Source organism: Sphingomonas faeni (assembly GCF_040407505.1).
Lineage (GTDB): Bacteria > Pseudomonadota > Alphaproteobacteria > Sphingomonadales > Sphingomonadaceae > Sphingomonas > Sphingomonas faeni_E.
Window position 1 is genome coordinate 452,235 of sequence record NZ_JAPZPQ010000001.1, and the last position, 55,157, is coordinate 507,391.

The following is a 55,157-nucleotide window of genomic DNA, read 5'->3' on the forward strand; positions in this document are numbered from 1 at the left end:
CGAGCGGCTGGTAACGCCGTTTTTGTCGCTCCATTACGCCACCGACGATACCACGCTGGTCGCGGGCGTCCGCTACGACCATACGCGCTTTTCCGCGTTCCAGCCGACGATCACCGGCGGCACCGCGTCGGCGGTGATGACGCGGAACACAGGCGGGTACCAGTATCTGCTGCCATCGTTCACCGGCATCCAGGACTTCGCCGGCGGAAAGAAGCTCCGTTTCTCGTACAGCCGCACGCTCGGCCGGCCGACGCCCGGCAACATCGCGCAGCCGGAATCGCTTAATTGCGGCGACGAGGACAGCGGCGGGGCGGATTGCTCGATCAGCCGCGGCAATCCCGATCTGCGCCCGCGCCGCTCGGACAATCTTGATGTCCAGTTCGAGCAGTATTTCCACAAGGACGGCATCATCTCGCTCGGCGCGTTCGCCAAGTGGATCAAGGACGACATCTTCACGCTGACGACGACGCAGCTGATCGACGACGTCAACTACCGGGTGCGCCAGCCGCTCAACGCCGACAATTCGCGGCTCTACGGCATCGAGTTCCAGGCGGCTGATCACGACGTCAACCTGTTCGGTCAGCGGATCGATCCGTTCTTCAACGCGACCTGGCTGAAGGGACGGATGTCGATCACCAGCGATGCCGGATCGCGTACGCTCGACCGGCTGATCTACCAGCCGAAATGGATCATCAACGGCGGTGCCACGCTTCGCCTGCCGGCGATCGACGGGGCGTTCCGCGCCACCGTCACGCACCGCGGCAGCTACATGGAGGGCATCGGCGAGACTGCGCAGGACGACAACGGCCGCGCCGAACTGACCACCGTCAACCTCGGCCTGTGGCACCGCGTGACGAAACACGTGACGTTCAAATACGAGATCACCAACCTGCTCAACGACCAGCCGAAGTTCCTGGTCGGCAACGGCCTTCGCTACGTCAGCGAAGTCGACGACTATGGGCAGGGCGCCTTTTTCCACATCATGCTGCGCTGATACGCCGAACGGAGTTACGACCATGTACGAAGTCGATCGCCGCTATCTTCTGTCCGCCCTCGGCAGCCTGACCGCCGCCGGTCTGCTGCCGTGGCGCGCTGGTGCAGCCGAAGTGCGGCCGCGCAACCTGATCGAGGATCCGCGTTTTCCGACCCCGCCGTTCACGCTGGGTGTCGCGGCCGGCGATCCGGATGCCTCGGGATTCGTCATCTGGACCCGGCTCGCCCCGCTGCCGCTTCAGCCGGATGGCGGGATGATGATGGCCCCCGTGCTGGTCGCATGGGAAGTCGCCTCCGATCCCGACTTCCGTCAGGTGCTTCAGCGCGGCGAGGCGATCGCACACCCTGAGCTGGCGCATTCGGTCCATGTCGAAGTCGCCGGGCTCGCCCCCGCGCGGCCCTATTGGTACCGCTTCACCTGCGGCGGCGAGCAGAGCGACACCGGCCGCGGCGCGACGCTCCCCCCGCCCGGCGCACCGCTCGACCGCGTCCGCTTCGCGGTCGCCGGATGCCAGCATTACGAAGAGGGCTATTACACCGCGTGGCGTCACATCGCCGCAGAGCCGATCGATTTCGTGTTCCACTACGGCGATTATATCTACGAGGGCCCCGATCGCGGCGAACAACCGCGTGGCGGCAAGAAGCCGATGGTGCGCCGCCATCTCGGCCACGAAATCTATTCGATCGGCGATTACCGCCAGCGCTACGCCCAATATAAGAGCGATCCCGATCTCCAAGCCGCGCACGCCGCCGCCCCGTGGTTCGTCAGCTTCGACGATCACGAGATCGACAACAACTGGGCCGGCGACATCGACCAGGACAACACCGCGCCGGAGGTGTTCCGCACACGCCGCGCGATGGCGATGCAGGCCTATTACGAGCACATGCCGCTGCGCCGCTCCTCCATGCCCGACGGTTCGCACATGCAGATGTACCGCGGCGCACGCTTCGGCGACCTGATGGACGCGTTCTTCCTCGATACGCGGCAATATCGCTCCGACCAGGTCTATGGCGATCGCGATGCTCCACAGGGACCCGACGCCTTCGCCACCAACCGGTCGATCACCGGCGCGCCACAGGAGGCCTGGCTGTTCAAGGGCCTCGATCGCTCGAAGGCACGCTGGAACCTGATCGCGCAGCAGGTCTGCCTGATGAACCTCGGCTATCACAAGGCTGGGCAACCCGAGCAGCTTGTCTCGATGGACCAGTGGTCGGGTTACATGAACAGCCGCCGCCGCCTGCTCGCGCATATCGACACGCATTGCCCGGGCAACGTCATGACCGTCAGCGGCGACGCGCACCGTCATTATGCCGGCGACCTGATCCAGGATCACGGCAACGGCAGGATCATTAGCAGCGAATACCTCGCGACATCGATCAGCTCGGGGGCGGACGGAATAGGCGAGAACGACGACTACACACGGTCGTCCCGCGCCGAAAATGCGAACCTGAAGGCGCTGACTGACCGGCGTGGCTATGTCTTATGCGACGTCGGTCGTGATCTATGGCGCGGCGACCTGAAAGTCCTGGACACGATCGCTACGCGGAACGGGACGCTCTCGACGCACGCCAGCTTCGTGACCGAGCGCGGCGAGCCGGGGTTGCAAAGCGCCTGACCGGGCTCAAAACGAGGAAACGAAGTCCACTCGTATATCGAGTGGACCCAGTTCTGGACGTCCGAGCCGCTCCACCTGCGTTCCATATCTTGACGCTCGATTATCCGGTTTGGGCGGAATCGTCATCGAGAGTAACGACCCCCACCAGTGAATGCATTACGAAGTCCCAGCCGTCGCCGCCGACAGTCATAGGCGCAGCGATTGATGATCTGCAGTGCTATGGAGCCATGCCGCTCCCGACGAAGTCGGTAATTTGACCGTCCTACCATCCTGAAGAATGCAGGTGGCCCAGCTATGCCGTCCTTTGCGGATCTTGCTGGCAAGGCGATCGAGCGCCGACTCGATCGCAGAGTGCGTACGTGCGTCTGTTACCCATCGAATTTTCAGGGATGACCGGGTTGGGAGAAAGCGGACCGGCGGCTGTCGGAGTCGCACCCCGCAAGACCTGCTGTTCATCATCCAAAATGACCGAGTTATCGTGTGCCTACGTCAGATCGGGGCAACCGAGACAACAGCCAAAATAGCCCTACATTCTGAATGACGGCTTCCAGGGACCGCGATGACGGCGCTGAACGGCGCAACTCACAATCCAGAGGACCTTCGCGCGAGTCCAGACGGACGTTCAGGACTGTTCACCGGTCGACGATCAGCCGCTCGACCGCGTGCAGGGAGATCCTCGCGCCCTCGAGCTGCGGCGGATCGTTTGCAAGCCAGCGTTTGGCGGCGGCCACGTACAGGCTGATCAGCCACTCCCGAGTCGCTTCATCGGAAAGACGGCCGTCGGCCAAACTCTGGTCGAAGAAGGCCTCCTTGCAAGTGCAAGATTTCACTTCGTCACCTCGTGATCTGAGAAGGGCTCGCTCGTCGATTTCGTGCTCGCGAAGCCGGCCAAAGGCGAACTGAACGTCCACGACACGCCGTCGGAGCCGTAGAGGATCTCGACGCGTCGATCCGCGCGGCGCAATGCCCTTTCGATCAGCTCCGTCCCGAAGCCAAAGCGGGAAGGGGGTGAAACGGGCGGGCCGCCTTCCTCCTGCCAGACGATGTCCACGCGCTTACCGTCGAGTTGCCAACCGACGCGGACGGATCCGCATTCGACGGAAAGCGCGCCGTACTTCGTCGCGTTCGTGATCAGTTCCTGCAACACCATCGCCAGCCCGATCACGCCGCTTTCGACCGGGTACAGGGTGGGCCCCTCGATCGATAGACGATCATCCGGAACCCGGTGCCCGGCGAATGCCACGCAGACCAGTTCCTTGAGCGTGATCCGACCGTCCTGAGGACGTGCCAGAAGACGATAGGCGGTGGAGAGCGCCACGAGCCGCTCCGATATCCGATCAGCCGCCTGCGACGTCGATGCGGTGGTCGCCAGTGTCCGAAGGACATAGGTCTGGATGACCGCTATGAGGTTCTGGCTGCGATGTTGCAGTTCGGCGCCAAGCAGCCGGCGTTGTTCGCTGGATCCCGCAAGCTCAGCCTGAAGGTCTTCGAGCCGATCGGCCGCGGCGTCCGCGTCCGGGGTACCAGCACAATCTTCGCGAAAACCGAAAGCGGATTTGTCCGAGGATCGATCCCATTCGACCCGATGGCCGAAGGACCCCGTCGTCCTGTGGTAGATGTGCAGTTCCACCAGATATGCCCTTCGTAACGTCGCCGCGAAGGGGTGCCCTAGTAGGAGCGGACACTAAATCCATTTACTGCAAGCCTGTCCGATCTCTGCCGTTTAGTGAGGCGACGGGGTGCATCGTCAGTTTATGCGAGATGTTTCCGCGTCGAATGCCTGGCATCAACGACGGGTATCGGCAAAGTTCTGACGCAGTCTGGGGAGCGTCAAGCGGGCTGCCCGAAGGGTGTCGGAAGGCGTCTCACCGAAACGTTGCTGGTAATATGCTGCGAAGCGCCCCCCATGCTGCATGCCGTACCGGTTGGCGATGTCCAGGATGTTCGGGTTTTCGTCAGCGCCGGCGATGAGATCGCGTCGAGCCTGATCCAGGCGCCGGTTCCTCAGGGATCGCATCGGCGGCATGCTGCGGAAATGCCCGAACGCCTGATACAGCGTCCGGACGGGAACCCCGGCGGCTTCGGCGATGTCGTCGATCGTTATGTCATCCGTCAGATGGTCGTCCATGAACAGTTCCGCGCGTCGGACCGGGGCTGGGACGATAGGGACCGCGGGGGTACCATGCTTGCTGGTGGACGGCAGGGACTTGATCATCCCTACGATGACGTCCTCCACGCCGGAGCGGACGGCGGGCGAATCGAATGACGTTCCACCGCGGTTCAATTCACGACAGACGAACGAGAGGTAGTCGATGAGGCTTCCAGTAGGATCGCTGATGGCCTCCGGGTCGGTGCCGCGCATCAAGGTCAGAACGGCGTCGTCGCCGACCTCTATCAGGCGGCGGGGAATGCCGACCGCGAGGTGCGAGTCTTCGCCGTCATGGTCGAACCGGTACTGGGTGTCCGGACCCATGAGCATGGAGGTGCCGACTTCCAGCGAGCCGGTTCCGTCCGGCGTATGCACGTGCATCTGCCCACGCAACGGGACGAGGAAGATGTACTGGGCCCGATCCGTATCGCGGATCAGGATATCGAGTTCGCTACCGTAGGAGATCTGGTTGAACGTCGTACGGTCTACGCGGGCCGACGCATGCGTGAAATCGATCGCTGCGCCCGGGTTCCGCAAGACGATCTCGTGGGGGCAGAACACCTCCGCGACGCTTAGTATCGCCCGCGACGGGTCCGTACCCTGGCTCAAGCCGAAACGCGACGGGTCCAGCGTGTCGGACCGAGGCGCGATGAACTGGTCATCGTCGATCATCGCCTGGAGCGTAGGCCCCAAACCGATCACCGAATTCTCCTTGCGATCGTACCCGGGGTTCTTGTCATACTATTGAGGGTCTTGGCGGCACCGCGAGCTCGCCGGCTAGTATACGAAGGTATAACATGGACGTAGGATATCAAAACCGCCCTGATCGAGAGTCGATCCATAGTCTGCTCCAATCCATCTGCCGCTCTTCTTTTCGATCTTCGAGCCTGGTCGAGATGTTAAGCAGCTCGCCACCCCGTCATCATTGTCGTGATAGCTACGATCTGCACCTGGAAATGCGCGCTGCGGCTCTGACCCGACTCGCGGAGCTTCTCGAGCCAGGTACTGCGCTATTGGCGCGAGCACCCCGGCATGGATCACTCACGTGGTTTCCCCGCTTACCGGGCCTTCCCCGACGCGTACGTCACCGCATTCCATCTGCGCGACATGCTCAACGAGGCAAGTTTCGCGCAGCTCGTCGAATGGTCGCGCGATCCCAGCTTGATCCCGCATGTCCGCTACGGCCCTGATCGGGGCAAGGAATGGTCCGAGCTCGATCACAAGACGCTGATGGCGTTCATGACCGACCCGATCCCGACATCCGCTTCACCGCCAACCAAGAAATGGACCGGCGCAGCGGCGTCGGCCGGGTCGGCAAGGCGGCTGCGCAGGATCTATTGCTTTAGCGCAATAACCCATCAGTATCGTTGTCGTGACGACTGGTCGCGCCGTAACCGGCTGAGTCATGATCCACCGCGAACGCCTTCGATTGCCATTGTCCGAGGGACGCGTCGGACGCTGGCTGGTCGGTTTCATGGTGCTCGGCTTTGTCGCGCTTGCGGCCGCTGCGGTTGCGATCGGTTGGATAACCATGCGCAACGAACAGTTCACCGCCGCTATCCTGCAAACCCAGGACGTGCGGCAGGCGATTGCTGACGTTCAAATCCAGCTCGAACAATCTGAGACGACCCGCCGCGGCTATGTGCTGACCGGCAAGATGCCGTCGCGTCAGTCCTTCGTCACGACATCGGAGGCGGTCGAGCCACGCCTTCTTGTTCTGCGGCGCATGACGGCTGACAATCCCCGGCAGATCGCGCGGCTCGACAGGATCGAGACGCAGATGGAGAAGTTGCGCACTCTGCGCGCCGCCTCGGTCGCATTGGTCGACGCTGGGCATATCGCCGACGCGCAGCGCAGGTTCGCAGACGATGCGAGCGTGCCGCTCATGCGCGGTATCCGCTACCGGATGCTTGCGATGGCAGGAGAGGAGACACGGCTGCTCGGCCAGCGCACTGCGCTGCAAAGTCGTGCGACGGCGCTGTTCGTGTCGGTCGCCGGGGCTGCGGCGATCCTGCTCGTCGTCGTTGCGATTCTGTCGCTGGTCGTCGTCCGCCGCTATACGACCGATCTCGCCGGCTCGCGAAATCAGCTCCGTCTGTTCAACGAGCGTCTTGAGGAGCAGGTCCTCGAGCGGACCGCCGACCTCAGCCGCGCGAACGAGGAGATACAGCGTTTCGCCTATATCATCAGCCACGATCTGCGTTCGCCGCTCGTCAACGTGATGGGTTTCACAGCCGAACTCGCCGCCGCGTCGGCCCCGCTTGCCGAACTGGTCGATCGCGCCGAGGCGGAAGCGCCGCATATCCTCACAGAGGACGCGCGGCTGGCGGCACGTGAGGATCTGCCCGAGGCGATCGGCTTCATCCGCACCTCGACGCAGAAGATGGACCGGCTGATCAACGCCATCCTGAAACTATCGCGTGAAGGCCGCCGTTCGATTACGCCCGAGCATATCGACCCGGTGCAACTGGTCGAATCGATCGTCGGCTCGATGCAGCACATCATCGACGATCGTGGTGCGACCGTGCGCGTCGAACGACCGATGCCGGCGATCGTCACCGATCGACTAGCACTCGAACAGATCCTGTCGAACCTGATCGAGAACGCGACCAAGTATCTGAAACCCGGTCGTCCCGGCGAGATCGTCGTGAGCAGCCAGGCCGAACGCGGTCGCATGATCCTGTCGGTGGTCGACAATGGCCGCGGCATCGATCCACGGGACCACCAACGTGTGTTCGACCTGTTCCGTCGCTCCGGAACGCAGGACCAGCCCGGCGAAGGCATCGGACTCGCACACGTCCGCGCGCTTGCCTATCGTCTCGGCGGCACCATCGACGTGCAGTCGACGCTCGGCGACGGCGCGACCTTTCGGCTCAACCTGCCCGCCATACTGACCATCCAGGACGCATCATGAACGATCACAAATCCGTTGGCATCGTCATGATTGAGGACGACGAGGGCCATGCCCGCCTCATTGAGAAGAACATCCGGCGCGCCGGCATCCTGAACGACATCCGACACTTCACCGACGGCACCACCGCGCTCGATTTCCTGTTCAACGCCGCCGATGGCCCCGCGAAAAGCGGCCCGGCGATGATCCTGCTGGATCTAAACCTGCCCGACATGAGCGGCACCGACATCCTCGCGAAGATCAAGGCCGACAAAAGCCCGCTCAAGCGTACGCCGGTCGTCGTGCTGACGACCACCGACGACAAGGTCGAGATCCAGCGCTGCTACGACCTCGGCTGCAACGTCTACATCACAAAGCCGGTGAACTACGAGAGCTTCGCCCAGGCAATCCGCCAGCTCGGACTGTTCCTGTCGGTGATCCAGGTTCCCGATGCAGAGGGCTGAATGACAGGTCCGCGCGTTCTTTACATCGACGACGACGCCGGCATCCGACGGTTGACGGCACGTGCACTCGAGCGCCGTGGCTACCGGATGACGCTCGCCGAGACGGGGGCGGAAGGCGTGGTCAAGGCGGCGGCCGAACGCTTCGACCTGATCGCGGTCGATCATTACATGCCCGGAATGGACGGCCTGGAAACGCTCGAAGCACTTCGCCGACTGCACGAGCCGCCCCCGATAGTTTACGTTACCGGCTCCGAGGAGGGCCGCATCGCAGTTGCGGCTTTGAAAGCCGGCGCTGCAGATTATGTCGTGAAGACCGTTGGCGAGGACTTCTTCGATCTGCTCGCCAACTCGTTCGAGCAGGTGTGCGCCCGCGCAGTGCTCGAACACGCCAAGGCGTCCGCCGAAGCCGATCTGCGCGCCAGCAACGCCCGGTTGGAGGCCCTGCTTGGCGAGGTGAACCACCGTGTCGCGAACTCGCTGCAACTCGTCTCGGCAATGGTGCGTCTGCAGGCGAGCGCACTGGTCGATCCGGCGGCGCGAGAGGCACTGGAGGATACGCAACGCCGGATCCAGGCGATTGCGCAGGTTCACCGGCGGCTCTACACCAGCAACGACGTCGAGAATGTCGACATGCAGGAGTATCTCGGCGCGCTAATCGACGAACTCGGCGAGACCTGGTCGACGGACGCGCTGCCACGCGCACTGCTCCTCGCCGCCGAGCCGATCCGCCTCCCCACCGATCGCGCGGTGTCGCTCGGTGTGATCGTTACCGAACTCGTCACCAACGCGTGCAAATACGCCTACCCGACCAGCGGCGGCGAGGTTCGCGTCGCGCTGCGCCGGATCGACGACGGCATCTTCCTGCTGGCGGTCGAGGATGACGGCTGCGGCATCCCGAAGGACGCCGTGCCGCGAGGAACGGGTCTCGGTACGAAGCTGATCCGGGCGATGGCGCAGAGCCTGCAATCGAGCGTCGAATATGATCCAAACCATACTGGCGTCCGCGTCACCCTGCGTGCAGCAGTGCGGTAGCATAATTCTCCCCGACCGGGGTGAGGTGGCTGACACTTGCCAGACGCAGGAGGAGTTTAAGGTGTCACACCTGTTCCATATCCTCCCCCTCCGTCACCTACGGCCACGCCTCCTAACGGGGAAGGATTTCAGGACCGGGCGATCCGTTCGCAGGCTCCATCCCGCCTTTATCCGCTGGGGCTCAAACGCAATCAGCCGGTCTGGTCATTGAGACTGCAAGGCCGTCGCCTATCGCCGGTCGACCGGCAGTCGTACCCGAACATTTAAAGATGTTCGCCGACTGCACCATGGATGCCGATCACCTTGATGGAGCAGTACGTGACCCAACCTCTTCGGGTCGTCGTTCGCGATCTGGTTGCCCCGGAGCGGGTCGTCTAGGCCAAGTGATGCGGCATGGCGTCGTTGGAAACCAGCGGCGATTGGAACTTGCTCGACAGCCGAGTCGCACGACCGCTGCTGGGAAGGTGGTCGGAGCTTAGATGCAGCACTCGTACCCGTGTTTGAGGGTGTCATGCTGCCCCTGCCTCGCGAACGTCACCGCTTGACTTTGATTATACGACAGTATGGACGACAGGACACGTACGCCTCCTTAACCGAAGCAGGCATGGTCACCTCACGTAGCCTGCCCCTGATCCGGCGTGCCGGGCTTCCGCTGAATCAGCGATGTTGCGCATGTCGGTGCCATCCTCATCATGCCGTGGCGAACGAGCTTCTTCTGTGTTCTCGATGGCCAGGAACGCTGGATCCCGCACCGGACATGAACCCGTTCCGGGCAGACGCCGTGGGCGCGGCGCATTCGCGGCGCTTTGGGGCTCCGTCGAATTCTATGTATCCCTGATCCTGTATTGGTAGGCTCGAATGGTCCGATCTGAACTGGTTCTCAAACTTTCCAAAGCGTATCCGGACCTTCAACCGGAAACGGTGGAACTGCTCGTAAGCACGTTTTTCGACGGGATATCTGAGCGGTTGGCCGATGACGGACGAGTGGAACTGCGCGGCTTCGGTGTCTTCTCCACGCGGCCGCGCGCCGCCCGTACGGCTCGTAACCCTCGGACCGGCGGTGCCGTACATCTCGAAGCGAAGCGAGTGCCGTATTTCAAACCCGCGAAGGACTTGGCCGCACGCCTCAAGGGTTGAACTTGCAGATGCTCGGTGTGCTGCTCATGACGTGACTGCAGTCCAGAATGGCGGGGCGTCGCTCCGCCCAGATCGTCATCGTACGGGTAGCCCACTCAGTCTCGCAATTAATGCGAGCTGGCAACGACGTCCTGGTCGGTCGGCCAGCGTCATCCACGGGTCGAGGCGTTCGTAAGTCCAGTTCTACGTCACGCTCGCTAGCGAACATCAGGTACCCTCGGTGGGGCAAGGCGGCTTGAGCTCACCCGACGAGCCGATCGTTTGTCCAGCATTGCCCGATCGTCTCGCTACCAAATCCTTCGTTCCGGAAGTTCGGACAACGCCGTGTCGGACCGCGGGTTCTCATAGTGCGGGTATAACGAAGTGGGCCGTTCAGTCGCGGGTATCGGCCGACGCGTGCGTCACAACGAGATCCTTCAAGTGATCCGTTAGTCTGACGATCGCTCCTGTTCGTACGGAGTACGTCACGTTTCGGCCAGACTTCCGCGCGGTGACCACCCCGCCTTTGCTAAGCACGGAGAGATGAGCGCTCATGAGATGTCGCGGCACGCCGATCGCGTCGGCGATCTCGCTCGATGCCATCCCATGATCGCCGACTCGGGCGAGGAGAGTGATAACTCCCAGACGGGTGGGTTGAGCAAGAGCGCTCAGCATCGACAATGCTTCGGTTTCGATTATCAAGCCACTTTACGTCCGCCTATCGCAAACGACAATAACAGTTCAATGCATAATGATTCAATATCTACTGAACCATACTCGAGGCTCCTTATCTATCGCTTTGCCAGATCCAACCACGGATCCGGATCGATAGCGCCAACATCGGGAGAACGAGCATGCCGATCGACCTCACGGAAGCAGAGAACCCTTTTTTCGCAGATGTGCCGTCGTTGTCGCGATGTGACGTTGCGTTCGCGCCGGGACGAATGGAAGGCGCCTCGGTCCTGACCGCGCGTAGTCAGCGGGGCTTCGATACCGTCGCAGCTTCGCCTGTTGAGGCAAACGTCGGGGACGCAACCCACGGTTCACGGGGGCAGTAGCCGTGCCGCTGCCCCAGCTTCTCCGGACGTCGGTCCTCGTGGTCCGAGACGATAGCAGCGAGTTGCAGGCGTTCGACGCGATCATCGCAAGCGACCGTTCCGATGCCGAGGCTCGACTCGGCGCGAGATATGGATCGGCCCTCGCCGCAGATCTCGAGGTCGTGAAGGGCTTCGATCCCAGTCTCCCGCTTGTCGAAGCGTTGCTATCGCCGGCGATGATCGACCTGCTGAAGAGGTGGCGGCTGACCCGGCTTCGCCGTTGGCGGACGGCCTTTCCCTGTCGGTGCAACAGCGATTCGCTCTATGAACAAGGTTACCGTCAGATGTCAGCCGATGTAGAGGCGTCGGCTGACCTGGTTTGCGGTCACGAAAATTAGCGTGTTTTGTCCGGCTTGCGGCCGACGTTCCGGTGCGCAGAACCAGGAAGCCATCACCGGCAACACAGAGAACCAAAGCGGCTGGTCGCGTTGATGCTCGACGGGTACGTCACATATCCTCCACTGCGCTTGGCGAAGCGGCGGTTTCCATCGCTTGTCGAAACCTCCGCAAAGAGCTGAATTGAAGCAATCAGTCGATCGCGTGAGCACGAGATCCGTGTCCGATTTTCGGGCACCGCATTGCTCCGGGACGAAGATCGCCGACTGCACGGCACACCGGTGTACGATTCGGACAGCCGGAGCGGCTTGCACAGAGAAGTTGCAGGTAGCAGCCCAGGCCGGCTCGAACCGGTACAACGGTACCGTATCCTTTGAACGTCAAAGCACGACCGACGCGCATGTCGCGAGCTAAAGGTCCCGGCTCAGCACGAGCTTGAGCCTGACACTGTTCCGAGATATCAGCCTTCCAGGCGGCCGGCAGCGACGGCCTGTGCTCGCGTCTCACGTGATGTTTTTTGTTAAATGCCGTCGAAATCGCTTCGAAAAGCGGTAAGCGAAGACATCCTATCACTCAAAACTTTTGAGTGAGCTTGACATTTTACTAGCGGTAGATTTCACCGCTGCCCCGATCCTAAACCGGTAAATGATGAAAAACGAGCCTAAGGGCGCTTCAAGGTTGGCGTGGGGGCAGGGTAAAAGTGTCCCAACAAACTCGCGGAAATTGGCGCGCCCGGAGGGGTTCGAACCCCCGACCGAGGAGGTAGAAGCTCCTTGCTCTATCCAGCTGAGCTACGGGCGCGCGCTGCGGCGACGACTAGCGCGGATTGTGCGGGCTTGGAACCTCGATCATAACGCCGGGCATGGAAATTGGAACGGATCAGGCGCCCGGGCTCGAACCGGTCGACGCAAGTGCAGTCGGTGGTGTGCAGTTTCGGTATTTCGACTTCGTGATGGCGGCGTTCGTTACCATCCTGCTGCTGTCGAACGTGATTGGCGCAGGCAAGCGCGCGGTGATCGACCTACCGTTTATCGGCGCATGGCCGTTCGGCGCGGGCATCCTGTTCTTTCCGGTCAGCTATGTGATCGGCGACGTCCTGACCGAGGTGTACGGCTATGCGTACGCGCGGCGCTGCATCTGGGCGGGGTTCGGCGCGATGCTGTTCATGGTGTTCATGTCGGCGGTCGTCGTCGCGCTGCCGCCCGATGCCGGGTGGACCGGTCAAGCTGCGTACGAGTCTGTGTTCGGCCAAGTGCCGCGGATCGTGTTCGCGTCGATCTGCGCGTTCTGGGTCGGCGAGTTCGCCAACAGCTTCGTGCTCGCTCGGATGAAGATCTGGACGCAGGGGCGGATGCTGTGGACGCGGACGATCGGGAGTACGATCGTGGGGCAGGCGTTCGATAGCCTGATCTTCTACCCGCTCGCCTTCTACGGCGCGCCGGACTGGCCGGTGGAGGCGATGCTGATGGTGATGGTCAGCCAGTTTTTGCTGAAGGTATCGTGGGAGGTGTTGCTGACGCCGCTTACGTATGTGGCGGTGGGGTGGCTGAAGCGGCGCGAGGGGGTCGATGTGTACGACCGGGGGACGGACTTCTCGCCGTTCCGGACTCGGGTTTGACGCCTCGACTTGACTGTTCTCCCGCGCACGCGGGAGTCCAGGGTCACGGTCGATGTGGGTGGTATCCTAGGCCCCCGCTTTCGCGGGGGAACAAGGTTTAGGCACTGACGGCTTCGAGCAGGCCCTCGAACAGGCGACGGCCATCAGTGCCGCCGTGAGCCGCTTCTATACGACGTTCCGGATGCGGCATCATACCGAGCACGTTGCCCTTGTCGTTCAGCAAACCGGCGATGTTGCGCGCAGAGCCGTTGACGCTCTCCGCATAACGGAACGCCACGCGGCCTTCGCCTTCGAGGCGGTCGAGCGTCTCGGTGTCGGCGAAGTAGTTGCCGTCATGATGCGCGACCGGGAAGGACACGCGTTCGCCCACAGAATAGCCCGACGTGAAGGTCGAGCTTGCCGTCTCGACGGTCAGCGCAACATCGCGGCAGACGAAGTTCAGCCCCTCGTTGCGCATCAGCGCACCGGGGAGGAGCCCCGCTTCGGTCAACACCTGGAAGCCGTTGCACACGCCGAGCACGGGCAAACCCTTGCCCGCCTGCTCGACAACCGCCCGCATGATCGGCGACCGTGCCGCGATCGCGCCTGAGCGCAAGTAATCGCCATACGAGAAGCCACCGGGGACCGCGACCAGGCCGACATCCGCCGGCAAGTCCGCATCACCGTGCCAGACCATGAGCGGCTTGACGCCGGTCACCGCCTCCAGCGCGACGGCGATGTCGCGGTCGCAGTTGGAGCCGGGGAAGACGATGACGGCGGTCTTCATGCGCGCTCGACCCGGTAGTTCTCGATCACCGTGTTGGCTAGCAGCTTACGGCACATGCCGTCGATCGCCGCGTCGTCGGTATCGTCGGCGACCTCCAGTTCGATCAGCTTGCCCTGGCGGACGTCCTGCACGCCGTCGAAGCCGAGGCTACCGAGCGCATGATGGATTGCCCGACCCTGCGGATCGAGCACGCCGGGCTTCAATGTCACGAAAACCTTGAGTTTCATTTACTTGCCCCGGTTCTTGCGATGCTTTTCGAGGTCGAGGACGGCGTTGTCCGCCCCCTCGGGCAGCAGACCGAGACGGCGTGCAACCTCTTGATACGCTTCGACTTCGCCGCCGAGATCGCGACGGAAGCGATCCTTGTCCATCTTCTCGTTGGTTTCCATGTCCCACAGGCGGCAGCCATCGGGGCTGATCTCGTCCGCGAGGATGATGCGACCGAAGTCGTTGTCGAAGATGCGGCCGAATTCGAGCTTGAAGTCGACCAGGCGGATGCCGACGCCGGCGAACAGCCCGCACAGAAAATCGTTCACGCGGATCGCGAGGTCGGCGATGTCGTGCATCTCCTCCTGGCTCGCCCAGCCGAACGCGGCGATGTGCTCGTCGGAGATCATCGGATCGCCGAGCGCATCGTCCTTGTAGTAATATTCGATGATCGTGCGGGGCAGCTTGGTGCCCTCCTCGATCCCGAGGCGCGTCGAGATCGAGCCCGCAGCGACGTTGCGCACGACGACTTCGATCGGGACGATCTCGACCTGGCGGATCAGCTGCTCGCGCATGTTGAGGCGGCGGATGAAGTGTGTCGGCACGCCGATATGATCGAGCAGCGTGAAGATGTGCTCGGAAATCCGGTTGTTGAGCACGCCTTTGCCGTTGATCGTGCCCTTTTTCTGGGCATTGAACGCGGTCGCGTCGTCCTTGAAATACTGGATCAGCGTGCCCGGCTCGGGACCCTCGTAGAGGATCTTGGCCTTGCCTTCGTAGATCTGGCGGCGGCGAGCCATGCGCGGTCCCCTGGAAATCGAGCGATGAAAATCGAGCGGCCCCAGCCTACGCGCTATGTACCGCGAAGCCGAGGCCGGAATAGGCCGCGCCTATAGGCGAAGGGTGCGGGGGGTGCAATCGCGGCGCATGACTGCCGCCGGAATACTGCCCGACGTCATCGCAAGGGTGGGGACGATGTGTCGTGGGCAGTCGCGAGAGGTCGGCTGGTTCGACGATCTATACGGGCCATCAACTCAGTCCACCAACGCTGGATCCAGCGTCGCCAAACCAGGAACGCCAGCAAGATCACCAACAGCGGTGGGCCGAGAGCCGCCAATACCCATAGCAGCGCCGTAACCGTCAATCCGATCGAGCCAAGCGCGGTGTCACCGGCGTCCTGCAGACGGTCGACCAGGCCGGTCCCGCGGCCGGTCGTATAGTCGAACGACATCGGCGTATTGGCGAGACTTTCGCGTTGTTCGGATGCCGTCGCGGCCGCCGCCGTGGCTTGGCCTTGCGCGGCCGCCTGTTGCTGGCGGAGTTCGGCACGTTCGCGCGGGGATAGATCGACGCGTGCCAGTTCGCGGTCGATCCGGGCGCGTTCGGCCGCGACGTCGGTCCGTTCGGTTGCGGTCGCCGCGGCGGCAGTGGCGACATCGGTTCCGCTGATATCCGCCCCCGACAGCGTCGCGCCGACGCTCTCCGCTTGCTTCACCCCGGCCCGGCCAAAGGCACGCGCAAGGGGGGCGGCGATCTTGACCGACAGGTTCGCGCTGACGTCGCCTTGCTGGCCGACCGTGTAGCGCAATCCCGTTATCCGGCAGCGCGTTGGCCCGAGCCGTTCACAGGCTCGCGCATGCTCTTCCTGAAGATCCGAGATCCGGGACGAGGGAAGCGTCAGGTCATAGCTGTAGTCGAAGGCCACGCCGGCAACTGAATTGCCGGCAATATCGGGCTCCCCGGCGCTACTTTCGGGAGCCTTGCTGCACCCGGCCAGGGACAACGCGATAGCGCTACTAACGACCCACTTCATGGACAGTCTCCCGTAATCGATCGAAACACTATCAATTGAATGGGATATGCCGTCAAGCGTGCTCAGGTCACGACGAGCCGTTGCGAATATGCCGGGTCGCGCCAGCTTTCGGTCTCCACCGTGTCCCGCAATATCTCGCCTGCGCGCCAGACGTCCTCATGGCCGACGTACAAGGGTGTCAGGCCTAGGCGCAGGATGTCGGGGTCCCGGAAGTCGCCGATGACGCCGCGGGCTATGAGGGCTTGAGTGAGGCCGTAGGCGTGCGGGTGGCGGAAGCTGATGTGGCTGCCACGTTTGACGGGGTCTCGGGGGCTGACGCAGTCGAGGCCTAGCGCGTCGCCTGCTGCCGCGAGAATGTCGAACAGCTGGGCGCTCTTGGTGGCGACGGCAGGCTGGTCGATGTCTGCCCAAAGATCGAGCGCGGTTTCCAGTGCGGCGGTCGAGAGCATCGCAGGCGTGCCAGCGAGCCAGCGCTTCATGCCGGGGGCGGGGCGGTAGGCATCCTCGAACGCGAAGGGCGCGGCGTGGCCCATCCAGCCGGAGAGCGGGCTGGCGAGCGCGTCCTGCCAGCGCTTGGCGACGTAGAGGAACGCGGGCGCGCCGGGGCCGCCGTTGAGGTATTTGTACGTGCAGCCGACGGCGAGATCGGCGTTAGCGCCGTTCAGGTCGATCGGGACCGCACCGACGCTGTGGCTCAGGTCCCAGAGCATGAGCGCGCCGGCATCGTGCGCGCGAGCGGTCCAGGCGGTCATGTCGAAGCGGTCGCTGGTCTTGTAGTGGACGTGGGTGAGCAGGAGGACCGCGGTGTCGTCGTCGAGTGCTGCAGCGAGGTCTTCGCGGCCGACGACCTTCAATCGCGCACCGGATACGCAGGCGACCGCGCCTTCCGCGATGTGGAGATCGGTGGGGAAGTTGCCGGCTTCGCTCACGACCGTGTGACGCTCGGGATTGCTGCGAAGAGCGGCGACCAAGGCCTTGAAAAGATGCGTCGAGGTCGTGTCGCCGATAATGACCTCGTCCGCGGCCGCGCCGATCAGCGGCGCGATCTTAGCGCCGATCCGCTGGGGGGCCTCGATCCAGCCTTCGTTCCAGCTGCGGATGAGGCGGTTACCCCATTGGCGGGTGGCGACATCGGCGAGCGCTGCGGCCGTGGCCTTGGGCAGCGCACCGAGCGAGTTGCCGTCGAGGTAGATCACGCCTTCCGGGAGCGCGAACTTATCGCGGTACGCGGCGAGCGGATCGTTCGCGTCGAGCGCGCGGGCGTCTTCGAGGGTCACTGGCTCTTTCCGAAATAGGACAGGATCAGGCGTTTGGCCTCGGCCCAGGCAGGCGTTTCTGGCGCGATCAGTTCGACATGGCCGGTCGCGGGGATGGTGTGGAGCGTGGCGGTGTCGCCGGCCGCAGTTGCCTTGGCGACATAGTCGGTCGCCATGACGAAGGGGATGATCCGGTCTTCGTGGCCGTTGACGAGGTCCTGCTTCACGCCGAGCGGCAGGAGGCGCGGGACAGACGTGTCGGCGTAGACGTCCGGATGTTGAGGCGTGGGCGCGCCGACGAGTTTCGCGACGACTTCGGTGCCGCAGCCATTGTCGGCGTTGGTCGCGGTGGCTTCGAGATCGGGCAGGCCGCCGAGGCTGACGACGTGGCGGATGCGGAGTGGGTGCGCGATGTGGAGGGGGCTCGTCGTCGGAAGCTTCGCGCGGGCGGCGAGCCAGAGCGCGAGATGACCACCGGCGGAGTGGCCGATCGCGAGCACGCGGCGCGTATCCAGGTTGAACGTCTTGGCGCTGACCTTGAGTTGGTCCGCAGCCTTCGCAGCATCCGCGAACGTACCGGGATAGCCGCCGCCGCTCCGGTCGACGCCTCGATAGTCTATGTTCCAGACCGCGACGCCAGCGTTGCGCAGGTCGTCGGCGATCCAGTTCATCAGGCTGCGATCGGCGATGCTCGTCGTCCAGCAGCCGCCGTGGACCATTACGACCACCGGGAAGGGCCCCTTGGTCTTGCCCTTGGGGAGCCAGACGTCGACCTTCTGCATCTGGTCGGTGCCATAGTCGAGGGTCGCATCGGGCACCGGTTTCGACCGCTTGGTCAGGTCGGGCCAGGTTAGCAGCTTGGGCGGCGGGGGAGCGGGCGTTTGCGCCATGACAGGCATGGACAGGGCAGCGAGCGCGAGAAAGGCGAGGCGGATCATAAGGTTGGTGTAGCGGGCTCGATCGACCGCGTCATGCGGGCATATCGTCGTGATCGAACGTGCAGGCCGCGACGTACGTTCATGCTTTGATCGTTTCGTTCGCGGCTGCTATCGCTGCGCGCAATGGCCACCGATTTCAAAGATCCGTTCGACTCCATCGTCGACGCCCCCTTCGACAGCGCGCTGTCCGAGCGGTATCTCGTCTATGCGCTATCGACGATCACCGCGCGGTCGCTACCCGACGTGCGCGACGGGATGAAGCCCGTGCATCGGCGCCTGCTCTGGGCGATGCGGCTGCTCAAGCTCGATCCGGCGCAGGGCTACAAGAAATGCGCGCGGGTCGTCGGCGACGTCATCGGCAAATATCACCCGCACGGCGACCAGTCGGTCTACGACGCGATGGTCCGCTTGGCGCAGTCGTTCGCGATGCGCTATCCGCTGGTCGACGGGCAGGGCAATTTCGGCAACATCGACGGCGATAACGCCGCCGCCTATCGCTATACCGAAGCGCGGCTGACGCAGGTCGCGATCGACCTGATGGACGGGCTCGACGAGGATGCGGTCGCGTATCGCCCGACCTATAATGGCGAGGATCACGAACCCGAGCTGTTCCCGGGGTTGTTCCCGAACCTGCTGGCGAACGGCGCAAGCGGGATCGCGGTCGGCATGGCGACGAGCATCCCGCCCCACAACGCCGCCGAACTGCTCGAGGCGGCGATCGTCCTGATCGATACGCCCGATGCTGACGACGTGGCGATCTTGGAGCACGTGAAGGGGCCCGATTTCCCGACCGGCGGCCTCGTCGTCGATCCGCCCGCGGTCATCCGCGAATCCTACGCGACCGGGCGTGGTGGCTTTCGCGTCCGTGCCCGGTGGGAAACCGAGCGGGAGAAGGGCGGCGGCTGGCAGCTGATCGTCACGGAGATCCCGTACGGCGTCCAGAAGGGCAAGCTGATCGAGCAGATCGCCGATCTGATCAACGCCAAGCGCCTGCCGATCCTTGCCGACGTGCGCGACGAATCGGATACCGAGATCCGCATCGTGCTCGAACCGCGCAGCCGCACGGTCGACCCGCAGATCCTGATGGACGGGTTGTTCCGGCTGACCGACCTCGAGACGCGGATCAGCCTCAACCTCAACGTGCTCGACAAGGATCGCACGCCGCGCGTTATGTCATTGCGTGAGGCGCTGGCGGCGTGGGTCGATCACCAGTTCGTCGTGTTGCGCCGGCGGACCGAGCATCGGCTGGCGAAGATCGCCGACCGCGTAGAGCTGCTCGACGGCTATCTGATCGCGTATCTCAATCTCGACCGCGTGATCGAGATCATCCGCACCGAGGATGAGCCGAAAAAGGTGATGATCGCCGAGTTCGCGCTCACCGATCGCCAGGCCGAGGCGATCCTCAACATGCGGCTGCGATCTCTGCGGCGGCTCGAAGAGTTCGAGATCAAGACCGAGCGCGACAAACTCGACAAGGAGCAGGCGACGCTGGCGGCGTTGCTGGCGGATCCGAAGAAACAGCGCGCGCGGATGAAGCGCGACATGGCGAAGATCCGCGATCGATACGGGCTTGAGACCCCACTCGGCAAACGGCGGACGACGATAGAGGAGCACGCGCCGACACGCGACATCCCGCTCGAGGCGATGATCGAGCGCGAGCCGATCACCGTGATCCTGTCGCAGCGCGGCTGGATCCGGGCGATGAAGGGGCACAACGATCTCGCGAGCCCGGAAGCGCTGAAGTTCAAGGAGGGCGACGGCCCGGCCTATGCATTCCATGCGCAGACCACCGACAAGCTGTTGCTCGCGGCGGAGAACGGGCGGTTCTACACGCTGGCGGCGGACAAGCTGCCGGGCGGTCGTGGGTTCGGGGAACCGGTGCGGGCGATGATCGACCTGGACGGCAGCATCGGGATCGTCGCGCTGCTGCCCGCGAGCAAGCATCCGAAACTGCTGGTGGTCGCTACCGACGGGCGCGGCTTCTCGGTGAGTTCGGCAGAAGTCGTCGCCGAAACCCGCAAGGGCAAGACGGTGATGACGCCGCGGCCGGGCGCGCATTTGAAGATCGTCCGGCCGATCGGACCGAATGACGACTACGTCGCGGCGATCGGCGACAACCGGAAAATGCTGGTGTTCCCGCTTGCCGAACTGGTCGAGATGACGCGCGGGCAGGGGCTCCAGTTGCAGCGCTATCGCGACGGCGGACTTGCCGATGCGATCACGTTCGTCTTTGCCGAAGGGCTCAGCTGGGCGATGGGCGGCGGCACCGGCCGGACCCGGACCGAATCGGACCTTGGCCCATGGCGTGCGGCCCGCGGGGCGGCGGGTCGGATGCCGCCAACGGGGTTTCCGCGCGATAATCGGTTCGGATAATGGATGAGAAAGGCCCCATTCAGGGTCCTTCAGAGCCTCTTAACGAACCCGCGGTACCGGGGGGCATGCCATCGCCCGCCCTCGAAGAGACTGTAAAGCCGATCGTGACGAGCGACCTGGTCGCGCGCGGGCTTGAACTCGTGCCGATCCCTGCAGTCCACGTGGTAATGAACGCCGGGCAGCTCGACCTGTTCGCCGTGAACCGTGCGTATCGCTTGGCGGGGTTCGGCGTCGTTGCCGAGCGCTCGCCGATGATCGCCGAACTGGGCGACAAGATTCGTTCGTTCCTGGGTTCGCAACAGATCAGGTCCGATTTCGATTGGGCGATGGGCGACGAGATAGATTGCCGACACTACCGCGTCACGATCGCGCGATCGGACCCGAAGTTTCGGGATCGGTGTACGATCAGTTTCATCGACCTGACCTCGCAAGTGCAGACCGAGCGAAGCCTGCGCCGCGAGATGACCACCGACAGCCTGACGGGACTGCTCAACCGCGAAGGGTTCGCGGATCTGATCGAGGAAATCGAGGATCACAAAGCAAGCGCGGTGCTGGCGATCGACCTCGATCGGTTCGGCCGGCTCAACTCGTGCCTCGGGTCGCTTGCAGGCGACGAATTGCTCATTACCGTCGCGCGTCGGATCAAGGGCGCACTGCGCGCACGTGATACGCTGGCGCGGATCGGGGGCGATCAATTCGGTGTCCTCATGTCGATCGACAGCGATCGTGAGGAAGCGCAGGCACTGGCCGAGCGAATCCACAAGACGCTGACGACGCCGTTTCGCCTGACCGGTTACGAGATCAGCGTCGAATGCTCGGTCGGCATCGCCTATGGTGCCGACGAAGCCGGCGACAGCGTCGAGCTCGTCCGCCATGCGCAGTTCGCGGTTAAACGCGCCAAGGTCAACGGTCGCGCCGAATTCTACCAAGTCCAGGATTTCGCGATTGCCCGCGCGCAATTCGGCATGGAGACCGCGCTACGTCGCGCAATCGAGCACCGCGACCTGCGTCTCGCCTATCAGCCGATCTGCGATCTGACGACAGGCCGGATCGTCTCGTTCGAAGCGCTGGCACGATGGACCGACCAGGACGGACACGAACATTCGCCGACCGAGTTCATCGCGGTTGCTGAAGAATCGGGCCTGATCGTGCCGCTAGGGCGATGGGCGATCGAGGAAGCTGCGGAGACGCTGGCGCGTTGGGATGCCGCCAATGGCGGACCGTGCGGCGTCAGGCTAGCCGTGAACCTGTCGGCAATTCAGCTACAGCGCGATGCGATCGCACCTGTGCTGCAGGCGGCCCTCGACTCGACCGGGCTCGCCGGAAACCGTTTTACGCTGGAGCTCACCGAAAGCGCGATCGTCTCGGATCCGGACCGGATAGCGGTCACGATGCACGCGCTGAAAGAACTTGGTACGAAGCTGGCGATGGACGACTTCGGGACTGGCTATTCGAACCTAGCCTCCTTGCAGAAGCTGCCGATCGACATCCTCAAGATCGATCGCAGCTTCGTGACCGGGATGCTCGCGGACCGCGACAAGGTGTCGATCGTCCGCGCGATCCTCAGCCTCGCGCAGGCGCTGGGAATGCGGACGACGGCCGAGGGAATCGAAACGAACGAACTCGCGCAGACGTTGGCCGCATTGGGCTGCACCTACGGGCAGGGGTATTTCTATGCGCGACCGCTGGAGGCGGATGCTGCGTATGCGATGATCCACTCCGGCGTTACCGCGAACTAGGCGGAGACCTCCGCCACCATCTCGTCGGCGATAACAGACACGCGCTCAGCGGCAGGGAATCCTTCCGCGATCCACTGCGTTTCGACCCGGCGAAGCATTGCTGCGACATCGGGACCTTTGCGAAGGCCGCGTTCGACCAGGGCCCCGCCGGAGAATGGAAACACGGGCGGTGTCCAGTTCTTGATCGCGGATACGTCCTTGCCGGCGATGAGCAAGCGGTCGACCGCACTGGGCACGCCGACGCGATAGGCCAATGCGAGCGAACCTTCTTCACCGGGACCGGCGGTGGCGGCGATCAGGCGTTTGCGATCGATGTTGGAGAGCTTAAGCCGCGCGCCGACCGCTTCGGCCGCAGCGGGGGCGATGGCCATGGCGAGCCGACGGATCGAGTCGGGTGCAATACCTGCCTCCGTCTCGCGCTCCGCCAGAACGCCGAGACGCGCTGCTCCCTGTGCATCGATCTCGGGCAGTACAGCGCGAAAAATGCCGCGCTCGACCATCAACGCGACCACCGGCACGGCGTTGGCGGCGACCAGCAGCTTTAGGACTTCACTCGCGACGCGCTCGCGAGAGAGCGCCATCAAATCGTTGGCGCGCGCAGTACAGGCGTCGAGGCCTGCCTCGTCGATCGTCGTGCCGAACCGGGCGTGAAAACGGAAGAACCGGAGGATGCGGAGGTGATCCTCGGCGATCCGCTGCAACGGGTCGCCGATGAAGCGCACGCGCCGTGCCGCGAGGTCGTCGAGGCCGCCGAAATAATCGAAGATCTCGCCGGTCGCGGGATCGGCGTAGAGCGCGTTCATCGTGAAGTCGCGGCGCGCAGCGTCTTCGCGCCAGTCATCGGTATAGGCGATGATCGCGTGGCGGCCGTCGGTCGAGACGTCGCGGCGCAATGTCGTAACTTCGACCGGACCCGCTAGCGTGACGGCAGTAATCGTGCCGTGTGCGAGGCCGGTCGGAACCGCCTTGATCCGCGCATCCTGAAGTCGCTCGATCACCTCCTGTGGGGGCAGGCGCGTGGCGATATCGACATCGGCGACGTCGATCCCGAGCAGCGTATCGCGCACCGCACCACCGACGAAGCGCGACTCGCCCTCGGTCGCACCCAGAACCTTCGTCAGTGCTGCGAGACCGTCACGGTCGCGCCACGGCGCAGCCGGGAGTATCAAGACCACCTCAGGCGGCGGGCGAGGTTGACGATCATCGCCGCGGTCGCACCCCAGATGCGCCGCTCGTTCCACATGATCTCGTAGTAATGCCGGTCGTGGCCCTGCCATTCGAGCGTCGCCTCGACATGGTTCGCCTCGTCGAGCAGGAACGCGAGCGGAACTTCGAAAACGCTCGCGACCTCGGCTTCGCTCGGCTGGAATACGAGGTCGGGCGGGATGATGCCGATCACCGGCGTCACCTGGAATCCGGTGACGGTGCGATAGCTGTCGGCCTCGCCGATCACGGTGACGTGACCGCGGGGCAGCGCGATCTCCTCCTCCGCTTCACGGAGCGCGGCGGTGACGACGTCCTCGCCGGGGTCGATCCGGCCGCCAGGAAAGGCGATCTGGCCGGGGTGGCGGCTCATCGTGTCGGTGCGCTGCGTCAGGATCACGCCGGGATCGGCGCGATCGGTGACCGCGATCAGCACCGCGGCCGGCAGCAGCGTGTCGGCGGCGGTGAGATCGCCGTCATGCTGGTCGCCGGTGAGCAGGATCATGTGCGACCCGGCGCCCTTCGCCAGCGCCGCGGTCATCCGTTCCGTCAGACTCATGCAGCAGGCTCCAGCGGAAAGAACGCGCCATCGCTCCACAGGCCGGCAGGAGTCGCGTCGTCTGCGATCGCGCGGTCGGCGAGTTCGTAATAGACTGAGCGGACCACCAACGCCTCCATCCCGCCGCGGACGGCGAGATACGGACGTGGGCCGCCATCTCCGTCGGTCGTGTCCTCGACGAAGCGCAGCGGATGCTCGGGGCCAGCGGTGACGAGGTCGCCGGTGTTCAGCCGGAAGGCGAGTTTCGCATCGCGACCGCTGCCCTCGGCCTTCATCTCGACTGCGATGAACGGTGCGTCCTCGACCTCGATATCGAGCTTCTCGACCGGCGTGACGAGGACGTGGCTGCCGTCGGGTTCGCGACGCAGGATCGTCGAGAACAGCCGGACCATTGCGGGACGACCGATCGGCGAGCCTTGATGATACCACGTGCCGTCGCGCGCGATCCGCATCTCGCTGTCACCGCAATGCGTCGGGTTCCATTTCTCGACCGGTGGCAATTTGGCCTCTTCGACCAGTTTGGCGATCTCGGCGAGACTGAGCGAGGCGATATCGGGGATGGCATCCATGGGCATGGCGGCGGACTAGGCGGGCAGGGAGCCGAGGTAAAGCGGCGCCTTATACGGATGCGGTGACCGGTACGCTTTCCGCCAACCGTGGGCCCAACATACCGGCGGTTTCCGGCACTGCATCGCCGCGCGCGAGCAGGCGGTGGCGCTCGACTGGGCCGGGGGCGTTCCAGCGGGCGGTGCGCTCTGCCGAGAAGCCGAAGAAGCGGCCATAATAGTCGGGGTCGCCGATCAGCATGAGTGCGTCGTCAAGCCCTTCGGCGACGGCGGCGTCGAGTGCCTGGGTCATAAGGCGGCGACCGATGCCGTCGCCCTGATGATCGGGCGCAACGGCAACCGGGCCGAGCATGACGAGGGGCAGCATCCTGTCTTCGTCGATCAGGGCGATCGGCCAGCACTGGATCGACCCGACTAGCGTGCCGTCCTCGACCGCAGCGAAGCTGAGCGCTGCGACCGGTTTGGCGCCGCCACGGATCGTGTAGGCCGTGCGCGTGAATCGATCGGGTCCGAAGGCGGCATCGAGCAGCATCTCGACCGCAGTTGGATTGATGCTGGCAAGAGGGACGAGAGTGATCAACGGTATCTCCTGTCCCGAACACGCCGTACAAGCGCGAAGGGCAGCGCGCTTTAGCCTCGGCGACGCTGAACGCAAGGATAACCGGACTGGGGCGGACTGACCGTGCACCTGCGGAGTTGCGCTCGAAGGCGTGTCTTTCATCTCGCCGTGCGTCTGCTAGAGGCGCGCATATGGAAGACAGTCTTCAACTCGAAGTCCACGATCTCGAAGTGCAGGTCCTGACCGGCATCTATTCGGAAGAGACTCACCTGCCGCAGCCGCTGCGGATCTCGCTGACCGTCGATATGGTCTGTCCGAAGCGATTCGCGCCGGATACGCCGCTGTCGGCCTCGAAGAATTACCTCGACCTCAAGAACGCCGCGACCACCGCGTTGCCGCCCGGCGTCCATTTCACGCTGATCGAAGGCGTCGCGGATCATATCTGCGAGACGCTGTTCCTCCAGGATGCGCGCGTGCTGCGGGTGCAGGTCAAGATCGTGAAGCTCGCGATTGCGGAAGCCGACGAGGCGATCGGCGTGACACTCGTCCGCCACCGCCGCTGATCCGCGTGCTGCTGGCACTGCGACCTGACGGGGATATCGCGGCGCTGGTACGCCGCGCGGTCGGCGCGTCGCGGATCGTGTTGATCCCGGCGACCCTAGATCCGCTGACTATGGCGCAGGCCAGGGCGGCAATCGGGCCGCTCGCGATCGACCTGGCGCCCGCGGTGCGCGTCAATGCGGTTACGGCAGCTGAAGGCGCCGATCCGGCTGACGTGGATGCGGCCGTGACGTTCCTCGAAAACGCGCCATCGACCACCGGGCAATTGCTCGACATCCGCCCGCGCTGACCCTGAACGATCCTCCTTCACGGAGGAGATCGTGACGATTATGCCTAGCTCTTGCGAGTTCGGCCGCACGGTCCCAGCGCGGCCAGGACGAATGCATAGTCCTCGCGGGCGATCGTAGCGTCCGGGGCCTCCAGCGATCCCGTGCTCCGGTCCGGCAAGGTCTCCGGCAACGCACAGGTAAGCCGGTACCAGAGCAACGTCTCCGGCGCCGGCGGCGCGGCCGACTCGTCGACGATCTCGCTCAACGCGACCGCCCAGCGTGGCTGCTCGCCTGGGCGCCGCAGGACGGACAGCGATACCGGACGCTGGTCGGCGGTCGTCAGGAAAATCTGGGTCTCGCCTTCGCCGGGTAGCGCGCCCGGCACGTGGAAGGCGTTACCGACACCGGTGATGACAGGCGGCGCATCGCTCGCCAGCGCATCGCGGGCGATCTTCCGTGCGCGTGCATCGGCGGTCGGCGTCCAGTCCAGCTGTGCGTCGGGCGCGACCAGCTGGACCTGGTTCACCGCGCCGGGCACGGGTCTGGCGAATATCAGTACGCGCGCCTTCTTGAACTTGGGCACGCGTCCGCCGGTGTCGGGCATCACGTCGAGCAGATACCCGATTCGCGGGGGCAGCCCGTCGGCGCCGCGGATCAGCGCGGTGACGTCGACCTCGATATATAGTCTGACATGACCCGCAGCGAGATTCGGTGCCTCGGCCGGCTTGATCTTGGTCGTCGATCGGACGGTCGCGTCGGCGATCACGGGCGCGGCCAACACGAGGTCCGCTATGTCGGAATAACCAATGCCGCCAACCGCATCGCGCTGCACCGCGCCCTGTGGCACACCTGCGCTATCGGCGGAAACCTGGGGTGCGGCCAGGGTTTGCTGAGCGCTGACAGGCGCCGCCGCGATGACGACGGAGAGGGCCGAAGCCGTAACGTGAAAGAGAAGATTCATGTCTTCAGGCTACGCTACGCAAGCTGAACGATACAGAAATAATTCTGCCATCCTATGGTTGTACGTTTGTTGCGTCCGACAAAGCGTTTGCGTGTCGCAGAACGTGGCGATAGGACTTGCTCACTGCCCCGTGGTTATTCCGGCCAACGGCAGACGCATGTGCCGCGTACCCAGTGCGGGAACGTGCGTACGGAGCAGGCAGATTAAGGGAGTGTCGTTTCTGAATGGCCTATACTGACCAAAAGATGTCCGGAGGCAAAATCGTCGCGATCGTGATCGTCGCGCTGATTCATGCGGCCTTGGGCTATGCTTTCGTCACTGGCCTCGCGTATCAGTACGTGAAAAAGGCCCAGGAAAAAATGACGACGTTCGACGTGGAGCCGCCACCGCCGCCGCCTCCGCCCGACGAGCCCCCGCCGCCGCCGCCTGACCAGCCCAACCTGCCGCCGCCACCGACCACGGTCGTGACGCCGCCGCCTGTCGTGGTCACGCCGCAACCAGCGCCCGCGCTGACGACGTCGAGCATCATCCCTCGGTTCCAGCCGACGGCTCCGCCGTCGCCGCCGGCACCGCCGGCACCGGCTGCACCGCCGGCACCGCGCGTGTCTCAGGCTGCTGGTCTGAAGGGTAACCCAGGGCAGTATTTCGGCGCGGACAACTATCCGCCGTCGGCACAGCGCGAGGGTGCTCAGGGTCGTGTTTCGGCGAAGCTGACGATCGGTACGGACGGTCGCGTGACCGACTGTTCGGTGACGTCTTCCAGCGGCAATACGACGCTGGATGATGCGACCTGCCGGATTTCCAAGGCCAAGGTGCGGTTCACGCCGGCCAAGGACGAGAACGGTAATCCCATGACGTCGTCGTACCAGCTGAACATCAGGTGGGTCCTGCCAGAAGATTGATCCACCTACCGTCAACCGCACCAGATAAAATTCAGTCAGAGGACTAAGCGAACCATGATCACCACCATTCTTGCAGCGGCAGCGCCCGCCGCAGCCGACGCCAACCCGTACGGCCTGCAAGCCGCTCTTCGCGAAGGCGGCCTGATCTCGCAGACCGTGTTCGGCATTCTCGTGCTGATGTCGGTCGTGTCGTTCTACATCCTGTTCTCGAAGCTGTTCGAGCAGCAGAAGATCATCGGCCAGGGCAAGCGCGTTCGCCAGGCCTTCTGGTCGTCGAACAGCCTTCGCGAAGGTTCGGCCAAGCTCGAGAAGAACTCGGCCTACAAGCAGATCGTCGACGACGGTCTGGCCGCTCAGGAGCAGCATTCGAAGCTGACCGATCCGGTCGAGGCGCATGACTGGCTGCACGGTTCGCTGGCGCGTTCGGAAGCCGCGATCAACTCGAAGCTCGGTGGCGGTCTCGCCTTCCTCGCAACGGTCGGTTCGGTTTCGCCGTTCATCGGTCTGTTCGGTACGGTTATCGGCATCTACCGCGCACTCGTGAAGATCGGCGCATCGGGTCAGGCATCGATCGACAAGGTCGCAGGGCCGGTCGGTGAAGCCCTGATCATGACTGCACTTGGTCTGGTCGTCGCGGTTCCTGCCGTTCTGTCGTACAACTGGCTGCAGCGTCGCAACAAGTCGATCGCAGAGGACCTGTCGGCCTTCTCGAACGACGTGCTCGGCTTCCTTGCTTCGAACGGTGCGGTTCGTCCGTCGATTGCTGGCCCGGCCAAGCCGGTTACGAAGCCTGCCACGACGACCACGACTGCCGGCCAGACCGGTGGCGTACCGCGCGCCAACTAAGACGCGAAAGGCGGGGCTGCTGCCAGCAGTGGCCCCGCTTCATTGCCGCCGGCAGTTCCGGTGGCGATCAAATGGATAGGATAGTTCGCACATGGCGATGAGTGTTGGTGGCGATTCCACCGAGAGTTCGATATCGGACATCAATACGACGCCGCTGGTCGACGTCATGCTCGTGCTCCTGATCATCTTCCTGGTGACGACGACCGTCGCGGTCCAGGCTGTGCAGCTGAAGCTGCCGGATGTTCGTTTCGATCCGACGATGACCAAGCCTGAGAACGTCTCGCTGTCGGTAACGTCGGCTGGCGGACAGTGCCAGGTGTACTGGGGGCTTTCGCCGGTAACGCACGAAGAGCTGCTGCAGCGCGCCGTCGACAAGCTGAAGGCTGAGATCGCACGTCAGGGCGGTGTCAACGCGGCTGGTCTCGAATTGCCCGAGGCTCATATCCGCGGCGACGTGAACGCACCGTATCGCTGCATCGGCGCGACGATCTACACGATGCAGCAGGCTGGGTTCGCCCGCGTCGGCTTCATCTCCGAACCGCCTCCCGGCGGCACCACCGAACGTTGATGGCGAACGCTGATGCCGAACGCTGATGATCGCTCGGACGTATTTAGGAGTAGTATAAGATGGCAATGAGCGGCGGCAAAGAAGATGGCGCGCCGATGATGGAAATGAACATGACGCCGTTGATCGACGTCCTGCTCGTTCTCCTCATCATGTTCATCATCACGATCCCCATTCAGACGCATGCGGTGAAGGTCGACCTTCCGGTCAACAGCAAGAACCAGCCGCAGAACCCGGTCGATCCGCAGAAGAACAAGATCTCGATCGATCCCGCTGGTACGGTCGCGTGGAACGGTTCGCCGGTCGACGAGGTCACGCTGCGCCAGTATCTGGACCAGTCCGCCGGCATGACGCCAGAGCCCGAACTCCACTTCCAGCCCGATCCTGAGTCGAAGTATGAAGTGGTCGATCGCACGCTGGCCGTGATCAAGCGGTCCGCGATCACCAAGCTCGGCTTCATCGGCAACGAGCAGTATCGCAACGCCTTCTAGGTCCTGCTGCGTACAGTATCGAACGTCCAAAGGGCGGTCCTCCGGGGCCGCCCTTTTTTTATCGTCCGGACGTCGCTGAACGGCGGACGAACGGCAGCGGCGGAACGCGTCGTGGTGCATCGAAAGGAGATAATCGGCTCGCGGGACCGAACTTGATCAATGTGCTTGTATGACAGTCATCGAAGTGACACACCGTTGTCACAAAAATGAAACCTTCCGATACGCGAAGGTCAGAGGAGATGGATGATGCGCAAGACCGTCCTGTTCGTTCTAGCAACTCTGGGTGCAGCCACGCCGGCGTTGGCGGACCAGTCCGCGTCGACCGATCGCACCGGCTACGTCGCGATCGCAGCGGGCGACCTGTCGATGGCGGAACAGCGCATCGTTGCCGAGCGGAAGATCTTCCCGCAGCGTCCCGAGCTCATGCTCAATCTGGCATCGGTCTACCACCGTACCGGTCGCGAGTCGGAGGCACGCGCGCTGTATGCGGCCGTGCTTGAGCGCCCAGCGGTCGCGATGGACCTGCCATCGGGCGCAGTGGCGTCCTCGCACGATCTGGCCAGCCGCGCATTGGCGCGGCAATCCCAACAGATCGCGACTCGCTAACTACCTTGTTCTCCCGCGAAGGCGGGAGCCCAGTCTGGGTCCCCGCCTTCGCGGGGAAACAAGGTTCGGGCGGTCGATCGTAGGTGCGTGGCGGCGGACAGCTATCAGCGGTAACGCTCTACGCCGTTTGTATAGATCGCCAATGGCGGCGGGTGGAATGTCTTCGATCGGGCGGCGATCCGACGACGTGTCGTGCTCTGTCCGCTTGCAACCTTACGGTCGTTAGCAGCCGGAAACGCCGTCAACCACGGCAAGCATCTCACTACCCCTGCGAAGGCCGGGGACCAGTTAGGAGCCGCTGCCAACTGGGCGGTGAGCGTCATCACCGAGACCTCACCACCTGGACCCCGGCCTTCGCCGGGGGGGGGTGGCCAGAAGGGCATGCCGGTTACCCACTGCTTACGAGTGGCTGCCAAGTTGCGGGGAGCATCGCGGAATCGCGCAGTTCGGCGACATGAAGCAATTAGATCAGGTTTAACGCTGAGCAACCGTCTGCGGTGGTCTCGCCCGAGCCCTGAGCCCAACCCTAAAGCCGCGGCAGCGTCACCCCCCGCTGCCCCATATATTTCCCCGCCCGATCCGCATAGCTCACCTCGCAAGGCTCGTTACCCTTGAGAAACAGGAACTGGCACGCGCCCTCGTTCGCATAGATCTTGGCCGGTAGCGGCGTGGTGTTGGAGAATTCCAGCGTCACATGGCCTTCCCATTCCGGCTCCAGCGGCGTCACGTTGACGATGATGCCGCACCGCGCATAAGTCGACTTACCCAGGCAGATCACCAGCACGTCGCGCGGCACGCGGAAATACTCCACAGTGCGGGCGAGCGCGAAGCTGTTCGGCGGGATGATGCAGACGTCGGTCTTGCGGTCGACGAAGCTGTTTGCCGCGAAGTCCTTCGGGTCGACGATCGCGCTGTCGACGTTGGTGAAGATCTTGAACTCGTCGGCAACGCGCGCGTCATATCCGTAGGACGACAGCCCATACGAGATGCAGCCGTCGCGGCGCTGCGCTTCGTGGAACGGTTCGATCATCGCATCGCCCAGCGCGCGCTCGCGGATCCAGCGGTCGGACATCACGGACATGGCAACTCCCTTTTCGCGAGCGGCTTTCGCCCGGATGCGGGCGGACGGCAAGAGGCACACGCCGAATCACGTGCAGCCCCGTCCGCACGCCCCTCCCGAAGCGCCTACTGACGCGCGTAGGCTATTGATGCGGTCGAGCGGTGGCGTCACAATGCAACGTCACGATCGCCGCGATCGAGACTGCGCCATCGGTGCTGGCCCGACGGCTAGAAGGGAAGCTGGCTTGAAGTTCATCGAGACCCCGTCACCCAATTTCGACGATCGTTCGCTGCCCATCACGATGATCGTGTTGCATTATACCGGCATGAAGGACGGCGCGTCCGCGATCGCCCGGTTGCGCGATCCAGAGGCAAAGGTGTCGTCGCATTACCTGGTCGAGGAGGACGGCACGGTCCTGCGCATGGTCGCGGAGGACAAGCGCGCCTGGCATGCGGGCAAATCGCACTGGCGCGACGTCGACGACGTCAACTCCGCGAGCATCGGTATCGAGATCGTCAATCCAGGCCATGAGTTCGGGTATCGCCCTTTCCCGCCCGAGCAGGTCGCTTCGGTCGTGCAACTGGTCGCCGAGATCAAGGATCGTCACGAGATCACGCGCGGCAACATAGTCGGCCATTCGGATATCGCGCCGGTGCGCAAACGCGATCCGGGTGAGCTGTTCCCATGGCACGAACTGGCGCGGCGCCGGCTGGCATTACCGCGACCGACCAAGAATCTGATGGACCCGGGCTGGACCGAAGGCGGCTTCTGCCTCGCACTCGAACGCTTCGGCTACGACGTCGAGAACCGGATGGCAGCGACGATGGCGTTCCAGCGGCGCTTCCGTCCCGAACTGGTCGACGGCGAAGTCGATGCGGAGTGCCGGTGTATTCTTCTTGCGTTGTTGCTGCCCAAGCCGATGGGCGACGACTAATTACGATCCTCCCCCTGGCGGGGGAGGATTAAGCACCCCCGCTAAAAACGGTGGTGCATCGCCCGCACCCGCGCTAGGGCTCGCCTCGCCAGAGGGTCGGGCGGCCGCGGGTGTTTTCGGACACGCGAGGAAAGTCCGGGCTCCGCGAAACGACGGTGCCGGGTAACGCCCGGCGAGGGTGACCTCAGGGAAAGTGCCACAGAGAGCAGACGGCCAACCCTCGGCGCAAGCCGGGGCGGTCAGAGTGAAAGGGTGCGGTAAGAGCGCACCGCGCGCCTGGTAACAGGGGCGGCACGGCAAACCCCACCGGGAGCAAGATCGAATAGGGGTGGCACATGGGCTTCGTTTCAGCTCGTCACCCGGGTTGATTGCTTGAGGCGGCGGGCAACCGTCGTCCTAGAGGAATGGTCGCCTAACTTCCGTATCGAAGGATCGGAAATGGACAGAACCCGGCTTACAGACCCTCTGGCATCCTTCCCCGAACCATTGCAGACTGCGCAGATATAACGCTGGGCTGCGACGTGGGGAATGTGATGCGTATCAAGGCGATCGCGCTGTTGGGTGCAGGCGTGTTGGCGATGGCGGGTGGGCTTGTGCCTGTAGGCGCCCAGACGTCGCCGCCGTCCACGACGACGGTCCAGCAAGATTTTGACGCCGCAACCGCGCTCGATGCGAAGCCAGATCGCGCGGCGTCACTTGCTGCCTGGGAAAAACTGGGAACACGGACCAAGGCCGGGTCGCGCAGCCGCGGCATCGTGTTGATCCGCAAGGCGCCGATTCTGTTCGCGCTCAACCGCGCCGACGAGTCGGTGAAGGCTGCACGGGCGGGGCTCGCCTTGCTGCCGGCGGACGATGCCAGTCTTGCAGAAGACCGGACACGCGCCTTCCTCATCCTCGGCCAGGTCGCGACCGATACGCTCGATTATGCGGGCGCCGTGACCGCGCTCCAGCAGGCGGAGGCGAGCGCGATCAGTACCGCCGACAAGCTGGGCGCCATGCTGTCGCTGGTGACCGCGCAGATCTTCATCGATCCCACCGCCGCGGCGGCGACGTTGGCACGCAGCGACGCGTTGATCGGCACGGTGAAGCTCGAGAAGAGCGTCGCCGCGCGGTTCGCGCGTGAGCGGACGCTCCTGAAGCTCAACACCGGCGACATCGCCGGCGCCCGCGCCAGCGCGTTGCAGGCGATCCGGCTTCTTGGCGGCCTCGAAACGGACAAGGTCGATATCATGGACGCATCGGCGCGGTCCGATGCCGCGATCGCGTTCCTGCTGAGCGGCAATGCCGACGAAGCGCGGCGCTACATGGCCTATACCGGTGCAGGACGCATGGTGAAGGGATCGTTCGACCCTGCCGCGGAGATGCGCTCGCCCGATTGTGGCGGCGATGCCGGTCTCAAGCCGCAGGACGTCGCGGTGGTCGAGTTCAACATCGCGTCCGACGGCACGATCGACCAGGCGGCACCGATCTATGCCGCGGGTGGCGGCCAGGTCGCGCTCGAGTTCGCGCGGGCGGTCAAGGGTTGGTCATGGCCTGCCGAAAAGGTCCAGGCGATCCCCGCCTTCTATCGCTATCACGTGCGGGTCGAGATGCGCTGTTCGACTGCGTTCGAGCGGCCGTCGATCGACGACGGACTAGACGATGTCCTGGAACAGTGGCTGTCCAGCAAGGGCATCACGGTCGCCCCTGCACCGACCGGCTCGCAGGCGGCAGCACTCGCCGGACAGCGCGCCGAACTCGCATTGGCGACCGCCCAGTCGCCTAATGGTTTGCGTACGCTTGCCGCGATCTATCGCCTGACGAACAATCCTACGGTAGCGCGCGAAGAGCGTGCGGCCTTGGCTGCGCGGGGTCTGGCGATCGCCGTCGCCAACGATGCACCGCCTAGTGCGCGGCTGACGTTCGACCTGCCTGGACGCGTCGATGCGGTGACCGACATCTGGCGGCCGGGGGTATTCGAACGGACGTTGACGCCGATGGTATCGGAACCCGTTTACGCGAACGATCCGCAGGCGCGGGCGGCGATCCGGTTGATGATGGTCGATGGCGCCGTCGCACGAACGAGGAAGTCGGAGAAGAACAACACGGCGATCGTAACTCTTCGACAAGTGGCGGACGACAAAGCCTTGAAGCCGAACGACCCGCTGCGCGTCGGCGCGCTGATCCGGATCGCATCGATCGAAGAGCGCAACGGCGAGATCGACGCGGCGCGCGCGACGTTCGCCTCCAGTGGTCTGACCGCGAACCAGTGCGCGATCATGGATGCACCACCGAAGATGGTATCCCAGCCGGGATCGGAAGCGTTCCCGATGGAAGCGATGCGTTGGGGTTTCGAAGGGTGGACCCAGGTTCAGTTCGACATCGGCGCGGACGGCAACGTCATCAACCAGCGTGCGCTGTTGAGCTATCCCCCGTTCATCTTCTCGGAGGCGGGGACCAAGTTCTTCACCAAGGCCAAATACGCCAAGACGTATCGTCCCGACGGGGGGCTCGGTTGCGGCGCCACGACGACCCGTATCAAGTTCATGCTGCCAGATTCGGCGCGGCGCGGCTCGTAAGCGAAAGACAGCCCCTTCCCACGGCTAAGGTGGGAAGGGGGAACGCCTTACACCAGCACCTTGTCCGGCCGACCGACCTCTTCGAGCACGGTCGTCGAATCAATTTCCATCATCGGTTTGATCAGGCCGTCGCGAATGTCGTAGACCCAGCCGTGGAGCAGTACTTCCTGGCCGCGCGCAAACGCACCCTGGATCGTCTTGGTGCGCGCGAGCCTGACGAGCTGGTCACGGACGTTCACCTCGACCAGCCGGTTAACCTTCTGCTCGCGGTCGGGCTGCGCGTCGATCTCGTCGGCATGGTCGTGCAGCACGCAGCGCGCGGTGCTCAGCCAGTCGTCGACCGGGCCGGTGGTGCCGCCGTCGAGCGTCGCGCGGATCCCGCCGCACGCATAATGCCCACAGATGATGATGTGCCGCACGCCGAGCACGTCGATCGCGTATTGCAGTACCGACATCAGGTTCATGTCGTCGTCGTTGACGAGGTTCGCGATGTTACGGTGGATGAACATGTTGCCGGGCGGCGTCATGGTCATCTGTTCGGGGCCGACGCGGCTGTCCGAACAGCCGATCCACAGGAACTCCGGGTTCTGGCCGACCAGCTGGCGCTGGAAGAAGTCGGCGCTCTCCTCGATGATCTCGGCCGCCCACGCCTTGTTGGCGAGCAGGAGCTGCTTGTACTGCCTCATGCGAAACGGACCTCGGTCTGGGGGGCGTTGATCAGCTTGACCGTGCGCATCGCGAGATCGCCACGGATGAGCACGGTGATGCCACGATACTGCGCGCCCTTGATGAACGCGTTGATGATGTCGACGTTGTCGAGATCGACATAGCTGGTCGACGACAGGTCGATCAACAGGTTCGCATTGTCGGGCACCTTGGCGAGCGACTTCTGCAACTCGTATTTATGGATGAAGTACAGGTTGCGTCGCGCGCGGACGAGGCAGTCCTCGTCGTCGCAGGCAAAGGTGATCGCGGTGCGGAAGTTGCGCGCGACGACGAACACGAAGCCGACCGCCAGGCCGATGACGATGCCTTCGAGCAGGTCGGTGAACAGAATCGCAGCCACCGTCACGACGAACGGAATGAACTGCGTCCAGCCCTGCTTGAAGCGTTCGGTATACAGCTTCGGCTTGGTCAGCTTGTAGCCGGTCGCGATCAGCACTGCGGCGAGCGCCGACAGCGGGATCAGGTTCAGCACCGCCGGGATCAGCGCGACGCTGACCAGCAGCCAGAAGCCGTGCAGGATCGTCGACAGCTTGCTCTCGGCCTTGGCATCGACGTTGGCGGACGAACGTACGATCACCGAGGTGACGGGCAGGCCGCCGATCAGGCCGGACAGGATGTTGCCGCCGCCCTGCGCCATCAGCTCCCAGTTCTTGTCGGTCGAGCGACGACGCGGATCGATCTCGTCGACCGCCTTGACGCTCAGCAGTGATTCAAGGCTGGCGACGATCGCGAGCGTGACGGCGCTGCTCCAGACGATGCCCATCGTGATCCCGGAGAAGTCGGGGAAGGTGAACAGCGACGGGAATTGCGACAGCGTCTGGGTGATCGGAACCTGGACGAGATGGGTCGCCTGGAGCTGCCAGTCGGGCTTCACCGCGCCGAGCAGCATGTTGCCGAAGATGCCGATCAGCACGACGACCAGCGGGCCGGGGACGAAGCGCAACGGGCCGTCCTTGGGCTTGGCACCGTCCCACCAGAACAGGAAGGCGAGGCTGACCGAGGCGATCAGGATCGCGCCGGGGGTTACTGCTGCACTGAGGCTGTCGAGGATGCGCGAGAAGGTGTTGATGCCGTTCGCGGTGGTGAATTCGAAGATGCCCTCGGCCTCGCGGTCGAAACCGACGGCATGCGGGATCTGCTTGAGGATCAGGATCAGGCCGATCGCGGCGAGCATGCCGGTGATGACCGACGACGGCACGAACTCGCTGAGGATGCCGGCGCGGGTCAGCGAGAAGCAGATCTGGAGCACGCCCGCAAGGACCACGGCCATCAGGAACATCTGGTAGCTCGGCATGCTCTCGATCGCGGTGAGCACGATCACGGTCAGGCCGGCTGCGGGGCCGCTGACCGACAGCGGCGACTTGGAGAACAGGCCGACCGCGATGCCGCCGACGATCCCCGAAATGATGCCGGCGAACAGTGGCGCACCGGAGGCGAGCGCCACGCCGAGACAGAGGGGCAGCGCGACGAGCGCGACGACGATGGAGGCGGGAAGATCCGCGCGCCATGTGGTAAGCTTTGGAATGAGAGTCGGCACCAGGGCTCCTGTCCTTAAGGTGTCGGCCGGGAATACGTCCGCACCGGACGCATCTATCCATGCCACATGACAAATAGTTCATGTTCAGTAATCGATGAACGGTGTCTGACTCAAGGCGGAATGTTGCGCCGCGGAAGATTGTAGGATCGGGTGAGTTTCGGCCGTCTTCGCTGCGTGTGGTTGCGTTGTCCGTGGGGACGCCTATCTCGGGCCGCTATGGCTCGAAGCACGACACGATCTTCCGACTGGGGTTTCCCGCGCTGGCGCGAATATGGCGCAAGCACCGAGGCGGTAACCGTGCGGCTGTGCGATCGGCATGGCTGCAACGAGCCCGGCAATTGTCCGGCACCGAAATCGCCAAACAGCCCGGACCGCTGGTATTTTTGCATGAACCACGCTGGCGAATACAATCGCGGCTGGAATTATTTCGAAGGCTTGAGCGCGGAGGAAGCGGCCGAGCGCGAAGCTGCTGAGACGCGCACCGCGGACGGCTACACCGATCCCAAGCATTACGCCTGGGCCGGCTCGGGCGACGGCAGCCGCTCGCGCGACGAGATGCGCGCGTTGGAGGTGCTCGACCTCGAGCCCGACGCAACGTTCGAGGACGTGCGCGCGGCGTGGCGGCGGATGGCGAAGGCTAATCATCCAGACGTGCGCCCGAACGACAAGGATGCGGCGAAGCGGTTCCAGGGCGTGCAGGCGGCATACGAGGTCCTGAAGGTGGCCGAGGATCAGCGGACCTGGAAACCGGCGTGATCCGGGTCCTCGCCAGTCGCTGGCAGGGTAGCGTTCTGGTCTGCGGCAAGTGTTCGAAGAAGCTGGATGGTGGGTTTGGCGAAAAGGGCCGGACGTCCCTCGTGAAGCTGTTGCGTCAGGCACTCGGCGTCAAGAAGGGCCGCAAGGCGGATCGCGGCGTGGTCGAGGTCAAGTGCCTCGGGGTTTGTCCGAAGAACGCCGTGGTGATGGTCGACGGCGCGCGGCCGGACCGGTGGATGCTAGTGCCGGCCGGCGCAGATGTCGACGAGGTCGTCGCAACCCTTACCGAACACGAGAACTTGCCCTCACCCTCGCCGCCTCCGGCGTCTCTCCCTCTCCCCTGAGGGGAGAGGGAAGGGGCCCGCGGCCACTTGGCCGTGGGAAGGGTGAGGGCACGGTTTAGGCGTACCGCTCGGCCGTCTCCCGGATCAATGCGATCATGTTCGGAATCCCCTGCGTCCGGTTCGAACTCAGCTGCTTACTGAGATCGAACGGCGCCAGTTCCGCTTTAATGTCTGTCGCGACGATCTCACCCGGCGCCTGATCCTGCACCGTCAGCAACACGAGCGCGATGATCCCCTTGGTGATCGCCGCATTCGAATCCGCCAGGAAGTGCAGTCGACCATCGTCGGTCGTAGTCGGATAGACCCAGACCGAGGCCGAACACCCGCGCACCAACGTCGCGTCGGTCTTAAGCGCATCTGGCATTGGTTCGAGCTCTTTGCCAAGGTCGATCAGCAGGCGATAGCGGTCGTCGGGTTCGAGGAAATCATATTCCTCGCGAATGTCGGTGAGAGTTGCCATGCCTGTCGGGTAGCGGGTCGGCTTCAGCGCTTCAACACCATGTTCCCCCGCGAAGGCGGGGGCCCAGTCTGGACCCCCGCCTTCGCGGGGGAACAAGTCTCCTGGTCGGCGGCCCTAGAGATCCACCCCGGCCGCGATCGCCTCGAGCTTCTTGATCCGCTCCTTCAAGTCCGCGATCTCGATCCGCGACCCGGTCGACACTGCGACCGGCATCCGGCCGTCCTGCATGTGATCCAGCTCCATCCGCCGCAGCGAGAGCCATCCGCGCCATCCGGCCAATCCACCGGCGACGATCATCGCCAACCCCGCAAGGCTCGCCAGCGCCAGGGTGATATAGATATTAGGGTCTATCATGTCCGCCTCCTCTAGCGGTCGCGGAGCCGTTCGATCTCTCGGTCGAGATCGACGCTCTTGTGGTTGTCGGTGATCACGCGCTCCAGCACCTGGATGCGTTCCTTCATCTGCTGCACTTCGTCGCGCAGCCGCGCCGCTTCGGGATCGTTCATCAGCGATGTCCCCTCGGCATGGCGCGCGCTTGTGTGACGTGATTTGAAGATGCCGGTTATCATCACGATCAGGACGATCATCACGACCATCACCTGTGCACCGCTCATGATCCTGTCTCCTGTGATGTCTTCGCTCCGTGGAGCGAGGTAGCGTTGAGCGGGCGTTCGTCACGCAGCATCTCGATCTCGTCCGCCAAGTCGATCCCGCGGTCGGTAACGATCCGTTCGAGCACCCGCATCCGCTGTTCCAGCCGGTCGGTATGCGCCGCGTATTGCGCGGACTTCTCCGCGATCATCTGCGCATCGAGCTCCATTCGGCGGTTCTTGTAGGCGAACCAGGGGCGAACCACGACGCCACCAAAGATCGCGAGCAGTCCGCAGGAGATGCCGAGGATGGGAATGAGTATAGGGCTGATCATCGTCAGGCTCTCTCTTAGCGGTTGCGGAGTGCTTCGATCTCGCGAGCGGTGCGCTCGGCGGGATCGGTGGCAATGCGTTCGAGAACCGCGATCCGCTCCTCGAGGCGGGAAACCTGCCCGGTCAGGCGCTCGTTCTCACTGCTGAGCAATTCGACCTTCCGTTCGCCCGCTGCATCCTGCTTGTGCCCGCCGCCCCAGCTCATCGTATGGCCCCAGTCGTCGCTTGGCGGATAACCGTGCTTGGTACGGATCCAGTTGTTCGCGATCCAGCCGATGGTCGTGATCGCGATGATCGCAAGCACGAACCCAGGTCCACCCCATCCCATCCTACTATCCTCTCAGTTCGGTTGGAGGCGAAGCGCCTCGATTTCGCGCGCGGTGCGCTCGGCGGGATCGGTCGTGATCCGTTCGAGCACTTGGATTCGCTCCTGCAAGCGGTCGATTTGGCCGGTGCGGCGCTCGTTCTCGCTGTCGAGCAGCTTGATGCTGCGGTCCGCGTCCAGGTTCGCGGCCTTGACCGCAATCCGCGCCTTGCGGCGGCCAAAGGCCTGGATCATCAGCGTCGCTAGCGTGCCGAGCATCAGGCCCAGTATGAAACCTACTTCCGGTGGCATGGTATTTCCCCCTTTTGGATCGACGTCGCTTCTCAGCGCAGGCTGTCGATCTCCGCCGCGAGGCTGTTGCTTGAGCGGCTGGTATAGTGCGTCTCGATGTCGGCGAGGCGGCGGTCGATGTCGCGGAACTTGCTGCGGACCTCGGCGGTCGAGCGCTTCGGGTTCGAGCGGACGCCCTGCCAGAACTTCGCGTCGTCGGGCGTCTCGTAGAGGCCGAACGGCTTGGCATGGCCCATCCACGCGACCAGCCAATAGGCGATCAGCGTCCAGGGAAAGCCCCCGGCCAGCGTGAGAACGACCATCGCGACCCGGACGAATAGGACGTCGATCCCGGTATAATCCGAGATCCCGGCGCAGACGCCCTTCCACTTGGCATTCTGCTTATCGAGGTAGAATTGGGTGCGGCTGCCAGACATTTCAGTTCCTCCGATCCGAGGTGCGATCCAGATTGCTGTCGGACTGACGGTCCGACAGATACGGCGACTGCGTGGTGCCGAGACCCGGCTTCCAGTCGGGATTGTCCGCGGCGATGATCCGTTCGACGGTCATCACGCGGTCTTCGAGGCGGCGGGCGAGTGCCTGCATCTCGTCGAGCAGCCGTTCGTCTTCTTCGGTGATCCGCGGCGCCTGCTTCCACTTGGTGATGTAGTGCAGGATCACCCACGGCAGACCGATGAAGATCGAGACGACGGGCACGCCGACGGAGATAAAGTCATCCATCTCAATCGTCCTTCTTCATGCGCGCCTTGAGCGCGGCGAGCTGGGCGTCGACCTTGTCGTTGCTGCGCAACTCGGCGATTTCCTCTTCGAGCGTCTTGACGACCCCGAGCCCCATCGCATCCGCACGGCCCTCGGCCTCGTCGACGCGGCGGTCGAGGATGTCGAAGCGGCTGAACGCCTCGTGCGTCTTCGGGCCGTTGTACATCTCGCGAAGTCGCGTCCGGTTGTTCGCGCTCTCCAGTCGGGTCTGCACCGCGTTCTGCTTGGTGCGCGCCTCGCGGAGCTTGGTCTGGAGCTTGGCGATGTCCTCCTCCGACGCGCGGAGCGCATCGTCGAGCACGCCGACCTCGGCCTTCAACTGCTCGGCCATGTCGAATGCCTTCTGGCGCTCGACCAGGGCTGCCTTGGCGAGATCCTCGCGGTCCTTGCTCAGCGCCAGCTCGGCCTTCTCGGTCCAGTTGTCCTGGAGCTGCTCCAACTTCGAGATATGGCGGCGCATCTCCTTCTGGTCGGCGATGGTGCGCGCGGCGGAGGCGCGAACCTCGACCAGCGTCTCCTCCATCTCGAGGATGATCATGCGGATCATCTTCGACGGATCTTCGGCCTTCTCGATGAGATCGGCGAAGTTGGCGGCGACGATGTCGCGGGTGCGGGAAAAGATGCCCATGTAAATCCTACTCCAGGGGTCGGCCCGAGGCTCTTAGCGAGTCCGTCGGGAGTCTTATGCCACGATTGCGGTGGTTACCGCGATGGGCGTTGCGTTGGTTGCGATCGCGGGGCCGACTGCGCCGAGGACGCAGGTTGCGCTGACGACGATGGTGCAGAGGGTAGCGGCGACGGTGCGGGCAATGTTGGTGTTGAACATGGTGGGTCCCCTTTAAGGATGGTTGGTTCCGCTATTCGGCGGGTTGCCTGAAGCTTTGCACCTCTCGTGCCAGTTTCGAAAATGGCGGAATTGCAGGGGTTTGCGCGATTCTCGCCGCTGGGTCGGTACCGGAAGCTTGCCAAGAGTTGGGAATTCGCGCCACATCTTCGCCATGGAGCGAACAACCCAGGTCATCGGCGAGTCCGGCACGTTCATGGCGGCGCTCGAACGCGCATCGCGGGCGGCGGCGTTGGATCGTCCTGTGTTGGTGATTGGTGAGCGTGGCACGGGCAAGGAACTGGTCGCCGAACGCCTCCACCGCCTGTCGCCGCGGTGGGATCAGCCTTTGGTCATCATGAACTGCGCGGCGCTGCCAGAGACGCTGATCGAGGCGGAATTGTTCGGGCATGAGGCCGGCGCGTTCACTGGCGCGACCAAGGCGAGGGTAGGGCGGTTCGAGGAGGCCGATGGCGGCACGCTGTTCCTCGACGAACTCGGCACGCTGTCGATGGCCGCGCAGGACCGCCTGCTGCGTGCGGTCGAATATGGCGAGATCACGCGGATCGGCTCGTCGCGACCGATGCGCGTCGACGTGCGGATCGTGGCTGCGACCAACGAGCATCTCCCCGACAAGGTCGACCGCCACGAGTTCCGCGCCGATCTGCTCGACCGGTTGTCGTTCGAGGTGGTGACGTTGCCGCCGCTGCGCGCGCGGACCGGGGATGTGGTGGTGCTGGCAGAACATTTCGGCCGGCGCATGGCGTCGGAACTGGGGCGCGAACGCTGGGAAGGCTTCGGCCCGGCGGCAATGGACGCACTGATCGCCTATCGCTGGCCGGGCAATGTCCGCGAACTGCGCAACGTCGTCGAGCGCGCGGTGTATCGTTGGGAGCAGGCTGGGCCAATCGATGCAATCGAGATCGACCCGTTCCAGTCGCCACATAGGCCGGGGGCTTCGACTGCGCCTAAACCTATGGCGGCGCCGCCCCGCGATGCCGAAGCGGAGGGTGGCGAAGACCCGGTCGTCGCGTGCGAGGAAGGGCCCTCGGACTTCAAGTCCCGCGTATCCCGCTTCGAGCGCGATCTGCTCTCGCGCGCCCTCTCGGAACACCGTTTCAACCAACGCGCCACCGCCGAAGCGCTAGGCCTGAGCTACGACCAACTCCGCCACGCCCTGAAACGCCACGACCTCCTTAACGCGGGCGGTTGAAGTAATCCTGCCCCGCAAGGGGGAGGTGGCTGGCTCTTGCTAGACGGAGGGGGAGGACACGGAGCAGAGTTTCGCGTGCCTCCCGCTCCGTCACCTTCGGTGCCACCTCCCCCTTGCGGGGGAGGATCGTAGGTGTTCCGTCACCCGCTCTTCCCCACCAGCCCCGCCAGCTTCTTCAACTTCGGCGCGACCACCGGCACGGTCAGCATCGTGCTCGCCAGCGCCATCAGCAGCAGCGCGGTGAACGTCTCATTCGTGATGATCTTCTTATCCAGAAGGATGTTGACGAAGATGATCATGATCAGTGCCTTGGTCTGGAGCAGCCAGCCGATCGCCGAGGCCTCGCCCGGTCGCCACTTCAGGATCCGTCCGGCGGCGTGAACCCCCGCGAGCTTGCCGCCGACCGACGCCACCAGCAGCAACGCCGCCGCACCGAACACCGCATAGCCGCCGACCGCCCACTGCGTCTTCAGCCCGGTCGACAGGAAGAACACCGGCATAACCGCGAGCAGCACGAAGTGACGGAACTGGTCCATCTTCGCGGTCGTGAACCATTTCGAATCGAGCACCGCGCCCGACAGGAACGCGCCGACCATGAAGTGCAGCCCCGCCCAATCCGCCGCGAACCCGCAGCCGGCAAGCCAGATCAGGCTGACATACCAGCGATCCCGCTCCTCGATCCGCGCCATCAGTTTGCGCACGATCAGCGTCGCGACCGCGAACCCGACCAGGAAGCCGCCCTGCCGCCCGACGCGCTCCCAATCGAGCAGGATCAGCGCCAGCACGCCCCAGATCGCGATGTCGTCAAGGCTCGCATAACGCAGAATTCGCTGACCGATCGGCTGGCGGAGCACGTCGAGCTTTTCGAGGAACAGCACCAGAATCGGCAGCGCGGTGACAGCGCAGGCCATGCCGATCCCGAGCACCACCTGCCACGTCGCGCCGTCCGGCCCGCGCCAGCCTGGGTAGCGCAACATCATCACCGCTGCGATGCTGCCGGTCACCAGCGGCGCTGCGAGCGCGAGCCCTGCGGTGACGCCAGTCTCGCCGCGCCGTTTCCACGCCTCGCCGAGGTCGAGTTCGATACCGGCGACCCACACGAACATCATCACCGCCCACCAGGCGATGCCGTTCAGCGAGCCCAAGGTCGCGGGCGTGAAAACGGTCGCGTAATAGTCGGGATACGCCGCGCCCAGTACGCCCGGCCCGAGCAGGATGCCGCCGAAGATCTGCACCACCACCAGCGGCGCCCAATAATCGGTCCGTCCGAGCCGCCACACCAGATACGGCATTGTGAAGATGATGAGTATCGCGAGGAGGAAGACCTCCGTCGGCGTCATGGCGTGCATGTGGATCCCCCGCGCCGATCGGTTCCCCCCGCCGGCTTTGTTACGGTAGCGGTATTATGCGTTCAGCGCGGGCACGGCAATATGCGGATGTCGGGATCGACCCATCCCGGTTCATTCTTTCCAATGCTTCATAACGGGACAGGCGTCGTTGAAGCGCGGCGGACGGACTGGTCGAAGCGCGACGTTCCGTGCGATCACGCAACCGATATCGTCGGCGGGCCACCGCTGCGGAACGAAGAGGATCTCGGATGAAACGATCGTTGCTCGCCCTCGCGCTGTGCGCCGCTCCCGCGTTCGCGCAAGGTTCCGCACCGTTCACGGTCAACGGGCAGGGCTTCGCGACGTTGCAGGAGGCGGTCTCGTCGATCCGGCTCGGCACCGCGACGATCCTGATCGCGCCGGGCACGTACCGGCAGTGCGCAGTCCAGGCCGGCGGCCACATCACTTTCAAGGCGGTCAAGCCCGGCACCGCGATCTTCGAGAAAGTCGCCTGCGAGGACAAGGCGGCGCTGGTCCTGCGCGGGCAGGGCTCGGTCGTCGATGGCCTCGTCTTCCGCGGCTACCGCGTGTCGGACGGCAACGGCGCCGGCATCCGTACCGAGATGGGCGACCTGACCGTCACCAACGCGATGTTCCTCGACAGCCAGGAGGGCATCCTCGGCGGCGAACCGACCGGTCAGAAGATCCTGATCGACCACTCGACGTTTGCCGGGCTCGGCCAGTGCGACGAGTCGCCCGGCTGCTCGCACGCGATCTACCTCGCCAACAAAGGGAGCGTGACGATCACCAACTCGCGGTTCGAGCGCGGGACGGGTGGGCACTACGTCAAGCTGCGTGTGCCGACCGTGTCGATCACCGACAACAGCTTCGACGATACCGCCGGGCGCAAGACCAACTACATGATCGACCTCCCCGAAGGCGCCACCGGCCTGATCGCGCGCAACACCTTCGTGCAAGGGCGCAACAAGGAGAACCACACCGGGCTGATCGTGGTCGCGGCGGAGGCGCAGACGTATCGCTCGACCGGGTTGCGGGTAGAGGGGAACGACGCGCGACTGTCGCCGGGGGATGGCAGCAGCCCGGCGTTCCTCGCGGACAACAGCCACGACAAGCTCGCGCTCGGTGCGAACCGGCTGGGTACAGGGTTACGACCGTTCGAGACGCGCTAAGCGGTCACGCTGGATGAGTGGTCGTTCAAGGTAGCACTCCCTCAAAAGCGTGTTCTCCCGCGAAGGCGGGAGCCCAGACTGGACTCCCGCCTTCGCGGGAGAACAAGCTTTACAGCGAAGGTGGGCGGCGCTCAGTTAGCGCAGGTAGTCGCAGCACTCGGATCGAGATCCAGGCACCGCCCGTCCAGCCCACTAACCGGCAACCTGATCGTCGCCGCCAACGTCGGCACGATATCCACCGTCTCCACCGACAAGGGCTGCTCGAACCCGGTCATCCCCTTGCGCCAGAACAGGATCGGCACGCGGCGGTCGTAATCCCACGGCGATCCGTGCGTCTCGACATAGCCGCCCGCCGGCGAAACGATCGTCGTCACGCGCGGCTTGAGGAGCACCACCATCTGCCCCGACCGCTCCGGATAGAACGATGCCCGTGCCCGCTCGATCAGCGTCCACGTCTCGGGCGGGGACTTCGCCATCGGCGTCGCCATGATCTCGGCGGCGGAGTAGGCCCCCGCGATCTGCTGCATCGCGCGATAGCGGCGCAGCGCCTCCGCAAGCACCTTCGCCTGCGTCTTCGCCGGCAGCGTGTCGTCGATATAAACGTCGCCTTCCGTCCCCAGCAGCACGCTACCCGGCAGCCCCATGTCCTTGGCGATCGCGGTGCCGACCTGCTTGGCGAGGACGTTCTCGTCCATGTGCGCCTCCATCGGCATCGCGCGCTGCTGCTGGCGCTCGGTCGCGTCGTGCGCGCCGTGATCCGCGGTCAGCACGACCTCGTAATCGACCCCGGTCTCGTCCATCACCGCGAAGAAATCGCCCAGCGTCTTGTCGAGCTCGGCCATCTGGATGCACATCTCGGTGCCCTGCGTACCGTAGGTGTGCCCGACATAGTCGGTCGCCGACGCGCCGATATCGATGATGTCGGTCTGCGGGCCCTTGCCGAGCTTCATGTCCTGCACAAGCGCCGCCGCCATCGCGAACACCGCGGCGTCGGAGGCGGGCGACACGCGGAAGCCCTTAGCGTCGCCGGCCTCTCGCTCGAAGCGCCCTTGGCCGTAGGTCTTGCCCGCGATCACGATCGGATGGTTCACGCCCGCGCAATAGCCCGGCAGGGGCAGCGCCGCCTGCGGCTTGGCGATCAGCGCGGCGACCGCGTCGCGCGTCCGCTGCACCGCCGGCGGCACCGCTCGACTCGCATAGGAGACATAGGTCTTGCCGTCCCACCACCAGAGCTCGTCGACCTTGTGGCCGCCCATCATCACCGCTGCACGGTCCTTGCCCGCGACCGAGACCGAGCGCGTCCGCGGATCGCGCGCCTTCATCATCTCGCCAAGCGTCGGCACCTTCAGATGCATGTCGGACACGGTGTAGCTGTCGTGCGTGCTGCCGGCGACGCGCTCGTCCTCCGAGCAATAGACGACCTTGTCGGGCCGCCCCGCGCGCTGGTCGATCCAGTTGTTGGCGATGATCCCGGTATGCGCGGGCCGCATGCCGGTCAGGATCGTCGAATGGCCCGGGCACGTCTCGGTCGCGGCGTGGCTCTGGTACCCGCTCGGGAACACCGCGCCGTTCAGCAGCCGGGTGAAGCCGCCGGTATAATGGTTGCGATATTGCTGGAACAGATCGGCGGCGAACTGGTCGACCGAGATCGCGACGATCAGTTTCGGTGGAGTCGTGGGGGTCGCCGCGGGGGGCGCCGCCGTCTGGGCAGAGACCGAAACGGCCGAGGTCAGCAGGAGCGCGGCGATAAGTGCTTTCACGAACAGTCCTTTAGCCAGCGACATCCCTCGAGCGAGTCCGTCGCTTTGAAGTGCAATACGACAAGGTCACCGCTATGGCTTTGCGCGATGAACGAAACAAGGATGGCCATGCGCGGATTACGTTGCGTCCTCATGACGGTCTTGCTGGCCGTCGGCGGGCTGGCGAGTGCGCCCGCGCTTGCGGAATCGCTGAACGGCTCCAGCCAGCATCTGATGATGAAGCTCGTCGCCGAGAGCGATCAGCCAAAGGCTGGCGCGCCGCTGACGATCGCGTTGGCGACGACGCCTGAGACCGGCTGGCACGGCTATTGGCGCAACCCCGGCGACGCGGGCTTTCCGGCAACCTTCGACTGGACCTTGCCTACGGGCGCGAAGGCAGGCGAGCCCGAATGGCCGGTGCCGACGACGCTGCTGATCGCGGGCCTGATGAACTATGTCTACGAGGCGCCCTATGCGCCGCTCGTGACGATCCAGGTTCCGGCGGGGCTGGCGGCGGGGTCGAAATTCCCGATCCGCCTGAAGACGAGTTATCTCGTCTGCTCGGCGACGATCTGCGTGCCCGAGGAAAAGGCGCTGTCGACCGACCTCACGATCGGCGACGGCGCGCCATCGCAGGCCGCCGCGTTCGCCGGCTGGCGTCAGGCGATCCCCAAGCCGCTCGATGCCGGCGCGACCTACGCGGCGAGCAACGGGACGATGCGGATCGCGGTGCCGTTCCCGGCAGGCGCGAAGATCGACCAGGCGTATTTCTTCCCGGTCACCAGCGGCGCGATCGAGAATGGCGCGGCGCAGACGGTCGCCCGCGACGGCGACCGACTGACGATCAGCACCAAGGTCGCGACGAACGCCAAGGCTGGCGGACCGATCGAGGGCGTGCTGCGGATCGGCGACGGTCAGGGGCTCAGCGTCAAGGCGACGCCCGGCGCGGTCGCCGACGCGGCCGGCGGCGACGCGACGAGCGCGAACGGCGAGAGCCTCTGGCTCACCGCGCTGATCGCGTTCGCCGGAGCAGTGCTCGGCGGGCTGATCCTCAACATCATGCCGTGCGTCTTCCCGATCCTCAGCCTGAAGGCGCTCAGCCTCGCCCGCGGTGGCGCGAGCGAGAAGGACGCGCGCGGCGAGGCCTTGGCCTACACCGCGGGCGTCGTGCTGGTCTGCCTCGGCCTCGGTGGCGCGATCCTGGCTTTGCGCGCAGGCGGCTCGGCGGTCGGTTGGGCGTTCCAGTTGCAGCATCCCGGCGCGATCGTCGCGCTGTTGCTGCTGAGCACCGCGATCGCGTTCAACCTCGCCGGACTGTTCGAGGTCCCGACACCCCGCTTTGCCGGTGAGAGTGGCGCAAGCGGCGCGTTCGCGACCGGTGCGCTGGCCGCGTTCATCGCAACGCCGTGCACCGGGCCGTTCATGGGCGCGGCGCTCGGCGCCGCGCTGGTACTGCCGTGGCCGGCGGCGCTGGCCGTGTTCGGCGGGCTCGGGATCGGGCTGTCGCTTCCGTTCCTCGCGATCGGGTTTATCCCTGCGTGGCGGCGCTGGTTGCCGAAGCCCGGCGCATGGATGGAGACGTTCCGCCACATCCTGTCCGTGCCGATGTTCCTCACCGCGATCGCGCTCGGCTGGGTGCTCGGGCGACAGACCGGCGTGGACACGCTGACTCTCGCGCTGGTCGCGGTGCTGGCGGTCGGCGCGGTGCTGTGGATCGGTGGCTCTCGCCAACGCAAGGGCAAGTCGTTCGGCATCGTCGCGCAGGTGCTGTTGCTGGTCGTGTTCGTCGGCAGCGCGGTCTTGATCTCGCGCGGGCCGCCGGTCGCCGCCACGACCGCCACCGCGGGCGACGAGGCGTTCACCGAGGCCAAGCTCGCCTCGCTGCGCGCCGAAAAGCGCCCGGTGTTCGTCTACTTCACGGCCGACTGGTGCCTGACGTGCAAGGTCAACGAGAAGGCAGCGATCGATACGACCGGCGTCCGCGACGCCTTCGCCAAGCACAAGGTCGCGGCCTTGATCGGCGACTGGACCGACGGCGATCCTGTCATGGGGCGCTTCATCCAGGCGCACAACCGCGCCGGTGTGCCGCTGTATCTCTACTACGCACCAGGCGCAGCCGAACCCACGGTCCTCCCACAGGTCCTTACCCCCGGCCTACTGGAAGGCTTGGGAGCCTAAGAGGATTCCCTTCCCTGAAAGGGAGGGGTTATGTGTGGGTAGGTCCATTGGCTGGCGCAGTACCTGCCTTACGCCGACCCACCCCCAGCCCCTCCCTTCCAGGGAGGGGAGCAAATACATATTCAGACCTTGTGCAGCGCAGCGATGCGTTGCAGCATGGAACCGCAACGCTTGATGGGGAATTGACCGTTTCGATGGGGAAACAAGCGTTCGACGAGATCATGGGGACACCGGGCGACACGACCGCCCGGCCCGAACTGGCAGCCCTCGGCAAGTGGATCGAGGATACGCCGGACGCCGAGCTGCGACGCCGGCAGGAAGCCGCCGAGACGACGTTCCGGCAACTCGGCATCACCTTCGCGGTCTACGGCGAGAACGAAGCGGCCGAGCGGATCATTCCGTTCGACATCGTCCCGCGCGTGTTTCTGCATGACGAGTGGACCCGGCTGTCGGAAGGGCTGGTTCAGCGTGTCGAGGCGATCAACGCGTTCCTCGACGATATCTACGGCGAGCGGCGGATCCTGAAGGAGGGCATCCTTCCCGAAGACCTCGTGCTCGGCAACGCGCAGTTCAGGCCCGAGATCGCCGGTATCCGTCCGCCGCACGGCGTATGGGCGCATATCTGTGGGATCGATCTCGTCCGCACCGGCCCCGACGACTTCTTCGTGCTCGAGGACAACGCTCGCACGCCGTCGGGCGTCAGCTACATGCTGGAAAACCGCGAGGCGATGCTCCGGCTCTGCCCCGAACTCTTCCGCGAGTTCCGCGTCGCCGCGGTCGACAGTTATCCCGACCTGCTGCTGGAGACGATGAAGTCGGTCGCGCCGCACGGCACGGGCTCGAACCCGACCTGTGTCTTGCTGACCCCCGGCCACTATAACTCGGCCTATTACGAGCACAGTTTCCTGGCTGATTCGATGGGCATAGAGCTCGTCGAGGCGGCCGATCTGGTGGTCGACGACGACATCGTCTGGATGCGGACGATTGCCGGGCGCGTGAAGGTCGACGTGATCTATCGTCGGATCGACGACGATTATCTCGACCCGCTTGTGTTCCGTCCCGACTCCGCGCTGGGCGTGCCCGGCCTGATCGCAGCCTACGCCGCCGGCAACGTCGCGATCATGAACGCGCCCGGCAACGGCATCGCGGACGACAAGGCGATCTACAGCTACATGCCCGACATCGTGAAGTTCTACTCGGGCGGCGAGTGCAAACTCCGCAACGTCGAAACGTGGCGCTGTCGCGAACCGCAGGCGTTGAAGTTCGTCCTCGACAACCTCGAAGACGTCGTCGTCAAGCTGGTCGACGGCTCCGGCGGCTACGGCATGCTCGTCGGCCCGACCGCCTCGAAACAAGAGATCGAGGATTTCCGCGCCGCACTGATCGCGGAGCCACATCGCTACATCGCGCAACCGACGCTCGCTTTGTCGACCGTCCCGACGATGGCAAAAGGCGGCCTCAGCCCCCGCCACGTCGACTTCCGCCCCTTCGTGCTGAGCAGCGCGAAGGGCGTGCAGGTCGTCCCCGGCGGCCTCACCCGGGTCGCGCTCAAGGAAGGATCGCTGGTGGTCAATTCCAGCCAGGGCGGCGGCACCAAGGACAGCTTCGTGCTCATGGCCGACCAGTCGCAGCGGATGAACGCCGGGGGGATGGCGCAGACGATGGGCGGCATGACGCAGACTTTCGGCGCGCAAACCTCGGGCGGGACCGCCTGATGCTGTCGCGCACCGCATCCTCGCTCTATTGGCTCGGCCGCTATTTCGAGCGCGCCGACTTCATCGCCCGGCTGGTCGAAGCCACCGTCCGCCTCGACGTGCTCTCGTCGCAACCCTCGGGCGACGCCGCCTGGGCATCTGCGCTCGCCGTCACCGAAACCGACGAGGCCTTCGCCGCGACCGGCGTCGAGATCGGGCAACGCGACGTGGTGCGCTTCCTGACGCTCGATTCGAGTCATCCGGGATCGATCGTCCGTTGCCTCGTCATGGCGCGCAACAACGCCAAGGCGGTCCGCACTGCGCTGACCCGCGAGGCGTGGACCGCGATCAACCGCGCATGGCTGCTGTTCGAGAACCGCGCGACGCCGGGCAGCACGACCTCGCAGCTGAACCTGGTCGAGGCGGTCAAGAACGAGACGCGCGGCTTCGAGGGCGCGGTCCACCGCATGCTCCGCAACCAGACGACATGGTTTATCCGGCTCGGCCAGGCGGTCGAGCGCGCGGACAACACCGCACGTCTGCTCGACGTCAAATACCACATCCTGCTGCCCGAGGGCGAACGGCTCGGCGGCGCGATCGACCGCGACCAGTGGACGACGATTCTCCAGACCGTGTCCGCCGTCACGGCCTATCGCTGGCTCTACAATGACGGGCTGCGGCCTGCCGACGTTATCGACCTGCTCCTTGCACGGTCCGAACTGCCTCGCAGTCTCGCTGCGTCGGTCGAGGAGACCGTCGACGTGCTCAACCTGCTCGCCAAGCGGACGGGCAACCACGGCGAGGCCGATCGTATGGCCCGGATGCGTGCGTCGCGGATGGCAAAGACGCGATCGGGCGAGGTCATCGCCTCCGGTCTGCACCAGTATCTCCAGGCGTTCATCGCCGAGAACGCGTTGCTCCACGGCGCGATCGGCCGTCAGTTCAAGTTCCTCTGATGCGCCTCTCGATCGACCACCACACGATCTACCGCTTCGCACAGCCGCAGGGTCGCTTGGTGCAGATGCTCCGCCTCACGCCCGAGAACACGCACGATCAGACCGTGGCGTCGTGGCGGATCGACGTCGATTGCGACGCTCGGCTCAGGCCCGGTCGCGACGGCTTTGGTAATGCGGTGACCATGCTCTATGCGGAGGGACCAGTCGACGGGATCGAGATCACTGTGAAGGGCGAGGTGCTGACGAGTCATTCCGACGGCGTCCTACACGGCGTTAACGAGACGCTCCCGCCCGCGCTGTTCCTCCGGTCCACTGAGGCGACCGTTCTCGATACAGCTATCGCCAAGTTCGCCGCCAATGCGGCCGAAGGCGCCCGCGATCGCATCGGCGCGCTCCACCGGCTGAACCGAGCATTTCACGCGAGGTTCTCGTTCGATGCTGGACGTCCCGAACCCGGTCGGACTGCCGCCGCCGCGTTTCGCATGGACAGCGCCACGCCGCGCGACATGGCGCAGATGTTCGCCGTCGCCGCACGGTCGCTCGGCGCGCCGGCGCGGTACGTGTCGGGCTATCATCACAACGATCACGAGGTCGTGCATCTGCCGACGCCGCATGGCTGGGCCGAGGCGTTCGTCGACGGGCTCGGCTGGGTCGGGTTCGATCCGTGCACGGGGATGTCGCCCGAGGAGCATTACGTCCGCGTCGCGATGGCGCTCGATGCGGCGGGCGCGGCGCCTGTGGCGGGGTCAAGGTTGGGCGAAGGTGGCGAGGAACTCGACGTCGACGTCGTTGTACAGCGCGAGGACTAAGCTTTAAAATTTGTTTTCCCGCGAAGGCGGGGACCCAGACTGGGCTCCCGCCTTCGCGGGAGAACAAGAAGGTTAAACCAACACCGCAATCCGCGCAGCCTTCGTCACCAGATCCGCATCCTCCAACCGCCTCCACCCCGCCGGCCCCAGCACTTCCAGCGGCCGGTACCGCGTCTTGTATTCCATCCGCGGCGAGCCCTTCACCCAGTATCCAAGATACACATACGGCAGCCCCGCATCGCGCGCGCGCAGAATGTGGTCCATGATGATGAAGTTGCCGAACCCCGGTCGCGCCGCGTCGTCGGCCGCGAAGAAGCTGTAGACCATCGACAATCCATCCGCCTGGCGATCGGTCAGGCACGCGCCGATCAGCGCGCCCTGCACGCCGTCGACCGACGGCTCGCGATACTCGACGATCACCGAATTGACCGGCGAATGCTCGATCATGTCGGCATAGTCGTCCTCGTCCATCCCCGCCATGCCGCCGCCCGGATGCCGCGTGCCGAGGTAACGGCGCAGCAACTGGAACTGCTCGTCGGTCGCCCACGCCTTGCACGCGGTCACTTCGATATCGCCGAGCCGCTTCAGCAATTTGCGCTGCGTCGCGTTGGGCACGAACTCGTCCGTCACCACGCGGACCGAGACACACGCGATGCACCCCGCGCACGACGGCCGATACGCCACCCCCTGGCTGCGACGAAAGCCGATCCGCCCCAGCGCATCGTTCAGCTCGTTCGCATGCGGACCGGTGAGCTCGGTGAACACCTTGCGCTCCTGCCGATCCGGCAGATACGGGCACGGCGCAGGGCTGGTGACGAAAAAGCGCGGGAAACGGAAAGGCGCGGTCACCGAGCGAAAAGTCCTTCAGGCAGGCGCGATCAGCCGCGTCGCCCCGTATATGGCCGCCTAACCCAAACGTACAATCGGTTTACCACGAATGTCGGTTAACGCGGTAAATCACCGTATCAGAATGGGATTATGCCAGCTCGACGGTTGACGTCTCGTACCCGCCAGCGCGCAACGCCCCCACCAGCCGATCGAGATGCGCACGGTCGCGAAGCTCGCATTCGATGTCGGTGATAAGCCCCTTCGCCGGCAACGTCGTAAAGACGCGCTGGTGATAGATCTCGATGATGTTGACGCGTTCCTGATCGAAGATCCGCGCGACATGGAACAGCGCGCCCGGCTTATCCTGCAACCGGATGCGCAACCGCGCGAGCCGCCCCGACCGCGCCAGATCGCGCAGCAGCACGTTGGCGAGCAACCGCGTATCGATGTTGCCGCCGCACAGCACGATCCCGACGGTCTTCCCCGCGAACCGCTCGGGATGCGACAGCAGCGCGGCGAGCCCGGCGGCACCCGCACCCTCGACCACCGTCTTCTCGATCTGCAGCAGCAGGCTGACCGATTCCTCAAGGCTGCGCTCGCTGACAAGAACGATGTCATCGACCAGCTCGGCAACGATCTTCGAGGTGATCGCACCCGGCTCCTTGACCGCGATGCCCTCGGCCAGCGTATCGCCCGCGCAGGCCATGTCGGTCCCGTTGATCCGGTTGTACATCGAGGGGAACAGCTCGGCCTGCACGCCGACGACCTCGATCGGGTGACCGCCTGGCGCTTCGCTCAACGCACGCGCGACTGTCGACATGCCGGAGATAAGTCCGCCACCACCGATCGGGATGACCAACGTGTCGAGTTGCGGTACGTCCTCCAGCATCTCGATCGCGACGGTGCCTTGCCCTGCGATGACGCGCGGATCGTCGAACGGATGGACGAAGGTGAAGCCGCACTCGCCCTCGAGAATGCGCGCATGCGCATAGGCCGCGTCGAACGTCTCGCCGTGCAGCACGACGTTGGCGCCGTGGCCCTCTGTCTGCATGACCTTCACGGTCGGCGTGTTGGTCGGCATCACGATCGTCGTCGGGATGCCCAGGCGGTTGGCATGATAGGCGAGGCCCTGCGCATGATTGCCCGCCGACGCGGCGATGACGCCCTTGGCGCGCGCTTCGGCCGACAGCTGCAACAACGTGTTGAGCGCACCGCGCTCCTTGTACGCCGCGGTA

59 protein-coding genes, 1 tRNA gene, 1 other RNA gene and 1 pseudogene (2 of these 62 cut by a window edge) are annotated in these 55,157 nt (G+C 64.4%); 29 read left to right on the forward strand and 33 right to left on the reverse strand.

The window, feature by feature from the left end:
- Nucleotides 1-994, forward strand: the final stretch of a protein-coding gene (locus O6X71_RS02145) for an outer membrane beta-barrel protein (protein WP_353464241.1). Its footprint begins 1,100 nt before the window's first position; the window shows 994 of its 2,094 coding nt (coding positions 1,101-2,094); its start codon lies off the left edge, out of view; it ends in the stop codon at nt 992-994.
- Nucleotides 995-1,016: 22 nt separating this feature from the next.
- Nucleotides 1,017-2,609, forward strand: coding sequence for an alkaline phosphatase D family protein (locus O6X71_RS02150; RefSeq protein ID WP_353464242.1), 1,593 nt, complete (start codon nt 1,017-1,019; stop codon nt 2,607-2,609).
- Nucleotides 2,610-3,241: 632 nt separating this feature from the next.
- Here O6X71_RS02150 and O6X71_RS02155 read toward each other — a convergent pair.
- From O6X71_RS02155 to O6X71_RS02165, 3 genes are all read right to left on the reverse strand, one after another.
- Complete coding sequence (locus tag O6X71_RS02155; protein WP_353464243.1) at nt 3,242-3,397, reverse strand: hypothetical protein; 156 nt, start codon at nt 3,395-3,397, stop codon at nt 3,242-3,244.
- 38 nt (nt 3,398-3,435) lie between these two features.
- Complete coding sequence (locus O6X71_RS02160) at nt 3,436-4,239, reverse strand: sensor histidine kinase (RefSeq protein ID WP_353464244.1); 804 nt, start codon at nt 4,237-4,239, stop codon at nt 3,436-3,438.
- 156 nt (nt 4,240-4,395) lie between these two features.
- Entirely contained in the window at nt 4,396-5,430 is a 1,035-nt protein-coding gene (locus tag O6X71_RS02165) for an AraC family transcriptional regulator (protein WP_353464245.1), read from the reverse strand.
- Nucleotides 5,431-5,700: 270 nt separating this feature from the next.
- Between O6X71_RS02165 and O6X71_RS02170 the strand changes: the two are divergent.
- The 5 genes and pseudogenes from O6X71_RS02170 to O6X71_RS02190 form a co-directional block, all read left to right on the forward strand.
- Nucleotides 5,701-6,104 (forward strand): annotated as a pseudogene (locus O6X71_RS02170) (3'-5' exonuclease); the annotation flags it as partial.
- 59 nt (nt 6,105-6,163) lie between these two features.
- Nucleotides 6,164-7,672 carry a sensor histidine kinase gene (locus O6X71_RS02175; RefSeq protein ID WP_353464246.1) on the forward strand — a complete coding sequence of 503 codons (1,509 nt, stop codon included), beginning with the start codon at nt 6,164-6,166 and terminating at the stop codon, nt 7,670-7,672.
- Nucleotides 7,669-8,112 (forward strand): response regulator, encoded by a 444-nt coding sequence (locus O6X71_RS02180; protein ID WP_353464247.1) that lies wholly within the window; start codon nt 7,669-7,671, stop codon nt 8,110-8,112. The genes O6X71_RS02175 and O6X71_RS02180 overlap by 4 nt, the downstream gene beginning before the upstream one ends.
- Nucleotides 8,113-9,144 carry a sensor histidine kinase gene (locus O6X71_RS02185; protein WP_353464249.1) on the forward strand — a complete coding sequence of 344 codons (1,032 nt, stop codon included), beginning with the start codon at nt 8,113-8,115 and terminating at the stop codon, nt 9,142-9,144.
- Nucleotides 9,145-10,002: 858 nt separating this feature from the next.
- Nucleotides 10,003-10,281 (forward strand): HU family DNA-binding protein, encoded by a 279-nt coding sequence (locus tag O6X71_RS02190; RefSeq protein WP_353464250.1) that lies wholly within the window; start codon nt 10,003-10,005, stop codon nt 10,279-10,281.
- 372 nt (nt 10,282-10,653) lie between these two features.
- On the opposite strand, the gene O6X71_RS02195 is transcribed toward O6X71_RS02190, so the two are convergent.
- Entirely contained in the window at nt 10,654-10,935 is a 282-nt protein-coding gene (locus tag O6X71_RS02195) for an ArsR/SmtB family transcription factor (protein WP_353465041.1), read from the reverse strand.
- Between the two features lie 445 nt (nt 10,936-11,380).
- Between O6X71_RS02195 and O6X71_RS02200 the strand changes: the two genes are divergently transcribed.
- Nucleotides 11,381-11,695, forward strand: a complete 315-nt coding sequence (locus O6X71_RS02200) for a hypothetical protein (RefSeq protein ID WP_353464251.1) — start codon at nt 11,381-11,383, stop codon at nt 11,693-11,695.
- Between the two features lie 722 nt (nt 11,696-12,417).
- On the opposite strand, the gene O6X71_RS02205 is transcribed toward O6X71_RS02200, so the two are convergent.
- Nucleotides 12,418-12,494 (reverse strand) — tRNA-Arg (locus tag O6X71_RS02205).
- A gap of 61 nt (nt 12,495-12,555) precedes the next feature.
- On the opposite strand from O6X71_RS02205, the gene O6X71_RS02210 reads away from it, so the two are divergent.
- Complete coding sequence (locus O6X71_RS02210) at nt 12,556-13,311, forward strand: queuosine precursor transporter (RefSeq protein ID WP_353464252.1); 756 nt, start codon at nt 12,556-12,558, stop codon at nt 13,309-13,311.
- Between the two features lie 97 nt (nt 13,312-13,408).
- On the opposite strand, the gene purQ is transcribed toward O6X71_RS02210, so the two are convergent.
- From purQ to O6X71_RS02240, 6 genes are all read right to left on the reverse strand, one after another.
- A complete protein-coding gene (gene purQ / locus O6X71_RS02215) occupies nt 13,409-14,077 on the reverse strand; it encodes a phosphoribosylformylglycinamidine synthase subunit PurQ (RefSeq protein ID WP_353464253.1) in 669 nt (222 codons plus the stop codon).
- Nucleotides 14,074-14,304, reverse strand: a complete 231-nt coding sequence (gene purS, locus O6X71_RS02220) for a phosphoribosylformylglycinamidine synthase subunit PurS (RefSeq protein WP_353464254.1) — start codon at nt 14,302-14,304, stop codon at nt 14,074-14,076. The genes purQ and purS overlap by 4 nt, the downstream gene beginning before the upstream one ends.
- Entirely contained in the window at nt 14,305-15,084 is a 780-nt protein-coding gene (gene purC / locus O6X71_RS02225; RefSeq protein ID WP_056050712.1) for a phosphoribosylaminoimidazolesuccinocarboxamide synthase, read from the reverse strand. It abuts the gene before it with no gap.
- A gap of 155 nt (nt 15,085-15,239) precedes the next feature.
- Nucleotides 15,240-15,989 (reverse strand): hypothetical protein, encoded by a 750-nt coding sequence (locus O6X71_RS02230; RefSeq protein ID WP_353464255.1) that lies wholly within the window; start codon nt 15,987-15,989, stop codon nt 15,240-15,242.
- A 170-nt stretch (nt 15,990-16,159) separates the two neighbouring features.
- The gene (gene kynU, locus O6X71_RS02235; RefSeq protein WP_353464256.1) at nt 16,160-17,374 is read right to left on the reverse strand and encodes a kynureninase; all 1,215 of its coding nucleotides are present in this window, start codon (nt 17,372-17,374) and stop codon (nt 16,160-16,162) included.
- Nucleotides 17,371-18,291: an alpha/beta hydrolase family protein gene (locus O6X71_RS02240; RefSeq protein WP_353464257.1), complete on the reverse strand. Its 921-nt coding sequence runs from the start codon at nt 18,289-18,291 to the stop codon at nt 17,371-17,373. Before O6X71_RS02240 ends, kynU begins: the two co-directional genes overlap by 4 nt.
- A 123-nt stretch (nt 18,292-18,414) precedes the next feature.
- On the opposite strand from O6X71_RS02240, the gene parC reads away from it, so the two are divergent.
- Nucleotides 18,415-20,664 (forward strand): DNA topoisomerase IV subunit A, encoded by a 2,250-nt coding sequence (parC, locus tag O6X71_RS02245; RefSeq protein WP_353464258.1) that lies wholly within the window; start codon nt 18,415-18,417, stop codon nt 20,662-20,664.
- Nucleotides 20,665-20,729: 65 nt separating this feature from the next.
- Entirely contained in the window at nt 20,730-22,403 is a 1,674-nt protein-coding gene (locus tag O6X71_RS02250) for a putative bifunctional diguanylate cyclase/phosphodiesterase (protein WP_353464259.1), read from the forward strand.
- Here O6X71_RS02250 and O6X71_RS02255 read toward each other — a convergent pair.
- The 4 genes from O6X71_RS02255 to O6X71_RS02270 are packed head-to-tail and all read right to left on the reverse strand — an operon-like array spanning nt 22,400 to nt 25,311.
- Nucleotides 22,400-23,578 (reverse strand): CCA tRNA nucleotidyltransferase, encoded by a 1,179-nt coding sequence (locus O6X71_RS02255; RefSeq protein WP_353464260.1) that lies wholly within the window; start codon nt 23,576-23,578, stop codon nt 22,400-22,402. The two genes, O6X71_RS02250 and O6X71_RS02255, sit on opposite strands and share 4 nt — an antisense overlap.
- Nucleotides 23,569-24,165 carry a CoA pyrophosphatase gene (locus O6X71_RS02260; RefSeq protein ID WP_353464261.1) on the reverse strand — a complete coding sequence of 199 codons (597 nt, stop codon included), beginning with the start codon at nt 24,163-24,165 and terminating at the stop codon, nt 23,569-23,571. Before O6X71_RS02260 ends, O6X71_RS02255 begins: the two co-directional genes overlap by 10 nt.
- Nucleotides 24,162-24,740, reverse strand: a complete 579-nt coding sequence (locus tag O6X71_RS02265; RefSeq protein WP_353464262.1) for a DUF1285 domain-containing protein — start codon at nt 24,738-24,740, stop codon at nt 24,162-24,164. Before O6X71_RS02265 ends, O6X71_RS02260 begins: the two co-directional genes overlap by 4 nt.
- A gap of 43 nt (nt 24,741-24,783) precedes the next feature.
- A complete protein-coding gene (locus O6X71_RS02270; protein ID WP_353464263.1) occupies nt 24,784-25,311 on the reverse strand; it encodes a GNAT family N-acetyltransferase in 528 nt (175 codons plus the stop codon).
- Between the two features lie 170 nt (nt 25,312-25,481).
- On the opposite strand from O6X71_RS02270, the gene O6X71_RS02275 reads away from it, so the two are divergent.
- A complete protein-coding gene (locus tag O6X71_RS02275; RefSeq protein WP_107961975.1) occupies nt 25,482-25,853 on the forward strand; it encodes a dihydroneopterin aldolase in 372 nt (123 codons plus the stop codon).
- Nucleotides 25,854-25,858: 5 nt separating this feature from the next.
- Nucleotides 25,859-26,140 (forward strand): Rossmann fold domain-containing protein, encoded by a 282-nt coding sequence (locus O6X71_RS02280; protein WP_353464264.1) that lies wholly within the window; start codon nt 25,859-25,861, stop codon nt 26,138-26,140.
- A gap of 44 nt (nt 26,141-26,184) precedes the next feature.
- On the opposite strand, the gene O6X71_RS02285 is transcribed toward O6X71_RS02280, so the two are convergent.
- Nucleotides 26,185-27,081: a hypothetical protein gene (locus O6X71_RS02285; protein ID WP_353464265.1), complete on the reverse strand. Its 897-nt coding sequence runs from the start codon at nt 27,079-27,081 to the stop codon at nt 26,185-26,187.
- Between the two features lie 224 nt (nt 27,082-27,305).
- Between O6X71_RS02285 and O6X71_RS02290 the strand changes: the two genes are divergently transcribed.
- From O6X71_RS02290 to O6X71_RS02310, 5 genes are all read left to right on the forward strand, one after another.
- On the forward strand, nt 27,306-27,983 hold the full coding sequence (locus O6X71_RS02290; RefSeq protein ID WP_353464266.1) for an energy transducer TonB: 678 nt from the start codon (nt 27,306-27,308) through the stop codon (nt 27,981-27,983).
- A gap of 54 nt (nt 27,984-28,037) precedes the next feature.
- The gene (locus O6X71_RS02295) at nt 28,038-28,829 is read left to right on the forward strand and encodes a MotA/TolQ/ExbB proton channel family protein (protein WP_353464267.1); all 792 of its coding nucleotides are present in this window, start codon (nt 28,038-28,040) and stop codon (nt 28,827-28,829) included.
- A gap of 91 nt (nt 28,830-28,920) precedes the next feature.
- Entirely contained in the window at nt 28,921-29,397 is a 477-nt protein-coding gene (locus O6X71_RS02300) for an ExbD/TolR family protein (protein WP_056058193.1), read from the forward strand.
- Nucleotides 29,398-29,456: 59 nt separating this feature from the next.
- Complete coding sequence (locus O6X71_RS02305; protein ID WP_056058196.1) at nt 29,457-29,885, forward strand: ExbD/TolR family protein; 429 nt, start codon at nt 29,457-29,459, stop codon at nt 29,883-29,885.
- Between the two features lie 246 nt (nt 29,886-30,131).
- Nucleotides 30,132-30,491, forward strand: a complete 360-nt coding sequence (locus tag O6X71_RS02310; RefSeq protein WP_353464268.1) for a tetratricopeptide repeat protein — start codon at nt 30,132-30,134, stop codon at nt 30,489-30,491.
- A 526-nt stretch (nt 30,492-31,017) separates the two neighbouring features.
- Here O6X71_RS02310 and dcd read toward each other — a convergent pair.
- Entirely contained in the window at nt 31,018-31,572 is a 555-nt protein-coding gene (dcd, locus tag O6X71_RS02315) for a dCTP deaminase (RefSeq protein WP_055878967.1), read from the reverse strand.
- A 280-nt stretch (nt 31,573-31,852) separates the two neighbouring features.
- On the opposite strand from dcd, the gene O6X71_RS02320 reads away from it, so the two are divergent.
- From O6X71_RS02320 to O6X71_RS02330, 3 genes are all read left to right on the forward strand, one after another.
- Nucleotides 31,853-32,485: an N-acetylmuramoyl-L-alanine amidase gene (locus O6X71_RS02320; RefSeq protein ID WP_435368451.1), complete on the forward strand. Its 633-nt coding sequence runs from the start codon at nt 31,853-31,855 to the stop codon at nt 32,483-32,485.
- 88 nt (nt 32,486-32,573) lie between these two features.
- Nucleotides 32,574-32,958: RNase P RNA component class A (gene rnpB, locus O6X71_RS02325), an RNA gene on the forward strand.
- Nucleotides 32,959-33,018: 60 nt separating this feature from the next.
- Nucleotides 33,019-35,043 (forward strand): hypothetical protein, encoded by a 2,025-nt coding sequence (locus tag O6X71_RS02330; RefSeq protein ID WP_353464270.1) that lies wholly within the window; start codon nt 33,019-33,021, stop codon nt 35,041-35,043.
- 47 nt (nt 35,044-35,090) lie between these two features.
- Here O6X71_RS02330 and O6X71_RS02335 read toward each other — a convergent pair whose 3' ends face one another.
- Both O6X71_RS02335 and O6X71_RS02340 read right to left on the reverse strand, forming a co-directional pair.
- The gene (locus O6X71_RS02335; protein ID WP_120300044.1) at nt 35,091-35,729 is read right to left on the reverse strand and encodes a carbonic anhydrase; all 639 of its coding nucleotides are present in this window, start codon (nt 35,727-35,729) and stop codon (nt 35,091-35,093) included.
- Nucleotides 35,726-37,306: a SulP family inorganic anion transporter gene (locus O6X71_RS02340; RefSeq protein WP_353464271.1), complete on the reverse strand. Its 1,581-nt coding sequence runs from the start codon at nt 37,304-37,306 to the stop codon at nt 35,726-35,728. The genes O6X71_RS02335 and O6X71_RS02340 overlap by 4 nt, the downstream gene beginning before the upstream one ends.
- A 216-nt stretch (nt 37,307-37,522) precedes the next feature.
- Between O6X71_RS02340 and O6X71_RS02345 the strand changes: the two genes are divergently transcribed.
- Both O6X71_RS02345 and O6X71_RS02350 read left to right on the forward strand, forming a co-directional pair.
- Nucleotides 37,523-38,062 (forward strand): J domain-containing protein, encoded by a 540-nt coding sequence (locus tag O6X71_RS02345; protein WP_056058203.1) that lies wholly within the window; start codon nt 37,523-37,525, stop codon nt 38,060-38,062.
- A complete protein-coding gene (locus tag O6X71_RS02350; RefSeq protein WP_353464272.1) occupies nt 38,059-38,406 on the forward strand; it encodes a (2Fe-2S) ferredoxin domain-containing protein in 348 nt (115 codons plus the stop codon). Before O6X71_RS02345 ends, O6X71_RS02350 begins: the two co-directional genes overlap by 4 nt.
- Nucleotides 38,407-38,461: 55 nt before the next feature.
- Here the strand turns inward: O6X71_RS02350 and O6X71_RS02355 are convergent, their stop codons facing one another.
- The 10 genes from O6X71_RS02355 to O6X71_RS02400 form a co-directional block, all read right to left on the reverse strand.
- Entirely contained in the window at nt 38,462-38,866 is a 405-nt protein-coding gene (locus O6X71_RS02355) for a SufE family protein (RefSeq protein ID WP_353464273.1), read from the reverse strand.
- A gap of 114 nt (nt 38,867-38,980) precedes the next feature.
- Nucleotides 38,981-39,220: a hypothetical protein gene (locus O6X71_RS02360; RefSeq protein WP_353464274.1), complete on the reverse strand. Its 240-nt coding sequence runs from the start codon at nt 39,218-39,220 to the stop codon at nt 38,981-38,983.
- A gap of 11 nt (nt 39,221-39,231) precedes the next feature.
- Nucleotides 39,232-39,480: a hypothetical protein gene (locus tag O6X71_RS02365; RefSeq protein WP_353464275.1), complete on the reverse strand. Its 249-nt coding sequence runs from the start codon at nt 39,478-39,480 to the stop codon at nt 39,232-39,234.
- A complete protein-coding gene (locus O6X71_RS02370; protein WP_353464276.1) occupies nt 39,477-39,791 on the reverse strand; it encodes a hypothetical protein in 315 nt (104 codons plus the stop codon). Before O6X71_RS02370 ends, O6X71_RS02365 begins: the two co-directional genes overlap by 4 nt.
- A 14-nt stretch (nt 39,792-39,805) precedes the next feature.
- Entirely contained in the window at nt 39,806-40,117 is a 312-nt protein-coding gene (locus O6X71_RS02375; protein ID WP_353464277.1) for a hypothetical protein, read from the reverse strand.
- Between the two features lie 12 nt (nt 40,118-40,129).
- The gene (locus O6X71_RS02380; RefSeq protein WP_435368434.1) at nt 40,130-40,405 is read right to left on the reverse strand and encodes a hypothetical protein; all 276 of its coding nucleotides are present in this window, start codon (nt 40,403-40,405) and stop codon (nt 40,130-40,132) included.
- 32 nt (nt 40,406-40,437) lie between these two features.
- On the reverse strand, nt 40,438-40,821 hold the full coding sequence (gene pspC, locus O6X71_RS02385; RefSeq protein ID WP_353464278.1) for an envelope stress response membrane protein PspC: 384 nt from the start codon (nt 40,819-40,821) through the stop codon (nt 40,438-40,440).
- A gap of 1 nt (nt 40,822) precedes the next feature.
- Nucleotides 40,823-41,125 carry an envelope stress response membrane protein PspB gene (gene pspB / locus O6X71_RS02390; protein ID WP_353464279.1) on the reverse strand — a complete coding sequence of 101 codons (303 nt, stop codon included), beginning with the start codon at nt 41,123-41,125 and terminating at the stop codon, nt 40,823-40,825.
- A 1-nt stretch (nt 41,126) separates the two neighbouring features.
- The gene (pspA, locus tag O6X71_RS02395) at nt 41,127-41,792 is read right to left on the reverse strand and encodes a phage shock protein PspA (RefSeq protein WP_055878009.1); all 666 of its coding nucleotides are present in this window, start codon (nt 41,790-41,792) and stop codon (nt 41,127-41,129) included.
- 54 nt (nt 41,793-41,846) lie between these two features.
- A complete protein-coding gene (locus tag O6X71_RS02400; RefSeq protein WP_167397723.1) occupies nt 41,847-41,990 on the reverse strand; it encodes a hypothetical protein in 144 nt (47 codons plus the stop codon).
- Nucleotides 41,991-42,162: 172 nt separating this feature from the next.
- On the opposite strand from O6X71_RS02400, the gene pspF reads away from it, so the two are divergent.
- A complete protein-coding gene (gene pspF / locus O6X71_RS02405; protein ID WP_353464280.1) occupies nt 42,163-43,200 on the forward strand; it encodes a phage shock protein operon transcriptional activator in 1,038 nt (345 codons plus the stop codon).
- A gap of 140 nt (nt 43,201-43,340) precedes the next feature.
- On the opposite strand, the gene O6X71_RS02410 is transcribed toward pspF, so the two are convergent.
- Nucleotides 43,341-44,549: a cation:proton antiporter gene (locus tag O6X71_RS02410; protein WP_353464281.1), complete on the reverse strand. Its 1,209-nt coding sequence runs from the start codon at nt 44,547-44,549 to the stop codon at nt 43,341-43,343.
- 248 nt (nt 44,550-44,797) lie between these two features.
- Between O6X71_RS02410 and O6X71_RS02415 the strand changes: the two genes are divergently transcribed.
- Nucleotides 44,798-45,718 carry a right-handed parallel beta-helix repeat-containing protein gene (locus tag O6X71_RS02415; protein WP_353464282.1) on the forward strand — a complete coding sequence of 307 codons (921 nt, stop codon included), beginning with the start codon at nt 44,798-44,800 and terminating at the stop codon, nt 45,716-45,718.
- Between the two features lie 131 nt (nt 45,719-45,849).
- On the opposite strand, the gene O6X71_RS02420 is transcribed toward O6X71_RS02415, so the two are convergent.
- Nucleotides 45,850-47,502, reverse strand: a complete 1,653-nt coding sequence (locus tag O6X71_RS02420; protein WP_353464283.1) for an alkaline phosphatase family protein — start codon at nt 47,500-47,502, stop codon at nt 45,850-45,852.
- 84 nt (nt 47,503-47,586) lie between these two features.
- On the opposite strand from O6X71_RS02420, the gene O6X71_RS02425 reads away from it, so the two are divergent.
- The 4 genes from O6X71_RS02425 (at nt 47,587) to O6X71_RS02440 (ending at nt 53,094) form a co-directional block, all read left to right on the forward strand.
- Nucleotides 47,587-49,635 carry a protein-disulfide reductase DsbD family protein gene (locus O6X71_RS02425; protein WP_353464284.1) on the forward strand — a complete coding sequence of 683 codons (2,049 nt, stop codon included), beginning with the start codon at nt 47,587-47,589 and terminating at the stop codon, nt 49,633-49,635.
- 194 nt (nt 49,636-49,829) lie between these two features.
- On the forward strand, nt 49,830-51,350 hold the full coding sequence (locus O6X71_RS02430) for a circularly permuted type 2 ATP-grasp protein (protein WP_353464285.1): 1,521 nt from the start codon (nt 49,830-49,832) through the stop codon (nt 51,348-51,350).
- A complete protein-coding gene (locus tag O6X71_RS02435; protein WP_353464286.1) occupies nt 51,350-52,285 on the forward strand; it encodes an alpha-E domain-containing protein in 936 nt (311 codons plus the stop codon). Before O6X71_RS02430 ends, O6X71_RS02435 begins: the two co-directional genes overlap by 1 nt.
- Nucleotides 52,285-53,094, forward strand: coding sequence for a transglutaminase family protein (locus tag O6X71_RS02440; protein WP_353464288.1), 810 nt, complete (start codon nt 52,285-52,287; stop codon nt 53,092-53,094). The genes O6X71_RS02435 and O6X71_RS02440 overlap by 1 nt, the downstream gene beginning before the upstream one ends.
- 72 nt (nt 53,095-53,166) lie before the next feature.
- On the opposite strand, the gene O6X71_RS02445 is transcribed toward O6X71_RS02440, so the two are convergent.
- Nucleotides 53,167-53,943 carry an arginyltransferase gene (locus tag O6X71_RS02445; RefSeq protein ID WP_353464289.1) on the reverse strand — a complete coding sequence of 259 codons (777 nt, stop codon included), beginning with the start codon at nt 53,941-53,943 and terminating at the stop codon, nt 53,167-53,169.
- A 127-nt stretch (nt 53,944-54,070) separates the two neighbouring features.
- A protein-coding gene (locus tag O6X71_RS02450) for a threonine ammonia-lyase (protein ID WP_056048458.1) crosses the window boundary here: on the reverse strand, nt 54,071-55,157 show its 3' portion. Its footprint extends 173 nt past the window's final position; 1,087 of the gene's 1,260 nt are visible here — the last part of the coding sequence; its start codon lies off the right edge, out of view — the gene reads right to left on this strand; it ends in the stop codon at nt 54,071-54,073.

Coding starts and splice junctions, on each gene's coding strand:
- O6X71_RS02150 (WP_353464242.1), top strand. CDS start 1,017: ATGTACGAAGTCGATCGCCGCTATCTTCTGTCCGCCCTCGGCAGCCTG.
- O6X71_RS02165 (WP_353464245.1), bottom strand. CDS start 5,430: ATGATCGACGATGACCAGTTCATCGCGCCTCGGTCCGACACGCTGGAC.
- O6X71_RS02175 (WP_353464246.1), top strand. CDS start 6,164: ATGATCCACCGCGAACGCCTTCGATTGCCATTGTCCGAGGGACGCGTC.
- O6X71_RS02180 (WP_353464247.1), top strand. CDS start 7,669: ATGAACGATCACAAATCCGTTGGCATCGTCATGATTGAGGACGACGAG.
- O6X71_RS02185 (WP_353464249.1), top strand. CDS start 8,113: ATGACAGGTCCGCGCGTTCTTTACATCGACGACGACGCCGGCATCCGA.
- O6X71_RS02190 (WP_353464250.1), top strand. CDS start 10,003: ATGGTCCGATCTGAACTGGTTCTCAAACTTTCCAAAGCGTATCCGGAC.
- O6X71_RS02195 (WP_353465041.1), bottom strand. CDS start 10,935: ATGCTGAGCGCTCTTGCTCAACCCACCCGTCTGGGAGTTATCACTCTC.
- O6X71_RS02210 (WP_353464252.1), top strand. CDS start 12,556: ATGGAAATTGGAACGGATCAGGCGCCCGGGCTCGAACCGGTCGACGCA.
- purQ (WP_353464253.1), bottom strand. CDS start 14,077: ATGAAGACCGCCGTCATCGTCTTCCCCGGCTCCAACTGCGACCGCGAC.
- purS (WP_353464254.1), bottom strand. CDS start 14,304: ATGAAACTCAAGGTTTTCGTGACATTGAAGCCCGGCGTGCTCGATCCG.
- purC (WP_056050712.1), bottom strand. CDS start 15,084: ATGGCTCGCCGCCGCCAGATCTACGAAGGCAAGGCCAAGATCCTCTAC.
- O6X71_RS02240 (WP_353464257.1), bottom strand. CDS start 18,291: ATGATCCGCCTCGCCTTTCTCGCGCTCGCTGCCCTGTCCATGCCTGTC.
- parC (WP_353464258.1), top strand. CDS start 18,415: ATGGCCACCGATTTCAAAGATCCGTTCGACTCCATCGTCGACGCCCCC.
- O6X71_RS02250 (WP_353464259.1), top strand. CDS start 20,730: ATGCCATCGCCCGCCCTCGAAGAGACTGTAAAGCCGATCGTGACGAGC.
- O6X71_RS02260 (WP_353464261.1), bottom strand. CDS start 24,165: ATGAGTCTGACGGAACGGATGACCGCGGCGCTGGCGAAGGGCGCCGGG.
- O6X71_RS02265 (WP_353464262.1), bottom strand. CDS start 24,740: ATGCCCATGGATGCCATCCCCGATATCGCCTCGCTCAGTCTCGCCGAG.
- O6X71_RS02275 (WP_107961975.1), top strand. CDS start 25,482: ATGGAAGACAGTCTTCAACTCGAAGTCCACGATCTCGAAGTGCAGGTC.
- O6X71_RS02285 (WP_353464265.1), bottom strand. CDS start 27,081: ATGAATCTTCTCTTTCACGTTACGGCTTCGGCCCTCTCCGTCGTCATC.
- O6X71_RS02290 (WP_353464266.1), top strand. CDS start 27,306: ATGGCCTATACTGACCAAAAGATGTCCGGAGGCAAAATCGTCGCGATC.
- O6X71_RS02295 (WP_353464267.1), top strand. CDS start 28,038: ATGATCACCACCATTCTTGCAGCGGCAGCGCCCGCCGCAGCCGACGCC.
- O6X71_RS02300 (WP_056058193.1), top strand. CDS start 28,921: ATGGCGATGAGTGTTGGTGGCGATTCCACCGAGAGTTCGATATCGGAC.
- O6X71_RS02305 (WP_056058196.1), top strand. CDS start 29,457: ATGGCAATGAGCGGCGGCAAAGAAGATGGCGCGCCGATGATGGAAATG.
- O6X71_RS02310 (WP_353464268.1), top strand. CDS start 30,132: ATGCGCAAGACCGTCCTGTTCGTTCTAGCAACTCTGGGTGCAGCCACG.
- dcd (WP_055878967.1), bottom strand. CDS start 31,572: ATGTCCGTGATGTCCGACCGCTGGATCCGCGAGCGCGCGCTGGGCGAT.
- O6X71_RS02320 (WP_435368451.1), top strand. CDS start 31,853: ATGATCGTGTTGCATTATACCGGCATGAAGGACGGCGCGTCCGCGATC.
- O6X71_RS02330 (WP_353464270.1), top strand. CDS start 33,019: ATGCGTATCAAGGCGATCGCGCTGTTGGGTGCAGGCGTGTTGGCGATG.
- O6X71_RS02335 (WP_120300044.1), bottom strand. CDS start 35,729: ATGAGGCAGTACAAGCAGCTCCTGCTCGCCAACAAGGCGTGGGCGGCC.
- O6X71_RS02345 (WP_056058203.1), top strand. CDS start 37,523: ATGGCTCGAAGCACGACACGATCTTCCGACTGGGGTTTCCCGCGCTGG.
- O6X71_RS02355 (WP_353464273.1), bottom strand. CDS start 38,866: ATGGCAACTCTCACCGACATTCGCGAGGAATATGATTTCCTCGAACCC.
- O6X71_RS02360 (WP_353464274.1), bottom strand. CDS start 39,220: ATGATAGACCCTAATATCTATATCACCCTGGCGCTGGCGAGCCTTGCG.
- O6X71_RS02365 (WP_353464275.1), bottom strand. CDS start 39,480: ATGAGCGGTGCACAGGTGATGGTCGTGATGATCGTCCTGATCGTGATG.
- O6X71_RS02370 (WP_353464276.1), bottom strand. CDS start 39,791: ATGATCAGCCCTATACTCATTCCCATCCTCGGCATCTCCTGCGGACTG.
- O6X71_RS02375 (WP_353464277.1), bottom strand. CDS start 40,117: ATGGGATGGGGTGGACCTGGGTTCGTGCTTGCGATCATCGCGATCACG.
- O6X71_RS02380 (WP_435368434.1), bottom strand. CDS start 40,405: ATGCCACCGGAAGTAGGTTTCATACTGGGCCTGATGCTCGGCACGCTA.
- pspC (WP_353464278.1), bottom strand. CDS start 40,821: ATGTCTGGCAGCCGCACCCAATTCTACCTCGATAAGCAGAATGCCAAG.
- pspB (WP_353464279.1), bottom strand. CDS start 41,125: ATGGATGACTTTATCTCCGTCGGCGTGCCCGTCGTCTCGATCTTCATC.
- pspA (WP_055878009.1), bottom strand. CDS start 41,792: ATGGGCATCTTTTCCCGCACCCGCGACATCGTCGCCGCCAACTTCGCC.
- O6X71_RS02400 (WP_167397723.1), bottom strand. CDS start 41,990: ATGTTCAACACCAACATTGCCCGCACCGTCGCCGCTACCCTCTGCACC.
- pspF (WP_353464280.1), top strand. CDS start 42,163: ATGGAGCGAACAACCCAGGTCATCGGCGAGTCCGGCACGTTCATGGCG.
- O6X71_RS02410 (WP_353464281.1), bottom strand. CDS start 44,549: ATGCACGCCATGACGCCGACGGAGGTCTTCCTCCTCGCGATACTCATC.
- O6X71_RS02415 (WP_353464282.1), top strand. CDS start 44,798: ATGAAACGATCGTTGCTCGCCCTCGCGCTGTGCGCCGCTCCCGCGTTC.
- O6X71_RS02420 (WP_353464283.1), bottom strand. CDS start 47,502: ATGTCGCTGGCTAAAGGACTGTTCGTGAAAGCACTTATCGCCGCGCTC.
- O6X71_RS02425 (WP_353464284.1), top strand. CDS start 47,587: ATGCGCGGATTACGTTGCGTCCTCATGACGGTCTTGCTGGCCGTCGGC.
- O6X71_RS02430 (WP_353464285.1), top strand. CDS start 49,830: ATGGGGAAACAAGCGTTCGACGAGATCATGGGGACACCGGGCGACACG.
- O6X71_RS02435 (WP_353464286.1), top strand. CDS start 51,350: ATGCTGTCGCGCACCGCATCCTCGCTCTATTGGCTCGGCCGCTATTTC.
- O6X71_RS02440 (WP_353464288.1), top strand. CDS start 52,285: ATGCGCCTCTCGATCGACCACCACACGATCTACCGCTTCGCACAGCCG.